Below are 55,308 nucleotides of genomic sequence, written 5' to 3' on the forward strand. Positions count from 1 at the left end.
GTCATCGGCTACGGCCTGGGCATGGCCGGTGCCCTCACCGCCGCCGGTCTGGCACTGATCGTGCTGCAGGAGCGGGTCTCCCGCTGGCGCCGCTGGCAGCGACTCCCCCGTCTCACCGCCCGCTGGTCCGCGGCCGCCCCGGTGGCCACCGCCGCACTCGTGCTCCTGGTGGGCCTGGGCCTGGCCGGCCGCTCGTTGATCGCGGTCTGAGCACGCGGCCCGGCGCCGCTCCGGAGTGGACCGGCCCGCCTTGCCCGGCCGCGGACAATGGCGGGGTGCCTGACTTCGACGTCGCGATCGTCGGTGCGGGCCCGGCGGGCGCGGCCACCGCACTCCGCCTGGCCCGCGCCGGCGCCCGGGTGCTCCTGCTCGAACGCTCGCACTTCGAAAACCCGCGCGTGGGCGAGTCGCTCTCCCCCGAGGTCACCCCCCTGCTCCGCGAACTCGGCGTCGATCTCCCGGCCGCCCGGCCCTCCTACGGGGTGGCGAGCCACTGGGGCGGCACCGAATCGAGCTCGACGCTCAGCAACCCGCACGGAACCGGCTGGTACGTCGACCGGGCCGCCTTCGACCGCCACCTCGCCGAAGCCGCCGCCGCGGCCGGTGCCGACCTCCGCCTCGGCACGGCCTGTCTCGGCGCCGTCAGGGCCACGCAGTGGACGCTCACGCTGAGCGGAGGAGCATCCGCCACGGCGGACTTCCTGGTCGACGCGACCGGCCGCGCCGCCCGTCTCGGCCGCCACCTCGGCGCCGAACGGCTCGCGTTCGACCGGCTGGTCGCGATCACCGCGTTCGTCCCCGCGCCCGACCCCGGCGGCTTCGGCCTGGTCGAGACCGTGCCCGCGGGCTGGTGCTACTCCGCCCCCGCCGGGCCCGGCCACCTCGTCACCATGCTGCTGACCGACGCCGACCTGGGCCGCGACGGCTCGCTCACCACGGTGGAGCGCTGGCGCGCGTCGCTGGGCCCGCACACCGCCGCCCGCCTGAACGACGCGCCGATCGGCGACCTCCGCACGATCTCCGCCGCCAGCCAACGACTCCACCGCCCCCGCCTCGCCGCCGAAGCCAACTCCGCCGAAGCCGCCGGGGCCGGGGCCGGGGCCGGGGCCGGGGCCAACTCTGCCGGGACCGATCCCGCCCGGGCCGACCCGGCCGGCGCCGCCCCGGGCAATCCGGCCGACGCCGCCCCGGGCAATCCGGCCGGCGCGGCCGCGGGCAATCCGGCCGGCGCGGCCGCGGCCGGGCGGCGTGACGGGTACTGGCTCGCGGTGGGTGACGCCGCGCTGGCGCAGGATCCGATCACCGGAACCGGCGTCCTCCGGGCGCTCCGATCGGCGGCCACCGCCGCCGAGGTCCTGCTCGGCACCGACCCGCACCGCTTCCCCGCCGCCGGACTCCCCGCCGCCGGACTCCCCGCCGCCGGACTCCCCGCCGCCGGACTCGCCGCCTACGAGGCCGCGCTCGATCAGGAGTGCACCGCGTACCTGCACCGCCGCCTGAGCTTCTACGCGGCCGAGACCCGCTGGCCCGACGCGCCGTTCTGGCAGCGACGCCTCCGCACGCTCAGTGCGCGCCGAACGTCCGCATAGCCTTGTGCACACGCGCCCGCGCCACCAGACGGAGCATGTCCCACGTCGGCGGCCGGTTGTAGACGATGAAATCGTCGTACCGGAACACGTCGCGGCGCGCGCCGATCCCGACCATCGCGTCACGCACCGCGACCAGCCGCTCCGGCGCCATCGGCAGCGGCCGCTCGTCCGGCTGCGAGACCGCGCCGAGCGGGTAGTCCCGGCCGGGGCGCCGGCTCATCTCGACGTGACACCCCCGGACCGACGTCACGGGCTCCCGCGCGGCGAACCCGACCAGCCGCTCGATCGTCGCGACGTAGGCCTCGGTGTCCTCGACGTAGAGGCGACCGGGCAGCACCGTGTCGCCGGTGAGCAGGAACCCGGTCCGTGGGTCGAAGATCGTGATCGACGCCCGGTGGTGCCCCAGCGAGCCGAGCACGGTCAGCTCCCGGCCGCCGAGGTCGAACGTCACCGCGCCCTCGGGCCAGTCCTCGCCGAACCCGAAGAACTCCGTCACCGCCTCGAGTTCGCGCCCGACGACGACCGTGTCCGGCCGGTCGGAGAACTGCGCGTCGGCGGCGACGTGGTCACCGTGCCCGTGGGTGTGCGCGACCACGAGCCCGTAGCCGGTGCGGGGGTGCGCCGCCAGCCAGGCGTCGATCAGGCCGTCGACGGTCGCCCGCAGCGGGAACAGCGCGGGGTCCGCGGTCGCGCCGGTGTCGAGTAACAGCGCCCGCTCCGCGCCGAACAGCAGGTGGAGGAACGGCGCTTCGTAGTGCACCGACTTGCTCTGGCGCAGGATCACCGCGTGCTCGTCGTGGTGCGTGACGTCGATCGGCGGCTCGGTCATTCGGACTCTCCTCCGCGGTCGGCGTCCGGCAGCGGGGTCGCCGCCAGGAAGAACCAGGTGGGGCGCTGCCCGCGGTCCGGCGGGGTCCCGGTGCGGGCCACGTAGGGCGCGAGCAGCGCGAGCCAGACGCGCCGCAGTTCGGCGGCTTCGCCCGGGGTAACGACCGCCAGCGCGCTGACCGGGCCGCCGTAGGTGTCGTCGGTGGCGTCCAGGATCGACCGCATCTCGCGCTCCACGACCAGCCGTTCGAGTTCCCGCCGCACGCCGGGGTGGTGGTCATTGTCGGCGGCGACCCGGATCGTCGGTGGGGAGGCCGGCAGGCGCCAGCGCCGCTGCCGCCGAGCCCGCGTCCTCGATGAGGGCGTATCTGGCCAGCTGGCGCAGGTGGAACGAGCAGTTGGCCTGGGGGGCGCCGAGGTGGCGCCCACACTCCGCGGCCGTGGACGGCCCGTGCGCCGCGAGCACGTCGAGCGGGTCGAGGCGCAGCGGGTGGGTCAGCACGCCGAACTGTCGCACGCGTGCGATAGGAACTGAGGTGTCCGGGGAGGCCGAAGCCCTGTCGAGGGCTTCCCCCGGCGTGCCCCCGCTCCGAGCCACGGAGGTCCTCTCGTGCATGCCCGAAGTACAGCCAGGGTTCTGCCGCCGGTCCGACCGCGAAAGCTGGCCAAGGTTCCGTTCGTCGAACTGGCCGACGCTCGTCTGCAGGGCGTCGTGTCGAGCGGCTCCGACATCGAGCGGGTCTACGTCTCGTCGATCGTCGCCGGCACGCTCAACTACCACTGCAGCACCAACAACAACCGGCCCTGCGGCGGGCTGCGCGGTCACCCGTGCAAGCACCTGCTGTCGCTGGCCGACGAGGCGGTGCTCCAGTACGGCTACGAGCGGGTCGGCCGCTACCTCGGCGTCGATCTGGTCGAGGTGCCCGATCAGCGCGTGCTGATGCACCACGTCGGCGTGCACGAGGTGTCGGCCGCCGCCACCGTGTTCAGCCGGTTCCTGCGCCACCTGGCCTACCTCGAGCTCCCCGAGTCGGCCGAGCCGCTTCCCGAGCTGCAGTGGTTCCCGGCCGGGGAGGTGCGCTGATGCTCGCGACGCAGCTCGCCACGCTCGTCGGCGGCGCCCCGGCCGGCGTCCCCGAGTCGCTCGACCTGGTCGCCGGGTTCGACGCCTGCCTGGTCTCGGGCTTCGGCCGGCTCGGCGACGACGGGGGCGCCGCGCTGGCCGCACTGGCCGCCGGGGTCGCCGGCACTCCGCTGGGCGAGCGGGCCGCCGAGGCGGCCGCGAAACTCGCCGCCGGCTCGGTCTCCGACGATCAGCTCACGGTCCTCGCGGCCGCCCGCTCGGCGCTGCTGGGCGCGGTGCACGACGGGCTGCTCGACCGCGCCGACGGTGCGCTGAGCCGCACCCGCGCCGAGTGGGCCGACGGCGGTGCCGCCCCCGAGGCGCCACGCAATCTGCTCGAAGGCTGCCGCTCGTGGCTGCGTGAGCTGGCGATCACCGGCTGGCGCGGCGTCGACCACGACCTCGTCTCGTCGTCCGCGCAGGTTCTCGAGGCGATGCTGGCCGAGCCGCGGTTGCGCCGGCTGGCCGTGTTGATCGACGGTCTGGCCGCGGAGCTGCGCGGGTCGGCGCCGATCGCCACCATGGACGAGCTGCCCGAGCGCCGCTGGGCCGACCTCTGGTCCCGCGCGATGCTGCTCTGCCAGGCCGGCGGCTGGCCCGCCGGTGCGGCCGCCACCGTCTCCGGCCGCTTCCTCCCGCTCGGTGTCGACGTCGTCGAGCACGCCACCGCGGTCCAGCTCCAGGTGCACGGCCTGCTCGAGGTCCGCGGCGAGAGCGCACCGCGCCTGGTGCGCACGAGCCTCGCCGCCGCGAAGGTCGACACGATCGTCGGCCCGGCGATCTGGCCGTTGTTCGATGCGCACCCGGTGCTGATCGCCGCGCTCACCGAGCGGCGTTCGATCGAGTTCACCGACGCGACGCTGCTCGCGAGCGGCGACCTCCTCTGGGCCGACGAGCGCGCCGCGGCCGGCGCGGAAGCCGACCCGTTCGTCACCGCGCGGTTGCACCTGGCCGGGGCCACCGCACCGGCCGTGCCGCCGCTCGACCGGCACCCGGTCCGCCTCGGCGAGCCCGTGCTGGTGGAGAACTACGCGGTCGACGGCGACGAGCTGGTGCTCGACGGTCACCGCCTCACGCTGGCCCTGGACCGCCTGCCGGCGCTGGGCCCGCTGACCCCCGAGCTGGTCACCGGCTCCACCGCGTGCCTGGGCCTGCTGCGGTGGGACGACGGGCAGTGGGCGCTGCAGCCACTGGCGATCGTCGCCACCGTGAAGCGCAAGCCGGTGGCGATGCACGTCGGCGACTGGGCGTCCGGCCCCACCGACCCGAAGGTGGCGAAGGCGGTGAAGGCCGCCGGTGACACGGTCGCGGTTCTCCGCGAGCGCGCGGGACGGCTGCTGCGCAAATGACCGACGAGAACCGCCGCCAGGTCCTGTATTGGCGCCTGCTCGCCACGCTGTTCGACCCGTCCGAGCAGCCCACGCTGGAGACCGCGAGCGCGGCCGTCGTCGACGACGTCGGGCTGCCGGTGCAGTTGCTCGATCCGGGCGTCTCGATCGACACCCTGCTGCAGCGCTTCCCCGAGCTCGCCGCCGAGATCGACGGGGTGATGAAGCCCGCCGAGGACGAACCGCGCGACACCGCGGCCGAGGTGCGCCGGGCCGCGATCGCCTCGAAGCTGCTGCTGAACGTGTTCGCCACCGGCAGCGGCAACGTCACCGCCGGCCAGCTCTCGGCCTGGCAGCAGGACGCCGGCTGGCTGGAGCGGGCGCTCGGCCACGAGCCGGGAGGGCTGCGTGGCCGCTCGGACGAGAACGGCCTCGGCGAGACGCTCGGGGAGCTCGAGGGCGACCTGATCAAACGGATGGCGCTGCGTGAGGTGCTCGCCGACCCGGCGCTGGCCGCGAAGCTGACCCCGAGCATGTCGCTCGTCGAGCAGCTGCTGCGCGACAAGTCGAACCTGTCCGGCGTCGCGCTCGCCAACGCCAAGGCGCTGATCCGGCGCTACGTCGACCAGGTCGCCGAGGTGCTGCGCACCCAGGTGGAGAAGGCCACGGTCGGCGCGATCGACCGGTCGGTCCCGCCGAAGCGCGTGTTCCGCAACCTCGACGTCAACCGCACGATCTGGAAGAACCTCACCAACTGGAACCCCGAGGACGAGCGGCTCTACGTCGAGCGGCTGTACTACCGGCAGACCGCCCGCAAAACGACGCCGTCGCGGCTGATCGTCGTCGTCGACCAGTCCGGGTCGATGGTCGACTCGATGGTCAACTGCACGATCCTCGCGTCGATCTTCGCCGGGCTCCCCCGCGTCGACGTGCACCTGATCGCGTTCGACACCCGGGCGCTCGACCTCACCCCGTGGATCCACGACCCGTTCGAGACCCTGCTGCGCACGAACCTCGGCGGCGGCAACGACGGGCCGGTCGCGATGGCGATGGCCCAGCCGAAGATCGTCGATCCACGCAACACCGCGATGGTGTGGATCTCCGACTTCTACGAGTTCGACCGCTCCCAGCCGCTGTTCGAGGGCATCCAGGCCGTCCACCGCTCCGGCGTGAAGTTCATCCCGGTCGGGTCGGTCACCAGCTCCGGCAGTCAGCAGGTCAACCCCTGGTTCCGCGACCGCTTCAAGAATCTCGGCACGCCGGTCGTGTCGGGGCGCATCGACAAGCTCGTGTTCGAGCTCAAGAACTTCCTCACCTGAAGGGCTGTGTAAATGAACGACATGCTCCGCGCCCCCGCCGAGGTCAAGTACGCGGACGAGCTCGACTGGCTGGAGTCGATCGACGACGGCCCGAAACCGTTCTCCTGGCGGCTGTCGCCGAAGATGGTGCGCCTGTTCGTGCTCGGCTCCGAGCGCGCCGACGGGCTCGACCGGCCGGTCGCGCAGAAGTGGTTCGGTGACCGCAGCTTCGTCGAGCGCAGCATCGTCACGCTGGCGTCCGACCGCGGCCTGCTGCTGATCGGTGACCCCGGCACCGGCAAGAGCTGGCTCGCCGAGCTGCTCGCGGCCGCGATCTCACGGAACTCGACGCTCGTCGTCCAGGGCACCGCGGGCACCACCGAGGACCACATCAAGTACTCGTGGAACGTGTCGCAGGTGATCGCCAAGGGGCAGTCGCCCGAGTCGCTGATCCCGTCGCCGATCATGACCGCGATGCAGCGCGGGGTGATCGGGCGGTTCGAGGAGCTCACCCGCACCACGAGCGACGTACAGGACGCGCTGATCTCGATCCTGTCGGAGAAGTACGTGTCGATCCCCGAGCTCAAGGACGACTCGATCAACACGGTCTTCGCGCAGCCGGGCTTCTCGATCATTGCGACCGCGAACAGCCGCGACCGGGGCGTCAACGACCTGTCCTCGGCGCTCAAGCGGCGCTTCAACTTCGTGCGCATCCCGGTGGTGACGAACAAGAAGAGCGAGGCCGAGATCGTTCGTTTCCGCACCGTCGAGCTGCTGCGCCGGCACGAGATCGAACTCGACGTCCCGCCGACGCTGCTCGACATCCTGTTGCAGAGCTTCGCCGACCTGCGGGCGGCGGCGGCGTCGGCCACCAGCGACGACGAGAAGCTGGAGTCGTCGCTGTCGACCGCCGAGCAGATCGGTGTGCTGGAGGACGCGATCCTGCACAGCCAGTTCTTCGGCGACCGCGCGCTCCGGTCGGCGACGCTGGCCCGCTCGCTCGTCGGTTCACTGGCCCGGCGCAGCCCCGAGGACCTCGCGATCCTCAACAAGTACTGGCACGGCACGGTCGAGAAGCGCAGCAAGCAGGACGCCGGGGAGTGGGAAGGCTTCCTCGAGGGCGGCCGCGAGGCGATCGCGACCCTGTCGTGACGACCGCTCCCGAGGCGCCCGGCGCCGCGGCCACCTCCGGGGTGTTCGCGTCGCTGCGTGATCAGCTGGTCGGGGCCGCCGAGGCCTTCACCGAGGACCGGCGGGACCTGGGCGGCATCCTCACCGGGCTGGTGGACGACGTCGACCGGGCGTTGCGTGAGCCGCTCGAGGTCTTCCCGGTCTGTCACCACTCGCCGGCGTCCGCGCTGGCGATGGTGCAGCGGCTGCGCGCCAAGCAGCCCTCGGTGATCTACCTGGAGCTCTGCGAGGACCTCCAGCCGCTCCTGATCGAGCTGCGCAACTGCAAGCTCCCGGTCGCGCTTCAGGCTTTCGCGTCCGAGCTCGACGGCCACCCGGAGAGCTGGGCTCCCCTCTCGGTCGTCGCGCCGATCACCGCGGCGTCGGCCGAGTACCAGGCGATCGCCTACGCGCTGGAGACACCCGGCGTCGAACTGGTGCTCGTCGACCGCTCCACCGACCACGTCTTCCAGTGGCTCCCGCGCGCGCCCGCCCAGCCCGACCACGACGAACAAGACCCTCACGACGAACCGGCCCCCCAGGACGAGCAGGGCCTCCACGGTGACGCGGTCGGCCTGGAGATCGGCGACCTCCGACCGGGCTTCGCCGAACTCGAGGAGCACCTGCTCCACCACGGCAAGGTCCGGCACTGGTCCGAATGGTGGGACCAGTACGTCGAGCAGCCACTCGTCGGCGCCGACTACGACACCTACCGCCAGGTCATGGTGCTCATCGGCAGCCTGTTCCGCCGGCTCCGGCCGTCGGGGGCGTCCCGGCACGACCGCGACGAGGACCGCGAGCGCTACATGTGGACGCGGATGCGTGAGCACCTCGCGCGCACCGGCATCGACCGGTCGCGGGCGCTGTACGTCTGCGGTGCGTTCCACGCCGCGAGCCACGTCGAGGAATTCGGGGCCGACGCCGCACCCACCGATTTCACGATCAGCGAGCGCACCGGCACCAAGTGGCTCTACGGCCTGATCCCGTCGAGCCACTCCGCGATCGAGGCGCAGTTCGGCCTGGCGCCGGGCTCGGTGTCGATCGCGGCCGCCACCTGGCAGAAGGCCGTCTCGAAGACCGGTGCGAAGCCGTACGCGCTCGGCGGCAAGGGCGCCCGCTCCGACCGCGCGCTGGCCGAGAAGAAGCTCGCCGCCAACCCCCCGACGCCCGCGCAGACCGAGATCGCCCTGCGCAAGGCCGCGCTGCCGAAGCCGGCCGACAAGCTGTCGGGCTTCCTGTCTCGGCCGCCGGTCCTCGACGACCGGGACGAGGCCGAACTGCTCGGCTGGTGCGTCGACATCGTGCGGCTGGCCCGGCGCAACGGCTACCTCTCCAGCACCGCCGACGCGATCGCGATCTTCGAGACGTCGATCCTGCTGGCCGGGATGCGCGGGCGCGCCCGGCCGACCCCGTACGACTTCCAGGACGCGGCGATCACGTGCATCGAGAAGGACAGCGTGCCGGGTCGCCGGGACGTACGCCGCCTCTGCGAGATCCTGCTCGGCGGCGACCGCATCGGCAGCGTCGGGTACTACTCGCTGCCGCCGCTGGCGCGCGACGTCTACGACCGGCTGGAACCGCTCGGGCTCAACCTGGAGGCGCGCACGGTTCAGCGGGCGCTGCTCGACCTGGCCGGCCGCCCCGACCTCGTCCCGGCGTCGCGGCTGCTCTGGCGGCTGCGTTACCTGCTGCCGTCCGATGCCGTCCGCCCGATCATGGGCGAGCGGCGCCTCGGAGAGAAAGCGTCCATCCAGGAGAGTTGGGACCTGGCGATCGGGAAGTACCAGCGGTCGCTGATCGAGCTCGGCTACGAGGGCGTCGCCGTCGAGCAGGTGCTCGAGCAGCGGCTGCGGCAGGGCGTGCGGACGCCGGAGGCCACCGCGGCCACCGCGCTGGCGGCGGTGGAGGACGCGATCCTCTACCTCGACAGCCCGACGTTCGTGAACGAGCTGGGTGCCCGCGCGGTCGAGCTGCTCGCGGCCGAACGCACGGTCGACGACGCCCCGGCCGTGCTGCGCCGCATCCGGCGGCTGCTCGCGCACTACCGCGCCACCGAGCCGGAGCTACCCGAGTGGTGCGAGCAGTTCGTCGTCGCCGGGTACGCGCACTACTGCACGCTGCTGCCCACCGCGTTCGTGGACGAGCAGACCGGCGTGCGTCAGGTCGCGGCGATGCTCGGATTCCTGTTCAGCCTGGAGAGCCTGGCGCTGACACTCGGCTGCGACCGCGCCCAGCTGGAGCTGGCCGTGGCGCAGTCGCACCCGGAGACCCCGGCCAAGCTCGCGCTGGTCTGGGCGGCGAACATCCAGCTCGGCACGCTCACCCCGGCCGAGCTGCGCACCCGGTGCGACGAACTGCTCGACAACCCGCTGGTGCTGCCGTCGTTCCCGCAGTACCTGAGCGGTTTCGTGCAGGCGCTCGAGCCGGTGCCGAACCTGGCGCCGTTCGTCGTCGAGGTGCTCTCGAAGGCGTTCGGGCTGCTCCCCGACCCGGTGCTGCTGCCCTGGCTGCCGTCGCTGATCACGACCCTGCGCGACCAGGCCGGCGAGCTGGTCCCCGCGCTGGTGCGTGAAGCCGGTCGCACGTTCCCGGGCACGCTGCCCGCCCTGGACGCGTTCGTACCACCCTGGGAGTCGGCACCCCCGGCCCCCACGTCCCGGCCGATCGCGAGCGGGCCGGTCACCGCCCTGCTCACGACGCATCCGGCCACCACCGACGCCCTGGCTGCCCTGCTGGGCCTGGACCCGAGCTGGCCCGAACCGGACACCGGCGCGGGCGGGGGCGGGGGCGGGGGCGCCGCGAGCCCGGCGGTGGCGGCACTCCTCGCCGCGCATCCGGCCCCCGCCGCCGCCCTGGCCGAACTCCTCCCGGCCTGACCGGCCTTTCCCGGCGCGACGCGGCCCCGCTACCAGGACCGCGCCGCGCCGGGCGCCCCACCCCGACGACCGCCCCACCCCGACAACCAACCCACCACCACAACCGCCCCAACCGGCAGCCGACCCACCACCACAACCGACCCACCCCTCAGCCGAGGCTCAGGTCGACGTCCTAGCGTCCGCGCGGTGTGCCTTCGTCGCCCGGCCGCCTGCGCCCCGCCCCCGCCTGCGCCTCGCCCCCGCCTGCGCCCCGCCGCCCGCCTGCGCCCCGCCGCCCGCCTGCGCCCCGCCGCCCGGCGCGCGCTCGCGGTGCTCGTCGCGATCGTGCTGCCGCTGGCCGCGGCGGCCACGGTGTCGGCGAGCCCCGGCGCGTTCCCGCCGATCGCGGTGCCGGTCGGTGACGCGAGCACACCGCCGCTGGGCTGGAACTCCTGGAACCGCTTCGGCTGCGACGTCAGCGACACCCTGATCCGACAGACCGCGGACGCGATCGTCGCCTCGGGTCTGCGCGACGCCGGCTACCGCTACGTCACGATCGACGACTGCTGGATGGCACCGCGGCGGGTGAACGGCGCGCTGGTACCGGACCCCGCCAAATTCCCCCGCGGGATGAAGAGCCTGGCCGACTACGTCCACACCAAGAACCTGAAGTTCGGCCTCTACTCCTCGGCCGGCACACGCACCTGCGCCGGTTACCCGGCCAGCCTCGATCACGAGAAGACCGATGCCGCGACGTTCGCGGCCTGGGGGGTCGACTACCTCAAGTACGACAACTGCCACAACCGGGGCCGTCCCGCTCCCGAGCGGTACCGCGCGATGGCCGACGCGCTGCGAGCCACCGGCCGCCCGATCGTGCTCAGCCTCTGCGAATGGGGCGAGAACCGGCCGTGGGAAGGCTGGGGGGAACGAGTGGGCGGATCGATCTGGCGCACCACCGGGGACGTCAGCGACACCTGGGGCAGCGTCCTCTGGATCCTCGACCAGCAGCGGAACCTCCCGCCCGGACGGCCGGACGCCTGGAACGACCCGGACATGCTCGAGGTCGGCAACGGCCCGGCGAGTACCGGGCCCAGTTCACGCTCTGGGCGCTGCTCAACGCCCCGCTGATCGCGGGTCACGACGTCCGCACGATGGATGCTGCCACCGCCGGGATCCTGCTCAACCGCGAGGTGATCGCGCTCGACCAGGACCGGTCCGGACGCCAGGCCCGGCTCGTCCGCGACGAGAACGGCGTCCGACTCTGGACGAAACCGCTGGCGAACGGCGACACCGCGGTCGTTCTCCTCAACCGCGGCGAGGCACCGAAAACCGTCACGACGACCGCGCACCGTATCCGGGACCTCTGGGCCCACACCAGCCGTACCGGACCGGTCACCACGACGATCCCGCCGCACGACGTCGTGGCGTACCGCCTGAGCTCAGCCTGACAGCTCGAACTGCCGGATCTTGCGGTAGATCGTGGCGCGGGACATGCCGAGCGCCGAGGCGGCGGCGAGCTTGTCCCCGTCGTGCAGTGCCAGCGCGTCGACGATCGCGTCGCGCTCCATCGCCTCGATGGGTGTCAGCTGGCGGCGCACGGTGGAGCGGCAGACCGGCGGCAGTTCCTCGAGGCCGGCCTCGCCCGAGCGACGCCGCCGGCTCACCGTGCCGAGCACCGCGCGCAGCTGGGTGATGTTGCCCGCCCACGGCAGACGCATGAGCTGGTTGAGCGCGGCCTGCGACAGGGACAGCTCGGCCGCGCCGACCTGGTCCAGGAGCACGCGGACCAGCGCCGGGATGTCGGTGAGGTGATGTCTGAGCGGCGGCACCCGCACGGTCCGGGGGAAGAACCCCAGCAGCTGGACGCCCCAGTGCTCGGTCGGCGCGCCCTCGAGCGTGGTCAGCGCGATCCAGGGCCCGCGCGGATCGAGGTCGTCGTGCACGGACTGGAACAGTTCGGCCAGCCCGTCGACGCAGTCGGCGGAGAGCAGGTGCGCCTGGGTGATCATCAGGTCGGCTCCGGCGTCGAGAGCGGCCGCGGCCTGGTCCACAACGTCGGTCTCGGCGGAGAGCGTCACGAGCCGGCGGCCACCGGCTCCCTCGGCCTGGGCGGCGCGGACGATCGACCGTTTCCCGGCGCCCGCTTCGCCTTCGACGATCACCCACTCGCGCCGGGCGCAGGCGTCGAGCACCTCGTGGGCGGTGCGCCGCCACACCGGGTTGTCGCCGGCGAGCCCGGGGAACGAGATCGCCCGCCGCTGGGAGGGGCGCGCCCGGTGCGGCTTGATCTGCACGATGCCGCCGGCCAGCAGTTCGTCGACGAACGTCGGCTGGTAGGAGAGCCGGGCGGTCAGGCCGCTGGGGAGTTCGGCCAGCGCGGTGTAGGGCCGGCGGCGGCCGCGGGCGTCGCGGGTCTGGTCGATGATCGCCGCCTGGTCCCCCGCGTCGAAATGCTGCTGCATCACCGAGTTCATCATGAACACTTTCTCGCCCAGCGCGATCACGGCCCCGCCGGAGTGCTGGCAGGCCAGCCGGTAGTCGCCGAGTAAGGCCCGGTCGAGCATGCTCGACTCGTCGAGGATGCGCTCCTGGATCCGCGCCGCGGCCAGCTTGGCGAACGAGAGCAGCAGCTGGTTGGACAGCTCGGACTGCGTCGTGATGTCGACGACGCCGAGCAGCCCGCCGGTGACCGGGTGCGTGATCAGCGCCCCGGCGCAGGAGAACCGGGTGAGGTCACCGGTGTAGTGCTCGGCTCCGTCGACGAGGATCGCCTGGCCCACCTCGAGGGCGGTGCCGATGCCGTTGGTGCCTACCTCGGCCTCGGAGTAGGTGAACCCCGGCGCGAGGCTCACCGCGTCCAGCGCGCGCAGCAACGCGGTCTGGCCCTCGCTGCGCCACAGCACCAGGCCTTTCGCGTCGGTCAGGATGAGGCAGACCGGCTCGTTGATGAGTTCGGCGGCCAGCGCGTCGAGAACGGGCGCCGCGGCCCGCGTCAGCGACGACGGGCGGTTGGCCGGCGGCGAGAACGCCGGGGTGGGCCGGTCCAGGTCGACCGACGCGGCCCGGGACCGTTCCCAGGACACCCGGATCGTGTTCCGCACGGATTCCGCGGCCCCGGGGACCGCAGCCAGGAAGCGTTCTCGATCTTGCCGGGAAGCGTCTGAACTCATGCGGCACGTCCCTTCGGGCTCCGGATTTAACCCGCTGCGTACCTGAACTTAACGCGCCCTCCCTGTGAGCCAAGTCTCACATTGAGACAAGACCTCCGTCGAGCGCCGGGTTGCATCGGGGCTGTCGCCAAACGGCCGACTGACGACCCAGGAGGCGTCCGTGAGCAGGCAAAGTCTCAGCAAGGCCCACGCCAAGATCAGCGAGCTGACGTGGGAGCCGACCTTCGCCACCCCGGCGAGGAGGTTCGGCACCGACTACACGTTCGAACACGCGCCGAAGAAGGACCCGCTGAAGCAGATCATGCGGTCCTACTTCCCGATGGAGGAGGAGAAGGACAACCGCGTCTTCGGCGCCATGGACGGCGCGATCCGCGGCAACATGTTCCGTCAGGTCCAGGAACGCTGGATGGAGTGGCAGAAGCTGTTCCTGTCGATCATCCCGTTCCCGGAGATCTCCGCGGCCCGGGCGATGCCGATGGCCATCGAGGCCGTCCCGAACCCGGAGATCCACAACGGTCTCGCGGTGCAGATGATCGACGAGGTTCGTCACTCGACGATTCAGATGAACCTCAAGAAGCTGTACATGAACAACTACATCGACCCGGCCGGGTTCGACATGACCGAGAAGGCGTTCGCGAACAACTACGCGGGCACCATCGGCCGGCAGTTCGGCGAGGGGTTCATCACCGGCGACGCGATCACCGCCGCGAACATCTACCTCACGGTGGTGGCCGAGACCGCGTTCACGAACACGCTGTTCGTCGCGATGCCGGACGAGGCGGCCGCCAACGGCGACTACCTCCTGCCGACCGTGTTCCACTCGGTGCAGTCCGACGAGTCGCGGCACATCAGCAACGGGTACTCGATCCTGCTGATGGCGCTGGCCGACGAGCGCAACCGGCCGCTGCTCGAGCGCGACATGCGCTACGCCTGGTGGAACAACCACTGCGTGGTCGACGCCGCGATCGGCACGTTCATCGAGTACGGCACGAAGGACCGGCGGACCGACCGCGAGAGCTACGCGGAGATGTGGCGTCGCTGGATCTACGACGACTACTACCGCAGCTACCTCATCCCGCTGGAGAAGTACGGCCTGACGATCCCCCACGACCTGGTCGAAGAGGCCTGGAACCGGATCGTGAACAAGGGGTACGTGCACGAGGTGGCGCGCTTCTTCGCCACCGGCTGGCCGGTGAACTACTGGCGGATCGACACGATGACCGACACGGACTTCGCCTGGTTCGAGGAGAAGTACCCGGGTTGGTACTCGAAGTACGGCAAGTGGTGGGAGAACTACAACCGCCTGGCCTACCCCGGCCGCAACAAGCCGATCGCGTTCGAGGAGGTCGGCTACCAGTACCCGCACCGGTGCTGGACGTGCATGGTCCCCGCGCTCATCCGCGAGGACATGGTCGTCGAGAAGGTCGACGGTCAGTGGCGGACGTACTGCTCGGAGACGTGCCACTGGACCGACGCGGTGGCTTTCCGGGGCGAGTACGAAGGCCGCAGCACCCCGAACATGGGCCGGCTCACCGGCTTCCGGGAGTGGGAGACGCTGCACCACGACAAGGACCTCGCGGACATCGTGCAGGACCTCGGCTACGTGCGTGACGACGGCAAGACCCTGATCGGTCAGCCGCACCTGCGTCTGGACGACCCGTCCAAGCTGTGGACGCTCGACTCCGTCCGGGGCAACCACTTCATGAGCCCGAACGTGCTGCTCAACCAGATGTCCGACGCCGAGCGCGACGAGCACGTCGCGGCGTACCGGGCCAACGGCACCAAGGCCTCCTGACCAGAAGCCCGGTGGCGCGGGAGCGCCACCGGGTCGCCCGACGACGAGGAGCCCGACGTGGCCGACAAGCACCGTATCCGCTTCGAACCGGTCGACATCGAGATGGACGTCGACGAGGACGAGACAATCCTCGACGCGGCCTTCCGCCAGGGCGTCCACCTCATGCACGGATGCCGCGAAGGACAGTGCTCGGCGTGCAAGTCCTACGTGCTCGACGGCGAGATCGACATGGACCGGTACTCGACGTTCGCGTTGAACGACGCGGAGGCCGCCGACGGCTACGTCCTGCTGTGCCGGTCGCACGCGTACAGCGACTGCCAGATCGAGCTGCTCAACTTCGACGAGGACGAGCTGCTCAACGGCATCGCGATCCAGCGGGTGAAGACCACGATCACCGCCATCGAGCCCAAGACGCGGGACATCGTGTCGCTCCGGCTGACCGCCCCGGGGTACGAGTTCAAGCCCGGCCAGTACGCCGATCTCACGATCCCGGGCACCGACGAGCACCGCTCGTTCTCGATGGCCACGACCATGTCGACGCCGGGAGCGGTCGAGTTCCTGATCAAGAAGTACCCGGGCGGGAAGTTCTCCGCCCTGCTCGACGACGGGCTGTCGGTCGGCGACGAGGTCGACCTGACCGGTCCGTACGGCTCCTTCACGCTGAAAGAGGGCCACGTCCTGCCGGTGGTGTGCATCGGCGGTGGGGCCGGCATGGCGCCGATCCTCTCGCTGCTGCGTCACATGAGCGAGACCGGCGTCCGCCGGCCGGTGCGCTTCTACTACGGCGCCCGCACCGCTGAGGACTTGTTCTACCTGGACGAGATTCTCGAAATCGGCGAGAAGCTGACCGACTTCGAATTCGTGGCCTGCCTGTCCGCGGTCGACGAAGCGACCGCGCCGGGAATCGAGCTCGGCAACGTCACCGACGTGGTGGGGCGGCGGGAGCCACGTATCGAGAAATGCGAAACCTACCTGTGCGGCCCGCCGCCGATGGTGGATGCGGCGCTGGCGTTCCTGCAGGCCAACCAGGTGCCGCCGGACCAGATCTTCTACGACAAATTCACCAGCCCGGCCCAACAGTAGAGGGAGCCGAACCGATGGCGAGGACCGAAGCGAAGGCACGCAGTTTCCCGGGAATCGAATTCACGGATTCCGAAGCGGGGGCGCTCACGTTCCCCAGCTCCACCAGCCGGAGCTACAACTACTACCAGCCGGCGCGACGACGGGCGTCGATCTACGAGGACGTGACCGTCGACGTCCAGCCCGACCCCGACCGGCACCTGACCCAGGGCTGGATCTACGGCTTCGCCACCGGCCCCGGCGGTTACCCGCAGGACTGGACCGCCGCGAAGTCGTCGAACTGGCACGTGTTCCGCGACCCGAACGAGGAGTGGAACCAGACGATCTACCGGAACAACTCCGCGGTCGTCCACCAGGTCGAGCTGTGCCTGGCCAACGCCAAGCGGGCCCGCGCCTACGAGGGCTGGAACCCCACCTGGGTCACGTTCGTGGAGCGCAACCTCGGCGCCTGGATGCACGTGGAGAACGGGCTGGGTCTCCACGTCTTCACCGCGATCCAGCGGTCCGGGCCGACGAACATGATCAACACCGCGGTCGCGGTGAACGCCGCGCACAAGCTGCGGTTCGCCCAGGACCTCGCGCTCTACAACCTCGACCTGTCCGAGGCCGGGGTCGGCTTCGACGGCGAGGCGCACATCGGGGTCTGGAAGGACGCCCCGGAGTGGCAGCCGACCCGCGAGATCGTCGAGCGGCTCACCGCCGTCGAGGACTGGTGCCAGCTGCTGTTCGCCTCGAACGTCGTCTTCGAGCAGCTGGTGGGATCGCTGTTCCGGTCCGAGCTGGTCATGCAGATCTCGGCCCGCAACGGCGACTACATCACGCCGACGATCGTCGGCACCGGCGAGCACGACTACGACCGCGACCTCGCCTACACGCGGAACCTGTTCCGCCTGCTCACCCGCGACGAGACCCACGGCGACGCGAACAAGGAGCTGTTCGGGCAGTGGATGTCGGTCTGGGTGCCGCGGGCCCTGGACGCGGCCAAGGCGCTGCAGCCGATCTGGTCGCGGCCCTCCGACAAGCCGGTCACGTTCGCCCACAGCCTCGACGCGGCCACGAGCAAGTTCCGCTCGCTGCTCGCCGACCTCGACATCGACGCCCCCAAGGAGCTGGACCAGTGACCTCCATGCAGTTCGGATCGGACGTCGAGTTCTCCAACAAGTGCGGCGTGACGCTGATGAACACGCCGGTCGGGCGCGTGGTCGCCGAGGTCATGGCGGAGAAGGACGGCGTCGAGCTGACCAACTACCCGTCGATGATCCGCGTCGACGGCACCCGGCTGCTCGAGTTCAACTACGACGAACTCACCGAGGCCCTGGGCTCCGAGTTCGACGGCTCGATCTTCGAGGAGATCAGCTCCACCCACTACGGCCGGATGGTGCACCTCGACGACAAGACGCTGCTGTTCGCGAGCCCCGAGGACGCCGCCGAGTACATCGGTTTCGACCTGACCGTCGCTTGAGCCTCACCGGTCCGGGCCCGGTCGAGGGCCCGGACCGGGCTGACAAAGGAGTCCTGACATGGCCAAGGAACTGCGGTTCAACACCGACGCGCGGCGGCGGCTCGAGGCCGGGGTGAACGCGCTGGCGGACGCCGTGAAGGTCACGCTCGGCCCGAAAGGCCGCAACGCGGTACTGGAGAAGCTGACCGGCCCACCCACGATCACCAACGACGGCGTGACGATCGCCCGGGAGATCCAGCTCCGTGACCCGTTCGCGAACATGGGCGCCCAGCTGGTCAAGGAAGTCGCCATGAAGACCAACGGCGTGGTCGGCGACGGCACCACGACCGCGACCGTGCTGGCCCAGGCGATGGTGCGCGAGGGGCTCAAGGCCGTGGACGAGGGCGCCAACCCGATGCGGGTCCGCCGCGGCATCGAGCAGACCGTGCCCGCGGTCGTCGAGGCCCTGCGCCGGGTCGCGACCACTGTCGACGGACGCCGGGACCTGGAGCACATCGCCACGCTCGCGGCCAGCGACGACGACGCGATCGGCCGGGTGATCGCCGAGGCCGTCGACCGGGCCGGCCGGGACGGCGTCATCACGACCGAGGAGTCCGACGCCCCCGGGGTGTCGATGTCGCTCGTCGACGGCATCGAGTTCTCGCACGGCTACGTGTCGGCGTACATGGTCACCGACCGCGAGCGGATGGAGGCGGTGCTCGACCAGCCGCTGATCCTGCTGACGAACAAGAAGATCAGCCAGGTGCAGGACATCATGCCGACGATCGAGGTCGCCAAGCGCGCCGACCGGCCGCTCGTCGTCCTCGCCGAGGACGTCGACGGGCCCGCGCTGCAGCTGCTCGTCGGCGGCAACATGCACAACACGATGCGCTCGGTCGTCGTGCGTGCACCCGGGTTCGGTCACCGCCGCGTCGCCGAGCTGGAGGACCTGGCGGTCGCGCTCGGCGGGCACGTCATCGCCAAGGACACCGGCGTCGAGCTGTTCGAGGTCGCCCGCGAGCACCTGGGCAGCTGCGAGCGGATCACGGTCACCGAGGACTCGACGACACTCGTCGGCGGGCACGGAGCGGCGAACCTGATCGAGGCACGCGTCGGCCAGCTCAAGGTGCAGCTGGAGCGCGCGCGGATCGACGGGGACCGCGACAGCCTGCAGGAGCGGCTGGCCCGCCTGACCGGGCGGGTCGCGGTGATCAGCGTCGGCGGGGCGACGAGCGTCGAGCAGAAGGAGCGGATGCTGCGTGTCGAAGACGCGCTCGCCGCCACCCTCGCCGCCCTGGAGGAGGGCGTCGTCCCCGGCGGTGGCGCCGCGCTGGTGCAGGCCCAGCGGGCGGCCGCCGCGGTGGAACTGACCGGCGACGACGCGGTGGGCCGCGACGTCGTGCACCGCGCGCTGCCCGAGCCGCTGCGCTGGATCGCGATCAACGCCGGCTACGACGGCGACAAGACCGTGGCCGAGGTGGCCGGTCTCCCGGCCGGGTACGGATTCAACGCGCTCACCGGCGAATTCAGCGAACTGTTCGCCGCCGGAATCATCGACCCACTGAAAGTGACCAGGGCGGCGCTGGAAAGCGCGGCCTCGATCGCCGCATTGCTGATCACCACGGAAACCGCGGTGGTGGAGGAGATCATGGTCAATCCCGGCGCCATTGTCGCGCCCGGATTCGGCGATCTGGCCGAGGGTATGGTCCGGCCCTCGAACATCTACTGAGATGGACCGCTCCTGGGACGTGGGCACCCTTCTGATCGTGGCGGGCGCCCTCGTCCTGGGCCTGTTCCTCGCGCGTATCGGGTGCCTGCGCGTGGTGGATCCGGCCTGGCTGCCGACCGCGGTGCTCCGGCGGGTCGATTTCCTCACCCGCGCGACTCCGCTGATCATTTCCGCGTGCGTCGTCGCTATCCTCGCCGGTCTCATATTGAGATGAGCGACTCCGTTAGACCGCTCTAATTTGAGTCCATGAACAATTGCTGCACGATCGAGCACACGCCGACCGTCGAACGGTATTTGAAGGTATTGTTCGAGAACCGCGGCGGCATTTCCACGGTGGCGAGAGCACTCGGGGTCGCTCCACCCACGGTCACCGCGATGGTGCACCGTCTCCGGGACAGCGACCTGGTCGAGCCGGACGCGCTGCGCCTCACCGCGCACGGCCTGCGTCACGCGCACGGCGCCGTCCGGCGCCACCGGTTGCTGGAGACCTTCCTGCACGACGTCCTCGGCGTGAAATGGGACGAGGTGCACACCGAGGCGGAGAAGCTCGAGTTCGGGCTGAGCGAGCGGCTCGAGGACCTCATCGACACCCGGCTCGGCCATCCCCGGCACGACCCGCACGGCGACCCGATCCCGCCGAAGAACGGCGCCCACGACGAGGGCACCGAGATGCCGCTGGCGCTGGCGCGGCCCGGCGACCGGTTCCGGGTGTTGCGCGTCGGCGACCGGGACCCGGGTGCGCTGCGTGCGCTCGCAGCGCTGCGGGTGGGGCTCGGCGCCGAGCTCGAGGTGCTCGCGCTCGGCGCCGAGCACGAGGTGCTCGCGGAGGCCGCCGGTACCCGGCGCGTCCGGACCGGCGACCGGGACCTGGTGCTGACGGCGCCGGTGGTCCGGGTGATCCGGGGAGAGCTGACCCCATGACCCTCGACGAACTCCCCCACCGTGCCCGGGCCGTCGTCGTCAGCGTCGACGGGTCCGGGCCCGACCGGAGCCGGGTGATGGACCTGGGGCTGCTGCCGGGCGCCGAGGTGACCGCCCACCTGCACAGCCCGCTGGGTGACCCGACGGCGTACCTGGTCCGCGGCTGCCTGATCGCGCTCCGGCGCTCCCAGGCCCGCCTGATCCAGGTCCGGGCGACATGACCGGGCACGACTGCGACTCGTGCGGGTTGAGCACCCTGCCGGTGCGTCACGACGTCGTCGTCGCGCTGGCCGGCAACCCGAACTCCGGCAAGAGCACGCTGTTCAACGCGCTGACCGGGCTCCGGCAGCGGGTCGGCAACTGGTCCGGGACGACCGTGAGCCGCGCCGAGGGCACCTACCGTCTCGACGGCACCGCGTACCGCGTCGTGGACCTGCCGGGGGTGACGTCGTTCTGGGCGGCGGGCGCGGAGGAGCGGGTCGCGGCGGAGTTCCTGCTCGGCGCCGAGGCCGACGTCACGGTCGTGGTCGTCGACGCGCTGCGGCTGGAACGCCACCTCTACCTGGTCCTGCAACTGCTGCGGATCACCCGGCGGGTCGTCGTCGCGCTCAACATGATCGACGAGGCCGAACGGGCCGGGGTGGTCGTCGACGTCCGCCATCTGAACCGCGAGCTCGGGGTCCCGGTCGTGCCGGTGGTCGCCCGGACCGCGCGTGGCGTCGACGCGCTGCTCGCCGCGGTCGCCACGACGGCGCGGGAGCCGCGGGCCCCCGGCGGAACGGACGTCGAGGAGTTCTCCGACGACCTGGTCACGGCCACCTTCGCCGACGCCGAGCGCCTCGCCACCGAGGCGGTCGGGACGTCCGGCCGGGCGCCGCTGCGCACGTTCGACCAGTGGCTCGACCGCGCCCTCACCCATCGCGTCTGGGGTTTCGCGACGATGGGCGCGATGTTCTTCGGGGTGTTCTGGCTGACGATCGCCGGCGCCGCCGTCCCGTCGGACCTGCTCTTCGCTCTCCTCGTCGACCACGGGCACCCGCTGGTGCGTGGCCTGCTCACCGGCATCGGAGCGCCGGGCTGGCTGGTCGGGCTGACCGCCGACGGCGTCTACCTCGGCACCGCCTGGGTGATCGCGGTGATGCTGCCGCCGATGGCGATCTTCTTCCCGCTGTTCACCCTGCTGGAGGACTTCGGGTACCTGCCGCGGGTGGCGTTCAACCTCGACCGGTTGTTCCACGGCTCCGGCGCGCACGGCAAGCAGGCGCTGACGATGATGATGGGCTACGGCTGCAACGCCGCGGGCGTCACCGCGACGCGGATCATCGACAGTCCACGCGAACGCCTGATCGCGATCGTCACGAACAACTTCAGCATCTGCAACGGACGCTGGCCGACGCTGATCCTGATGGGCACGGTGTTCGTGGGGTCGGTCGTGCCGCCGGTCTGGGCCGGGGTGGTGGGGGCGGCGACCGTGGTGGCGGTCGCGGTGCTCGGCGTCGTCGTCACGCTCGCGGTGTCCTGGCTGCTGTCCCGGACCGTGCTGCGGGGCGAGGTCTCGGTCTACTCGCTCGAGTTGCCTCCCTACCGGCGCCCGCAGCTCTGGCGCACGATCTACGTCAGCTTGATCGACCGGACGGTGAAGGTGCTCCGGCGGGCCGTGGTGATGGCGGCACCGGCCGGCGCGCTGATCTGGATCATCGGCAACGTCGACGTCGGCGGGGTGAGCGTCGCCGTGCACCTGGTGCGGGGGCTCGACCCGGTCGGGATGCTGCTGGGGCTCAACGGGGTCGTGCTGCTGGCCTACGTGGTGGCGGTACCGGCCAACGAGATCGTGGTGCCCGCGATCCTCATGCTCACGCTGGCGGCGAGCGGCACCGGGCCCGCCGGGGTGCTGATCGACGCCTCGGACACCCAGGCCTACACCGTGCTGGCACACGTCGGGGGCTGGACGGTGCTGACCGCCGTCAACCTGATGCTGCTGTCGCTGCTGCACAACCCGTGCAGCACCACGATCCTGACGATCTGGAAGGAGACCAGGAGCCTGCGCTGGACCTCGACGGCCACGCTGCTGCCGCTGGCCCTCGGCGTCCTGGTCACGTTCACCACCGCGACGCTCGCGCGCTGGCTCTGAGAGGAACCCCCATGGACTGGCAGGAACAAGCTGTCGCCGGACTCGGCGCCCTGACCCCGGAGCGGGTTCCGGCGCTGGAGCTGCTCTTCCTCGACGCGCTCGCCGTGCACCTGATGGGGCCCGACCGCCCGGCGCCCCCGTACACGGTCGAGCACGGCACGGTGGCCGCCGGTCACCTGCTGCGTGCCGTCACCGGCTCCGCGATGGCCACGCTCGACGTCGTGCCGCCGCCCACCCCCGGCATCGAGGCGGCGCGCGCCGCGATCGGCGCCGGTGCCCGCGCGTTCGCCTCCGAGGGCCGCCCCGGCGTCACCCGGCTGGTCAACCGGTTCCTGGGGGCCGCGGTGGGCGAGCTCGAGGTCCATCGCGACTCGGCCGACGGGCAGACCCGCTCGCTGTTCACCTACGGGCTGCTCGCGCTGGCGTCCGGTCCGCAGAACCGGGTGACGCCGGCCGCGGGTGACGGCGTCGGCGAGATCTTCCGCGGCTGGGACCGGCTGATCGGCGTCGGTTTCGTCCCCCCGTGGCGGATCGTCGCCCTCGGCTGAAACCGGCTCCGCCTCCGGCGGGAACCGATCGGGCCGCGCTACCGTCTCATCATCATGGTTGCGAAGCGGATTTTTCGGTCAGCAGTGCTCGGAACGGTACTCGTTGCCTCGGGTTGCGGGACCGTCGCCACCGCCGACGTCAACTCGGCCAGCCCGTCGGAGGGTCCGACGGTCTCCGAGGAACTCGTCCTGCGGGTGGAGGCCGTCGGCGGGTTCACGCCGCCGAGCTGGACCTACAGCCGCATCCCGATGGTGAGCATCTACGCCGACGGCCGGGTGATCACCGAGGGGCCGCAGGTCACCATCTATCCGGCCCCGGCCATGCCGAACCTCCAGGTCGCGACGATCTCCCGGGCCAAGGTCGACGAGCTGGTCGGCGCGGCCCGCCGCGCGGGCGTCGGCGCCACGACCGACTACGGCCAGCCGGGCGTTGCCGACGCGACCACGACCCGCTTCACGCTCGTCGAGGACGGCACGAAGGCCACCACCGAGGTCTACGCGTTGAGCGAGACCCGGGAGGAGGACCCGGCCCTGTCCGCGGCGCAGCGGCAGGCCCGCGAGCGGATGCGGGCGCTGCTGAACACGCTGCGGCGGCCCCCGGGCGGCGACGAGACGTCGTACGCGCCGACGTCGCTGGCCACGGTCGTGAGCGCGTACACCGCACCCGGGTCGGAGACCCCGCCGCCCGCCCGGGCCTGGCGTGGCGCTGCCCTGCCCGGCCCGGTCGTCGGGCCGGCCGACCTGCACTGCGTCACGACGAGCGGCGACGCCCTGCGCGACGTCCTGGCCGACGCCGAGAGCGCGAACGTGCAGACGCCGTGGACCTACGGCGGCAAGCAGTGGTCGGTGGCGTTCCGGCCGTTGCTCCCGGACGAGACCGGCTGCGAGTCGCTGGGCAAGTAGTCCCTGGGAAAGTGGTCCCTGGGTAGGTAATGGTGAGCGGATAGCCCCGTCCCGCCCCGAACGGGGCTACCCGTCACCCGATCGTGTCCGGCCGGTCAGGCCGGTTCGCGCAGCTCCGCGCCCGAGTCGATCTCGCCGCGGGCCTCGGCCTGGAGCACCAGCTCGGCCCAACCCCGGCGATAGCACGGCCAGTCGCCGGGGTACACGTGCGTGGCCGACCCGCAATAGCTCGGGTCCGCCGCGTCGACCACGTGCTCGGCGATCAACGCCCGCGCGGTGACCACGTCGTCCCAGACGTAGTTCCGGTGCCATGCGCCCATTGACACGCTCCCACTGTCCAAATCGGACATCACGCCTGACCGCGTCCTCGGAATGCCTTGTGTCCGAGAGTATGGGCAAACTCGCAATACGCAAGACTCAAACCGCCCCGACGCAATACCAGTTCTCGCACGCAGAACGCGTCCCCAAAATGCAAGACTGCACCGGGACGCCTAACAGAAGGGACGTCTTCCGTGGATGAAGTCAGCCCCACGCTCGCGCGGCGCATGCTCCTCTCCACCCTGCAGCGCCTCCACAAAGCTGACGGGCGTTCCACCGATGTGATCGGCACCGAGGTGGGGGTCGACGGGTCCACGGTCGCCCGCTGGCTGGCCGGCGGGAAACGGAAGTTACGCGCGCACGAGATCCGCGGGCTGTGCGACGCGTACGGCGTCGACGACGATACGAAGAACCAGCTCGTGCGGCTGGCCCTGGAGGCCGGCAGCGCCGGCGTCACCCAGCGCCTGTCCTGGTTCGCGACCTACCAGTTCGGCATGTTCCTCGACCTCGAGCGCGACGCCCGGCGCGTCGTCACGTTCGAGTCCACAGTGGTGCCCGGCCTGCTGCAGACCGCGGGCTACGCCCGCGCCGTGATCCGGGCCGGCGCGCCCGGCGCGGGCCTGAGCGAGGCCGACGTCGACGAGCGTGTGCAGTTGCGCCTCGAGCGCCAGTCGGTCCTGCGCCGCGACCGGCCGGTCGAGCTGCTCGCCATCCTGGACGAGGCCGTGCTCCGGCGTCCGATCAGCGACCCGGACGCCATGCGCGCCCAGCTGGCACACCTGCTCACGGCGAGCCAGTGGCCGAACGTCACGATCCAGATCCTTCCCTTCTCGGCCGGACCGCACGCCGCCGCGGCCACCGGCCCCTTCGTCCTCTTGTCGTTCGACCACCTCGGGGAGGCTCCCGGGGAGATCGCCTACGGCGAGAATCCGGCAAATGCCCTGTATATGGAGACACAACAGGAAACGGACCGGTATCTGCACGTTGTGGAGTATCTGGTGGGGCAGGCACTGAGCCCGACCGCCTCAGCGGCAATGATCGCCGGTGCGATGCAGGAGTACGGAGCCGAGAAGGAGGAGGAGACAGTTCATGAGACCGCCCGAACCTGAGTTGGACGCCAATAGAGTGCGCTGGCGGAAATCTGCCCGGAGCGGCACGAACGGCAACTGCGTCGAAGTAGGGGCCGCCGCGACCGCGATCGGTGTGCGCGACACCAAGGACCGGGGACACGGCCCGGTCCTGGCGTTCAGCCACCCGACCTGGCAGGCGTTCCTGGAGGGCTGCAAGGCAGGCGAGTTCGACCTCTAGGAGCACGCACCTCGACGAGGGCGGCCGACCCATCCGGCGCTTGGGTCGGTCGCCCTCTGCGGTTGTATATACCCGGGTGGTCACCTGAGTCCATCGTCGACAGTACGAACCCTCAGACCTCGAGGACGAGGGCGCCACCCTGACCGCCGCCGGCACACATCGCGGCGACGCCGACGCCGCCGCCCGCACGGCGCAGTTCGTACACGAGCGTGGTCACCATCCGGGCCCCCGACGCGGCGATCGGGTGCCCGAGGCTGCAGCCGCTGCCGGAGAAGTTCACGGTGTCCTCGTCGAGCCCGAAGTGGCGGCAGGCCGCGACCGGCACCGACGCGAACGCCTCGTTGATCTCCCACCGCGTGACGTCGCGAGTGGTCAGGCCGGCCCGGTCCAGCACCTTCGTGATCGCGGCGAGTGCTCCCGCGCCGGTGCGCCGGGGGTCGACGCCGACCGACGTCCAGGCCCGGACCGTCGCCAGCGCCTCGAGCCCCTGGTCGGCACCGGCGACCGTCACCGCGGCCGCCGCGTCGTTCGTACCGCTCGCGTTGCCGGCCGTGATCGAGAAGCCCTCGATCTCCGGGTGCAGAACCGGGAGCGCGGCCAGCCGCTCGACACTGGTGTCCCGCCGGGGGTGCTCGTCGACCGCGAACTCCACCACCGAACCGTCCGGCGTGGACACCGTGATCGGCACGATCTCGTCGGTGAACCTGCCCGCGTCGATCGCGGCGACCGCGCGCCGGTGCGACCGCAGCGCCCACGCGTCCATGTCCTCGCGGGACAGGCCGAACTCCCGCGCGGTGTTCCAGCCGACCGTGATCGACATGTCGGTGTTCGGCGCCTCGGCGGTGTTCGGGTGCGTGCCCGGGTACCAGGGCTCGACCTGATCGACGGTGCCGGGAACCCGGCGGGTCAACCGCGGCATCAGCGACGAGGCCTGCACTCCCCCGGCGACGACGACCTTCTCCATGCCGCTGGCGACGCCGGCCGCCGCGAGCCCGATCGACGACAGGCTGCCGGTGCAGTGCCGGTTGACCGCGAGGCCGGGAACCCCGGTCATCCCGGCGACCACGGCCGCGTACCGCGCGAGGTCACCCCCGCCGTACAGCGACTCGGCCAGGATCACGTCGTCCACGCGCTCCGGGTCGAGGCCGGAGCGGCGCACGGTCTCCACCAGGATCGCGGTCGCGAGGTCCTCGGCGGCCGTCTGCGCCAGCGTTCCCCTGCGCGCGGTGCCGATCGCGGTCCGGGCCGCGCTGACGATGACGGGCTGGGCCATCCGTGCACCTCTTCCTCGGGGATGCGCCTTACTGTAGCGCTTACCGGTAAGCCGACAGTAGGCTTCGGGCAGCGTCCGTCCCGAGGAGGAGCACGTGGAGCTGAGCGGATCGTCTGCCCTGGTCGTCGGCGGAGCGGGGGGCTTCGGAGCGGCGACGGTCCGCCGCCTGCACGCGGCCGGAGCCCGGGTCGTCATCGCCGACCTGCAGGAGCAGAACGGCAAGGCGCTGGCGGCCGAACTCGGCACCGGCGCACGGTTCGTGCCCACCGACGTCACGAGCGAGGAGTCGGTCGACGCGGCGATCGCGGCGGCCGCGGAACTCGGCCCGCTTCGTGCGAACGTGATCGTGCACGGCGGCCCGGCGGCGGGGAAGCGGATCGTGAACCGGTCCGGCGAGCCGTACCCGGTCGCGACGTTCCGGCGCACCGTCGAGATCTTCCTCGTCGGCACGTATCACGTGCTCAGCAAGGCCGCGGCGGCGATGGCGAAGACCGAGCCGCTGGACTCCGGCCAGCGCGGTGTGGTGATCACCACCGCGAGCATCGCCGGGTTCGAGGGGCAGGTCGGGCAGTCCGACTACTCGGCCGCGAAGGCCGGCGTCATCGGCATGACGCTCACCGCGTCCCGCGACCTCGCGCCGGCGGGCGTGCGGGTCATGTGCATCGCCCCGGGGGTGTTCTTCACCCCCGCCTACGGTTCGATGAGCCGGGAGGAGGCCGAGACCCGGTTCGGCAACAACATCCCGAACCCGAAGCGGCTTGGCGAGCCCGACGAGTACGCGAAGCTCGCGCTCTCGATCGTCGACAACGACTACCTGAACGGGACGACGATCCGCATCGACGCTGCTCAGAGGTTCAACATCTAGAATCGACGGTATGACCGTCGCGCTGGCCGCCCCGCACCCCGCCGCCGTCGAAGCCGCCCGCACGGTCGTCGCGGCCGGTGGTGGCCCGATCGACGCCGCGGTGGCGGCCGCCGCGGCACTCGCGGTGGCCTACCCGCACCAGTGCTCGGCCGGTGGGGACCTCGTCGCGCTGGTCCGGTCGCCGGACGGTTCGACCCGGGCCGTGCTCTCGATCGGGGCGGCCGCGGCCGGGATCGACCTCGCCGGTCACCAGCGGATGCCGTTCAGCGGTCCACTGACGATCACCGTGCCCGGCGCCGTCGCCGGGTGGGCCCGGATCGTGTCGCTCGGGGCCCGGCTCCCGCTCGCCGACCTGCTGGCCCCGGCGATCGCGCTGGCCACCGACGGCGTCGCGGTGAGCGCGGGCCTGCGCAGGGCCACCGACGAGCGGAGGGACGCCGTCCGCACCGACCCCGGCCTGTCCGAGCTCCTGCTCGACGCGGCCGGCGAACCCCGGGACGTGCTGTACCAGCCCGCGCTCGCGGCGACGTTACGGACGATCGCCGGCGACTGGACGTCGTTCTACCGCGGGCGGCTCGCCGAGCGCCTGGTCGCCGGGCTCGCCCGCCTCGATTCGCCGCTGGGGGCGGTGGACCTCGCCGCCCACGAGCCGGAGGTCGTGGAGCCGCTCTCGACCACGATCGGCGCGGCCACCTGGTACGCCGCGCCGCCGCCGACGCAGGGCGCCACGCTGCTGGCCGTGCTGGGTTCGCCCGACCTGCTCACCGACGCGACGCGCGCCCGCGCGGCCCGCGACGCGCTGCTCGGAGACCCCCGCGGCGGCCCGATCGACGTCGACGCGCTGCGCCTGCGGGCGCCGGTCGCGACCAGCGCCGGCGCCGCGGGCGAGAAGCCGCGCGGCGACACGGTCGCGGTCACCGCGGTGGGAGCGGACGGGACCGCGGTGACGCTGATCCAGAGCGTGTTCCAGAGCTTCGGGTCGGGGCTGCTGGAGCCGGCCACCGGGGTGGTGCTGCACAACCGGGGCGCCTCGTTCACCCTGCAGTCCGGGCACCCGGGGCGGGTCCGGCCGGGGGTGCGCCCGCCGCACACGCTGTGCCCGTCGCTGGCCGTCGCGCCCGGCACCGTGGTCGCGCTCGGGTGCCAGGGCGGTCGCTCGCAGGCGTGGATCCTGGCCCAGGTCGCCGCGGACGTCCTCGACGCCGACGACCTGGCCGCGCTGGTCGCCCGCCCGCGCTGGGTGATCGGATCGCGCGAGCTCGACCGAGACGCCGACACCCTGCTGCTCGAGCCGGGTACGCCCGGCGCGGAGCGTCTCGCCCGGGCCGCGAGCGACCTCGGCCTGACCGCGGAGACCGCACCGCGGCGCCACGACAACGCCGGCCACGTGCAGGTCGCCCGCCTGCGTGACGGAGTACTCGACGCCGCCGGCGACCCACGCGCCGACGGTCACGGCACCACGCTGCCCTGACGCCCTGACGCCCGGACGCCGGGTCAGGCGACGGTTTCGGTGCGGCCCGGGGAGTCGAGGAGCGGGCGGAGGCCGCGCAGGATGTTCGTGATGCCGAACTCGAGCTCGCTCGACGGACCGTGCCCCTTGCGTTCGACCAGCAGATACCCCTGCGTGTACACCGACAGCGTGAAGAACGCGTGCTGCACCAGCGCCGGCGGCAGGCCGGCCCGCTCGAGCTCGGCGAACAGCTCCTGGGCCCGGGGCCACGACCGGGCCGAGAGGTCGGCGCCGGGCACCCCGATCTGACGCACGATCAGGTCGCAGGCGAGGTCGTCGGTGGCCAGCAGGCGATGGAAGTCGAGGAAGAAGTTGCGCAGCAACTCCTCCCAGTCCTCGCCGCGCAGGGCCGGCATGCGCTCGTAGAACGAGGTGAGCGCGGCTTCGGTCATCGCCGCGACGAGCTCGCGCTTCGTGCGGAAGTACCAGTAGATGCTGGTGACGCCCACGTCGAGGTGGGTGGCGAGCTGCGGGATGCTCCACTGCTCGATCGGGGTGTCGCGATAGAACTCGAACGCGCCGGCGATGATGTCGGCCGGGTTGATCGAGCCGCGGGCCCGTCGCGTACGCGCCGACTTCGGCATGGTGACCTCCCGCTCGAGCGACCCGACCGGTAAAGACTACCGGAAGGCTCGCGGGAACCGCTCAGCCCAGGAGTACCGCCTGGGACACCTGCACGGCGAGGGCCCCGGACGCGGTCCGGAACTCGGTCCTCGCGTGGGCGTGCGTGCCGGCGGCGAGCTCGCCGAGGCGGATCGGCGTCAGGCCCGTGGTGGCCGGTCCGGCGAACGCGATCGTCGACGCCAGCACGGTGGCCGCCGGCCCGCCCGGCACCGTGACCGCCGCCCCGACGTACGCCACCAGCCCGCGCACGGTCGTGGGATCGAGCCCCCACTCCCCCGTGGCGACCCGTTCCGCCAGCTCCACCGGCACGAGCTCCCCGCTCACCGGCAGCGCCCTCCGGCGGCCGGGGAATGGGACACCGGCGTCGTCAGGGGTCAGCACGACCACGGCCCGGCCGTGCGAGCCGCCGCCGACGGTGAGGCGGGTGGTCACGTCACCGGACGGGCCCCGGCGCAGGACCTCGACCCCGATCCGCAGCGCGCGGCGGGCCGGTGCCGGCACCCCGGCCGACCAGGACACCAGCGACACCCGGTGGCCCGGCACCGCGCGCTCGGCCGCCACCACCACCCCGGCCACCAGCTGCGCACCCGGGAACGTCGGCCAGGCCGGGTCGGCCGCCCTCAGCCGGAAGTCCCCGGACCCGACGCGCCCCACGTTCAGCGCGCGAACCAGCCGTCCGAGCTCCGGCGTCCGCCAGACGCCCGACGCCCCGGCCCCTAGCCTTTCGGCAGGGACCACTCGCAACACTCGTGCTCCACCCACTCCCCCAGTCAGCCATATGATTAGATAGTCGTCAACATTTCGATCGGTTAGAGGGTGCCCATGGACTGGGTCGACATCGGTCTGCTGCTGATCCGCCTGAGCCTGGGCGCCACTCTGCTGATGCACGGCTGGAACCACTGGCTCGGCGGCGGCAAGATCCCCGGCACGGCCGGGTGGTTCGAGAGCCTCGGCTTACGGCCGGGCCTCTTCCAGGCCTGGGCCAGCGTGGTCACCGAGATCGCCGCCGGGCTCGGGCTGATCGCCGGGCTGCTCACACCGCTGGCCTGCGCCGCGACCGTCGGGGTGATGGCCGTGGCGGCCATCGTCGCGCACCGCCCGAACGGCTTCTTCGTCTTCCGCGACGGCTACGAGTACGTCCTCATGATCGCGGTCGTGTGCGTCGCCCTCGGCGCGATCGGCCCGGGCCGGATCTCCCTCGACCACGCGCTCGACATCGAGATCACCGGCCTGGCCGGCTTCCTGGTCGCCCTGCTCGTCGGCCTCGGCGGCACCGCGCTGCTGCTCGCCACGACCTGGCGTCCGGCCAGGACCCCCGCCGAGTGACGGCACCTGAGTGGACATCCCTCTGATCAAGCGGGAGCACGATGAACCTCCTCACCCTGCTCGACCTGAGCGTCGCCGGGCACGGCGACCGCGTCCTGCTCGGCCCGGACCGCGACGGCCTCACCGGCTCCGACCTCCAGCTGCGGGCCCGCGCCGGCGCCGCCCACCTCCTGCGTGCGCGGGCCCGCACCGTGGTCTACCTGGGTGAGAACGGCGTCGGCTTCCCGATCGCGCTGTTCGCCGCGGCCACGGCCGGTGTGCCGTTCCTCCCGCTGAACTACCGGCTCTCCCGCGAGCAGCTGGCCGACGTCGTCGCGGCCCAGGACCACCCGTACGTGATCAGCGCGGACCCGGCGATCGCCGCCGGCGCGATCACCGTCGACGACTGGCTCGCGCTGACGGCGGGGAGCGCACCCGAGGTCACCCTCCCGCCCGAGCCCGACCCGGACGCCGAAGCCGTGCTGCTGTTGACCAGCGGCACCACGGCCGCTCCGAAGAGCGCGGTGCTGCGCCACAAGCACCTCGCGGCCTACGTCCTCGACACCGTCGAGTTCAGCGGCGCGGCACCCACCGACGCCGTCGTCGTGAGCGTGCCGCCGTACCACATCGCGGCGGTGGCGAACCTGCTGTCGAATCTGTACGCCGGGCGGCGGATCGTCTACCTGGACAAGTTCACGCCGGAGGGCTGGCTGGGGACGGTCGCGAGCGAAGGCGTCACGCACGCGATGGTCGTGCCGACGATGCTCGCACGGATCGTCGACGCGCTCGAAACGGGCATCGACGCCCCGCCGACGCTCCGCTCGCTCTCCTACGGCGGCGCCCCGCTCGCACCGTCGATCCTGCGCCGGGCGTTGACGCTGCTGCCGGCCGTGGGGTTCGTCAACGCGTACGGGCTCACCGAGACCTCGTCGTCGATCGCGGTGCTCGGTCCCGACGACCACCGGGAGGCCGCGGCCAGCGACGATCCGGCGGTCCGGGCCCGGCTCGGCTCGGTCGGACGGCCGCTGCCGAGCGTCGAGATCGAGATCCGGGACGCGACGGACGCGCCCGCGCCGGCCGGGCGGATCGGCGCGATCTTCGTCCGGGGACCGCAGGTCGCCGGCGAGTACCGGCAGGGGGGCCGCCGCGTCGACGCGGACGGGTGGTTCCCCACCCGCGACGAGGGCTATCTGGACGCCGACGGCTACCTGTTCGTGAAGGGACGCACCGACGACACGATCATCCGCGGCGGCGAGAACGTGGCCCCGGCCGAGATCGAGGACGTCATCCAGCAGCTGCCCGGGGTGGCCGAGGCGGTGGTCGTCGGGATCCCGGACGAGGAGTGGGGGCAGCGGATCGGCGCGTTCGTGATCCCCCGTCCGGGCGCGAACCTGAGCGAGGACGGCGTGCGCGCGTACGTGCGTAGCGTGCTGCGCTCGTCGAAGACGCCGGACGTGGTGACGTTCGTCGAGGACCTTCCGCGCACGCCCACCGGCAAGATCCTCCGCCGCGAGTTGGTCGAGTAGGCACGCGAAAGGGGGCCGGGCCATCCGCCCGGACCCCTTCCCGCGGTTACCAGCGGCCCTGCCTCACATCCCTGAACGGGACGTCCCGGTCGGCGGCGTGCTCGCGCGGCATGCCGAGCACGCGCTCGGAGATCACGTTGCGTGCCATCTCGGTGGAGCCGCCGCCCAGGCTGCCGGCCTGCCGGTTCAGCGACAGCTCGCCCACCTCGGCCGTGGAGCCGGTCACCGCGGCACTGCCGGCGATACGCAGCCGGATGTCGGAGTCGCGCCAGTCGGTCTCGGCGTGCAGGAGCCGGGTCATCGACGCCGACGGGCCGGGCAGGTGCCCACCGCCCAGCCCGGCGCCGACCCGGGCGATCAGCGCGGACTGCACCAGGTGGTTGGCGCGCGACTCGCCGATCAGCTCGCGCACCGTGACGTCGTCGAGCCGGCCGACCGCGCGGGCCAGATCGGCCGGCGGACGCGACGCCGCCGGTGCCACCCCCCGGCCGACCCCGCTGACGTACGGCGAACCGCCGCCCATCGAGGTGCGCTCCCAGTACAGCTGCCGGGACGCGACGGCCCAGCCCCCGTTCACCTCGCCGACGACCGCGTCGGCGGGCAGCCGCACGTCGTCGAAGAACTCCTCGCAGAACTCGGTGGAGCCGTTGACCTGGCGGATCCGCCGGATCGTGACGCCGTCGGCGTGCACAGGGACCAGGAACATCGTCAGGCCGGCGTGCTTGGGCACCGACCAGTCGGTGCGCACCAGGCAGAGTCCGTAGTCGGCGGCGTACGCGCCGGAACTCCAGATCTTCGCGCCGTTCAGGACCCAGAGGTCACCGTCGCGCTCGGCCTTCGTGGTCACACCGGCGAGGTCCGAACCGCCCCGCGGCTCGGACAGGAACTGCACCATGAGCTCGTCGCCGCGCAGCGCGCCCCCGATGCGGTCGCGTTTCTGCTGCTCGCTGCCCAGGTCGAGGATCGTGGCCGCGCAGATCGACAGCGTCGGGACGTTGATGCGCAGCGGCAGCTCGTACGGGGCGCTCTCGGCGTTGAACGCGCGCTGGTGCTCCGGGGTGAGGCCGAGCCCGCCGTACCCGCGGGGGAACGCGATACCGGCGAAACCGCCGTCCCAGAGCATCTTCTGCAGCTCGCGGGTGCGGTTCCAGGACGCGGTGTCGTTCTCGGGGTCGTCCAGCGCCGGGTCCCGGTCCGCCAGCCGCGGCATGGAGTCCGCGAGCCAGGCCTTCGCGTCGGCCCGGAACTCCTCGACCGAGATGCTCATGCCGCGTTCCCCCTCGCGATGACGATGTCCGCGAGCGCCCTCCGGTGCTCCTCGGGCGTGCCGTGGAGCGCGCGGTTGACGGTCACGCGACGCAGGTAGAGGTGCAGGTCGTGCTCCCAGGTGACGCCGATGCCGCCGTGCAGCTGCACGCAGTCCTGGATGATCTCGACCGACTTCGTGCCGACGTAGGAGCCGGCCGCCGCCACGAGTTCGGCCGCGTCGGGCGCGGCGTCCTGCACGGCGCGACCGGCCGCGGACACGATCGCGTGGATCGCTTCGAGCCACGTCTTCATGTCCGCGAAGCGGTGCTTGAGGGCCTGATAGGACGCGAGCGGCCGCCCGAACGAGTACCTGTCGAACGCCCAGGCGACGGTGAACTCGAAGACCCGGTCGACGGCCCCGGCGGTCTCGGCGCTCTGCAGGATCGAGGCGACCAGGCGGGGCCGTTCGACGGTCGCGGGGACCAGCGCCGACGCGGGCACCTCGACGTCCTCGAAGTGGACGGTGCCGAAGCGCCGGACCAGGTCCAGTGACTTCACCGGCTCGACGCGCACCTGCGCCGCGGGCACCAGGAACTGCCCGGCGTCCGTGGTGACCAGGAACAGGTCGGCCTGGTCGGCGGCCTCCACCCGGTCCTTCACCCCGGTGATCCGCCAGCCGTAGGCCGTCCGGGTCGCGGTGGTCCGGGGGTCCTGCGGCGTGAACCCGCGTCCCGGTTCGTCGACGGCCCAGGTGGCGACGGTCCCGCCGGCGACGAGCGACTCCAGGGCCGACTCGTGTCCACCGGCCTCCACCAGCGCCGCGATCACCGTGTTCACCGGCCCCAGCGGCCCCGGCGACACCAGCCGTCCCATCTCCTCGGCGACGATCAGCAGGTCGAGCAGCCCCGCGTCGGACACGCTGCCACCGCCCTGGTCCTCGGGCACGAGCAGCGCCGTCCAGCCGAGCTCGGCGCCGCGCGCCCACCAGTCGCGCCGGAAGCCGTCCGGTCCGGTCGCCCATTCCCGCACGGTGGAGAGCGGCACCTCGGCGTCGAGGAACTTCTTCGTCGTCGCCCGGAAGAGTCTCTGATCCGGGGTGAGGTCAAAATCCATGGAGCTCCTCCGGCGATATACTTTGACACTTCTAAAATTATTCAGGGATCGCCGGCAGGTCAAGGTGGTGATGCGTCGGCGCGGGACTACTTGCACGTGCTATTGAAGAGCGACACCGCCCGGGCTACCGACCGCATCTCCGGAGTATCCGCATGACCGTTCTGCTCGTCCACGGGGCCGGTTCGACGATCGAGCACAACTATCGGCGGGCGGGCTGGATCGACCGGCTGGAAGCGTCCGGCCGGGACGTGCTGGGCTACCACCTGCCGGGACACGGGCCGGGGATCGCCCCCGACCTCCCCGACGGTGACACGATCGTCGACGACGTCCTGCGCCACCTCGGCGACCGGGACCCGGTGGACGCGATCGCGTTCTCCGCGGGAGCGCAACTGCTGGCCGCGGTGGCCGCCCGGGAACCGAGCCGCTTCCGCACGCTCGCGTTGCTCGGCGTCGGCAACGGGGTGTTGCGGCCCGACGTGAGCGGCATCGCGGCGCTCGCGGCCGCGTTGGGCCGCGGCGACGATTCCGGCGTCACGCGGGTGTTCCGGCGGGCCGCCCGGTCGGCCGGCAACGACGTGGACGACGTCCGCCGGTACCTGGAGATCCCGAAGCCGCCGGTCGCGGCGGACGCGCTCGCGAAGGTGCAGGCTCCGGTGCTCGTCGTGCTGGGCGAGCACGACTTCAACGCCCCCGCGGACGACCTGGTCGCGGCGTTCGGCCAGGCCTCGCTGCGCGTGCTGCCGGGTGTCGACCACTTCGGGCTGACGTCGGACGCGCGCTGTCGGGAAGCGGTCCTGGCCTTCCTGCAGCGCTGATGCCCGCCGCGGTGGAGAGCCTGGTCGCCGAGTTGCCCGCGGTGGGCCCGCCGATCTCGGTGAGCGAGCGCGCTCTCGTTCACCGCTCCCGGCCGGCGCGCGGAGGTGCGGGTCGCGCTGCGTGCCGCGCTGGGCAAGACGCCGGTGCACGAGAGCCGGCGGGTCCGGCCGCCGAGAGCGTCCGTTGACAGCCCGACCGAACAAAAGTAGAAAGTTGGGCAAGTATCAAAGCAACGGAGGTTCGATGCCCACGAACGTGTCCGACGAGATGCGCGGCGCGCTCGGCACCCTGCTCACTCGCCGGATCAGCTACCCCGTGGCGGAATCGGACATCCGCAAGTGGGCCCTCGCCGTGTACTGGCCGGAGAAGCCACCGCGCGAGTTCCTCGACGCCGAACGCGCACCGGAGGACTTCAACCCGTTCGCGTGGGCGGTCGCGAGGAGCGAAGCCGGCGGCCGCCCCGAACCGGACGCAGCGGTCGCGGGGAGCGAGGCCGGCGGCCGCCCCGAACCGGACGCGAACAGCGCGGACCGCACCGAGCGGCTCGCCGGTGTGCCCGGTCCCGGGCTGCGGTTCCAGCTCAACGGAGGCCTGGAGACCGAGTACGGCGTCCCGATCCGGCCGGGTGACGTGATCACCAGCGAGAACCGGCTCGACGGGTACTCCGAGCGGGAGGGCAAGCTCGGCCTCATGCTCTTCACGGTCACCGAGGACACCTGGACCAACCAGGACCGCGCGGTCGTGAAGCGCAGCCGCATGACGTTGATCCGGTACTGAGGAGCGGGGCCATGACGCAGCGGACCAGCACGGCGCCGGCCGAGGTCGGCGAGGAACTCCCGCCGTTCGTGCGGACCACCGGGTTCGAGACCTGGAACCGGTACGCGGCGGTCAACGACGAGTTCGTGCCGATCCACATGGACGACGAGGCGGGCCGGGCGGCCGGGTATCCGACCGCGTTCGGCATGGGCAACCTGCAGTGGTCCTACCTGCACGCCCTCGTGCGGGGATGGCTGGCCGGCCGCGGCCGGATCGTGGCGCTCTCGTGCCAGTTCCGGAACCCCAACCTCAAAGGCCAGACCGTGACCGCCCGCGGGGTGGTGGAGGCCGTGCACGAGGACGGCACGGTGGAGCTCACGATCTGGACCGAGAACCAGGACGGCGCGAAGCTCGCCCCGGGCAAGGCCACCGTGGCCTTCGACTGACCGACCACTTCCCGGGCTCACGACGACTATTCGGCCCACGGCCGCCGATGCAGGCCCGGGACAGCGTCGCAGGCCCGAGACGCCGCAGCGCCCGGGCCCGTACGGCCCGGGCCCTACAGAGCGGTGTCACCAGGTCAGCAGCGTGACCTCGGACTCGCGGCCCTCATCGCCGGCCGCCTGACGCAGCCGGGTGGACGCGGTGGCGCGACGACGGCGGATCGGCGTCGGCTTGTGCTCGAGCCGGCCGGTGTCGGCGACCGCGCGCGGCTCCGGCGCGAGCGCCCAGACGTCGTCGATCAGGCCGCGCAGCACGTCGCGCCGCAGCGTGTAGTAGAAGTTCCGGCCCTGCTTGCGCGTCGAGATCAGCCCGGCCTGGCTCAGGATCTTCGTGTGGTAGGAGATGCTGGGCTTCGAGATCGGCAGCGTCTGCTCGAGCGTGCTGCACGCCAGCTCGTCGGTGGCCGCCATCTGCTGCACGATGCTCCAGCGGATGGGATCGCCCAGGGCCTTGAAGATTTCGGTCGCGCTCGCCGCGTCCGCGGAAGGTGGAGTCACTCGTTGCTCCTCGCTCAGCCCGGCTAGACTCCCTCGGCTAGCGCTAGACATTCATAGAACTATCAATATACGCCTTCGGTCAGATTCCCCGGAAGTTGGGCGCACGCCGGTTCCGCTTCGCCTCGATGCCTTCGTGCAGGTCCTCGGTCGTCATCGTGACCGGCTGGGCCAGCGCCTCCCACTGCAGCGACGCTTCGAGACCGTGCGCGGCCTGCTCGAGCCCGGCCTTGGTGAGCCGGGTGGCGATCGGCGCGGCGCCGGCGATCTGTTCGGCGATCTTCAACGCGTGCGCCAGGACGTCGTCGGCGACCCCACCGATCAGGCCCCACTCGAGGGCCTCCTCCGCGAACACCTCACGGCCGGTGTAGAGCATCTCCCGTGCCCGGGCGACGCCGATCGCCTCCTGCAGCAACCAGGTGGCGCCCATCCCGGCGTGGGTGCCGAGGTAGATGAACGGGGTGCTGAACATCGCGCCCGGCCCGGCGTAGCGCAGGTCGCAGGAGAGCGCGAGACACGCGGCCGCGCCCACCACCGGCCCGTTGATCGCGGCGATCACCGGGAACGGCAGCGACCGCGGACGCAGCCAGGTGCGGTAGAACGGCAGCATCCGGTCGCGCAGGCGGTCGGTCGTGACGTCGTGGCCGGCGGCCTGGTCGAGCCAGGACAGATCCGCGCCGGAACAGAACGAACTGCCCGCACCGGTGACGACCGCGACCCGCGTCTCCCGGTCCTCGGCGACCTCCGCGATCGCCCCGGTCCAGGCGGCGGTCATCTCGCCGGTCATCGCGTTGCGCACGTCGGGCCGGTTGAGCGTGAGCAGCCGGACGCCCGGCGAAGGCTCATCGATCAGCACCGCGTCGTCCGTAGGCATGGCAGCCACCTTAACCGTCGGTGGACAGCTCAGATCGCCAGGCCGACCAGCTTTTCCTCAAGGTATTCGTCGAGCCCGGCCGCCCCGCCCTCCCGGCCCAGACCGCTCTCCTTCGTGCCGCCGAACGGCGCCGCGGCCGCCGTCGGGTTGATGTCGTTGATGCCCACGATCCCGAACCGCAGCCCCTCCGACACCCGCGTCGCCCGCCCGATGTCGTTGGTGTAGACGTAGGACGCCAGCCCGTAGGTCGTGTCGTTGGCGGCCTCGATCACCGCGCGCTCGTCGTCGAACGGCATCACCGCGGCGATCGGGCCGAACGTCTCCTCGCGGTAGATCGCCATGTCCGGCGTGACGTCGGTGAGCACGGTCGGCGCGTAGAAGTACCCGTCGTCCAGCCCCGGCCCGGCCAGCCGCACTCCCCCGGTCAGCACGTTCGCGCCGCGTGCACGGGCGTCGGCGACGTGCCGCTCCATCTTGCTCAGCGCGTCGGCGTCGATGAGGGGACCGATCCCGACGGCGGGGTCCAACCCGGAGCCGGCCCGCAGCGCGGCGACGCGCGTACGGAACGCCTCGACGAACCGGTCGTAGACCGGGCGCTGGACGTAGATGCGGTTCGGGCAGATGCAGGCCTGGCCGGTGTTGAGGAACTTCACCAGCGCGGCGCCCTTTGCCGCGCGCACCGGGTCGGCGTCGTCGAAGACCAGGAACGGGGCGTGGCCGCCGAGCTCCAGCGAGACCCGCTTCAGCGTCGCGGCGGCCCGTGCGGCCAACTGCTTGCCCACGTCGGTGGACCCGGTGAACGTCAGTTTGCGCACGGCCGCCGATTCCAGGAGGACCTCGCCGGTCGTCTCCGGGTCGCTCGTCGTCACCAGGTTGACGACGCCCGCAGGCAGGCCCGCGTCGTGGAAGATCCGGAACATCGCGACCGCGCACAGCGGGGTCTGCTCGGCCGGCTTGAGCACGATCGTGCAGCCGGCGGCCAGCGCGGGCGCGACCTTGCGGGTGATCATCGAGATCGGGTAGTTCCACGGCGTGATCGCCGCGACCACGCCGACCGGCTGGCGCAGCACGGTGAAGCGCTGGTCAGCGCGGGCCGACGGGATCGTGCTGCCGTACACCCGCTTCGCCTCCTCGGCGTACCAGAGCAGGAAGTCCGCCGCGTAGCGCACCTCGTTGCGCGCCATCTTGAGCGGTTTGCCCTGCTCGCGGGTCATCAGCAGCGCGAGGTCGTCGGCACGTTCGCGCATCAGGCGGTACGCAGTGACGAGGAAGTCGGCGCGCTCGTAGGCGGTGCGCCGGGACCAGGGCTCGAACGCCGTCGCCGCGGCGTCGACGGCGGAGACCGCGTCGCACCGGTCGGCGTCGGCGACCTGCCCGATGACCTCGCCGGACGCCGGGTCGGTCACCGCGAACGTGCGCCCGTCGGCGGCGTCCTTCCAGGCCCCGTCCAGGTACAGAGTTCCGTCCATCAGCGCGACCCGCAATCAAAGCGTCGATAGTTATGCAATCACCTAACGATAACGGACCCGCTGGACACCTGCCGCTTGTCCGGCCCCCGCCCCCTCCGGTATAGATACATAGACAACCTTGAAACTGGACTGGCGTGGAGGAACGCGTGTGCAGATCAAGCGGGTAGCCGTGGTCGGCTGCGGGACGATGGGCGGGGGCGTCGCGCAGGTCGCGGCTCAGCGCGGTTACGAGGTGGTCGTCGTCGAGAAGGACGCGGCGTCCGCCGAGGCCGGTCAGCAGCGCATCGCCGCCGGTCTCGACCGCCGGCTCGACCGCGGCCGCATCACCGCCGACGACAGGCGCCGCACCCTCGACCGGCTGCGCTTCGGCACCGCCATCGACGCGATCACCGAGGCCGACCTCGTGGTCGAGGCCGTCTACGAGGACGTCGAGCTCAAGAAGAGCCTGCTCGCCCGGATCGACACGATCGTCGGCCCGGAGACGCTGATCGGCTCCAACACCTCGACGATCCCGCTGGTGGTCCTGGCCGGCGCGACGCGGCGCCCGGAGGCGATCGTCGGGCTGCACTTCTTCAACCCGGTGCCGGTGATGAAGCTGGTCGAGGTCATCAGGACCCCGATCTCGCTCCCGGCCAACGTCGAAAGCTTCGTCGCGTTCGCGAGAGACCTCGGCAAGACGCCTGTCGTCATCAACGACGTGCCGGGCTTCGTCGGCAACCTGCTCGTCGTCCCGTTCCTGCTCGACGCGGTCCGCGCGTTCGAACGCGGGGTCGCGCCGATGGAGTCGATCGACGAGGTGCTGCAACTCGGCTTCAACCACCGGATGGGCCCGTTCCGGCTCGCCGACCTGATCGGCCTCGACATCGTCCACGACATGGCCGCCTCGATGTACGAGGAGTACAAGGATCCGAGGTACTTCCCGTCCCCGTTGCTGAAGCAGTACGTCCGGCTCGGCTGGCTGGGTCAGAAGACCGGCCGCGGGTTCTACACCTACGACGGGGGCCGGTGATGGCGAAGACGCCGCTGCCCGTCCGGTCGACGGTCATCACCTGGTCATCGCACCTCTGAGCCAAGGACGTCCCATGCGACGAGTACCGAAGAAGACCGGTGACTACGGCATCGGCATCATGATCCACACGATCCACATGACCGACGACGTCAAGAAGCTCAACGACTTCTACCGCGACGTCTTCGGGGCACGGCTCTACCTGGGCGTGGACGAGCCCACCTATCTGCCGCCGGAGGACCGGTGGGCGAGCCTGATGATGGTCTCGGACCTGTGCGTCGAGACGATGGCCCCGAACCTGCCGGTCGACGCCACCAAGCCGGTCGGCAAGTTCTACTCGAAGTTCGGCCGCCATCTGCACTCGGTCGGTTACAAGGTCGACGACCCGGCCGGGCTGGCCAACTTCATGATCGAGCGGGGCATCTACATCGGTCGGCCGGGCGGCGGCAAGGTCGAGACGATGGAGCCGGGCGTGCACTACTTCTTCCCCAGCCCGCGGGACATGTTCGGCCTGATGGCCGAGATGTGCGTGATGGACATGCCCGGCGATCCGCGCCTGCTGCCCGGCTGGTCGGACCAGCAACGCGCCTGGGAGACCGATCACCCGCTGACGATCCGCCGGGTCGCGCACGTGATGCTCGGCGTCAAGGACGTGCGTGCCGCGACCGAGTCGTACGTCAACCGGGTGCAAGCGATCCCCCTCCACCACGGCGTCGACGAGGTGACGCGGGCGACGTTCCAGATCGTGCAGCTCGGCGACTCGCTGCTCAAGCTGGTCCAGCCACTGGACGACTCGTCGGATCTGGGCCGTCACGTCGCGAAATACGGCAACATGATCTACGCCGTCACGTTCCGGGTCGCGGACCTCGACTCGGCCGAACGCTGGCTGGCCCGGAAGAGCATCCGCACCCGTCGGCCGACCCCCACCACCGTCGCCGCCGACCCGGCCGACACCTGGGGCGCGCCCTACTTCTTCACCACGGAGCCCATCCCCGGCGACCCGTTCGAAGAACTGAACGACTAGGAGAACTCCGATGCCCACCTACACCGTCGGACAGCGTCTGCGCAGCGCTGTCTCCAGCGTCGAGGCGATCGTCGTCAAGGTCCCGGAGGGGGACGTGACGATCTCCTGTGCCGGGGCGGCGATGCTGCGTCCGGACGAAGCGGCCGACGGCGCGCTCCCATCGGCCGACCCGGCGCAGCGGCACACGCTGCTGGGAAAGCGCTACCTGGACGCCGACAGCCGGCTGGAGATGCTGTGCGTGGCGGCCGGGCCCGGCGAGCTCGCGGTCGACGGCCGCACGCTGACGATCAAGACCGCGCAGCCGCTGCCGGCGTCGGACTGACACCGGTGTCCGGTGCCGGGGGAGCTACCGGACCACGCCGCCGATCAGCTCCTGCATGAGCGAGGTGATCGTTCCGCGGTGCGCGCCCGCGGCGACCTGGCCACGCAGCCTCGGCAGGAAACGCGGAGCGCCGAAGGCCGCGACACCCACGACGGTGTCGCCGGCGAAGTAGGCGGCCACGGTGCCGCGCACCGGCCCCCCGGCCAGGCCCTCCCCGGTGAGCGGGAGGACGTTGTCGGCCAGGTCCGGCCGCCCGACGAGCTGGATCTTCAGCCCGAACTGGTCGGACCAGACGTACGGCACCGACGGGGGCGGCCGCTCCTGGCCGAGGAGGTCACGCGCGACGACCGCGGCCTGGTCGACGGTGGCCGTCCAGTGCTCGGTGCGGCAGCGGGCACCACGCACGTCGTCCCACCAGGCGGCGACGTCACCGAGCGCCCAGGTGTTCGGGGCGCCCTCGACCCGGCCGGTGCGGTCGCAGGGGACGCCGTCGGTGTCCAGGCCCAGCCAGCCGACGTCGGGCGTCGCGCCGATGCCCACCAGCACGACGTCGGCGCTCAGCCGGGTGGAGTCGGCCAGCTCCACGGTGTGCGCGTCGGCGAATCGGCTCAGCCGGGTGCCGCAACGCAGGTCGACGCCGGCTTCGGTGAACAGCCGACCGGTCAGCGCACCGAGCTCCGGCCCGAGCGCGTGCGCGGCGGTCGTCGGCATCGCCTCCAGCACGGTGACGTCCACGCCGCGCTGCCGGGCCGCGTGCGCCACCTCCGCGCCGACGAACCCGCCCCCGACGACCAGCAGCGACCGCGATTCGCCCAGGGCGTCGCGCAGCGCGGTGGCGTCGTCGAGCGTGCGCAGGGTCCGGACACCGTCCGGCTGGCCGGGGATCGTCCGGGCCCGCACACCGGTCGCGAGGACGACGGCGTCACCGGCGACCACCGATCCGTCCTCGAGTTCGACGGTGGTGTCGTGCAACCCGATCGCGGCGGCGCCGAAACGGTAGGCGACCCCCAGCTCGTCCAGGGCGGGCTTGTCGCGCAGGATCACCCGGTCGGGGTCCCAGACGCCGGACAGCACCTGCTTGGAGAGCGGCGGCCGGTCGTAGGGCGGGTGCTCCTCGGCACCGATCAACGTGATCGGCCCCCGGTGCCCGTTGGCGCGCAACTGCTCCACGACCCGGACGCCACCGAGACCGGCGCCGACGACAACGACGTGCTCCATGTCAGTCCTTCCGGAGCAGCAGCACGCCGCTCGGGGTCAGGCCACCGCTGCTCACCACGGCGGTCCGGGCGCCGGCGACCTGACGCTCCCCCGCGTCGCCGCGCAGCTGCACGATCGCCTCCTGCAGCAGGCCCATGCCGTGGGTGCGCCCGTGCGAGAGCTGGCCCCCGTGGGTGTTGAGCGGGAGCACGCCGTCGCGCGCGATGTTCTTGCCGCCGTCGAGGAAGTCCTTGGCCTCGCCGATCCCGCAGAACCCGAGGGCCTCCAACCAGGACAGGCAGTTGAACGTGAACCCGTCGTAGAGCTGGGCGACGTCGACGTCGTCCGGGCGCAGCGAGGTGCGGGTCCAGAGGTGCGCGGCCGGGCCGAGCACCTGCGGTTCGTGGGTGGACGTGCTCTGGTCCCACTCGACGCGTTCGAGCAGCTGGGTGCCGACGGCCTCGACGCGCACCGGCGGCCGGCGCAGGTCGGCCGCGGTGCCGGCGGCGGACACGACCACCGCGATCGCCGCGTCCACCGGCACGTCGCAGTCGTAGAGCCCGAACGGCGTCGTGATCAGCCGGGCGCCCAGGTAGTCGTCCATGTCCATCGGGGCGCGGTAGACCGCGGTGGGGTTGAGGGCGGCGTTCGCGCGCTGGTTGAGCGCGATCCAGCCGAGCGTCTCCCGGGTGGTGCCGTACCTCCGGAAGTGGGTCTGCGCGTTCATCGCCAGCCCGTGCGCGGCCGACGTGGCGCCGAACGGTACCGACCAGCCGCTGTCGCCGGGCACGCGGCCACCCATCGGGGGGAGCTCGCCGCGCTTGGTCATCTCGTCGTGCGTCGACTGCCAGATCGTCCGGAAACAGAGCACGTGACGGGCCAGCCCGGCCGAGACCGCGAGCATCGCGGCGATCACCGAACCACCCGGGCCGAAGGTCTCGGCGCCGCCGTTGTACCAGGTCGGCCGGATCCGGAGCGCGGCCTCCAGCGCGGCGACGCCACCCTCGCCGAAACCGCCGGCCGGGCCGCCGCCGGGGTAGGACGAGAGACCGTCGACGTCATCGAAGGTCAGGCCGGCGTCGGCGACCGCGGCCTCGCACGCCTGCACGGTGAGCACGAGCGGGTCGACACGCAGCCGCCGGCCGAGGTCCGAGGCCCCGACGCCGCTGAGCACCACGTCGTCCTCGAACTTGCGGGTGGTGAGCATCGGCCGGACCCTCGCCCGGATCTCCGCGGGGCCCTCCTCGTCCCCGGCGATCGGGCCGGTGCCGTCGATCGGGCGGAACAGCGGCAGCCAGACGTCCTCGACCTGCTCGAACTCCACCCGCACCCGCTGTCCGGGTACGACGTCGTCGACGCCGACCAAGCGGGTGGTGAGCCGCACCCGCGGGTCCTCGTCCGGGGCGACCCGCGCGACGACGTACGGCGGCGCCAGCCCGGGCAGCCCGAACCGGTGGTTCACCGTGGAGCTCACCACCGTCCCCTCGCCGGAGAGGTCCCGGATCTCCAGCGCGGTGCTCCGGCAGCGGGGACACGCGGGCTTCGGGGGGTGCACGAACCCCGCGCACGACGTGCACTGCTGCATCCGGAGCACGCCGTCGGCCCCGGCCCTCCAGTAGAACTCGTTCAGGATCGTGACGTACGGCAGCGGCGCGGTCATGCGGATTCCGTGACCGGCAGGGCGACCACGACCGTCATGGCTTCTTCTCCTTCAGAGCTGTGCGCTGGACGGGCGGACGGTGACCGGCTCGGCGAGACGCTGCTCGTCGACGATGCGCTGCATCCGCTCGATCGTCTCGTCGACGCCGGCCCCGAGCCGCGGGCCCGGGGTGAACGTGGCCGGCAGGTGTTTCATGCCGTTGATGACGCCGGTCGAGTCGTAGTGCACGGCGCCGTCCCGGTCGCACACGTAGTCCGGCATGCGGTCGAGCACGTGACGCAGCATCGTCTTGAACGTCGCCCTGGCCACGTTCGACCCGATGCACCGGTGGATGCCCAGCCCGAAGCTGGCGTGCCGATTGCCCTTGCGGTCCAGGTGGATCGTGTTGGGGTCCTCGAACACGGTCTCGTCCCGGTTGGCCATCGCCCAGGAGAGCCAGAGACGCTGGCCCTCCTTGAACTCGGTGCCGTTGATCTCGGCGTCGGTCTGGACGGTCCGGCCGTCACCGACCGCCGGGGTGTAGAACCGCAGGAACTCCTCGGTGGCCGAGTCACGCAGCGTGTCCCACTCGCGGTCGAGCCGGGCGCGCTCCGCCGGGTGCTCGGACAGCCACTCCAGGGAGTGCGCGGTCAGCGCGGTCGTGGTGTCGAACCCACCCCCGATGATCAGACCGGCGGCCCCCAGGACGTCCTTGTCGGTGGGCGCGGCCCCGTTGATCTCCGCGCGGATCAGCCCGTCGATCAACCCCGGGCGGGGCTCGACGCGGATCTTCGCGATCCACGACTCGGTGTGCGCCCGGGCCCGCATCATCTGCTGGAAGACGCGCATGATGTCCGGCGAGTCCGGCCGGGTGTAGACGCTGGCGTGCGAGGGCTCGCAGTGCACGGTCCAGGCCGCGAGCGGCATGCCGAGCATCGCCATCGTCAGCACGGCCGGGACGACGTTCGCCAGGTCGTCGACGAAGTCGATCCGGCCGGACTCGATCCGCTCGTCCAGCGCGGCGCGGGTGATCTCGTCGATGACCGGCTGCCAGCGCTTGACCGCCGCCGGGGACAGGTACGGGTTGAGCGCCTGCCGGTAGTGCCGCTGCTCGGGTGGGTCCATCTCCAGGAACCCGCCGATCGGGGAACCCGGACGACGCTGCGGCGGCGGGATGCTGATCCCCCAGTACCCGCGCTTGACCTCGTCCGGGTCGTTCTCGTTCGACAGCACGTCCGCCCGGCGCGCGATGTCGAACAGCTCTTTGTTCCCCGACACGAACCAGTAGCCGCCGTGCGCCTCGTTCCAGGCCACCGGGCACTTGCCGTGGTACTCGGTGGCGAGTTCCTGGAAGTCCTCCCGGTAGCGGTCGGAGTGCCGGTTGAGGTTGATCCTGGCAATCGCGCGCGCGTCGTCGATCGTCATGTGCCCTCCGCTCAGAACCGGATGATGGCCTGCTCGGGGCAGGTACGCGCGGCTTCCTTCGCGAGCGTCTCCGCCTCGGCGGGTACGTCTTCGCCGACGGCGTGCGCGTGGCCGTCGATGTCGGACAGTTCGAACAGGTTGGGCGCGGTCATCGCGCACAGGGTGTGCCCCTGGCAGATGTCCGGATCGACACGAACCTTCATGGGCTCAGCGCCTCTCAGACGTGGTAGTCCTGGAACTTCAGGTACGAACCGGCGTCGACGCGCATCTGCATGCCGGTGACGTAACGCGCCTCCTCGGAGGCCAGGTAGAGCACCATGTTGCTGATGTCGCGCGGCTCGACGTAGGGAACCGGCATCAGCTGCTGGACATAGAACGCCGGCTCCGCGTCCTCGCGGGTCGGGTTCTCCAGGTCGGGGCGGAACGCCCGGTACATCGGCGGGCTCTGCAGCATCGGGGTGTTGCAGTTGGTCGGGTGCACGGCGTTGGCGCGGATGCCGCGCGGGCCGAGGTTGCGGGCCAGCTCGTGGACGAACTCGCACACCGCCTTCTTGGCGTACTGGTACGACGCGCCGCCCGGGTCCTGGCCGACGCTCCCCGCCGCGCCGAGGCCGGCCCCGGTCATCGCGACCGCGGCCGACGCCGTGGCGATGATCGACGCGCCCTCCTCGAGATGCGGTAACGAGGCGTGGACCGCGTTGATGACGCCGAGCAGGAGCGTGTCGACGCCGTCCATCCAGGCCTGGACGGCGGGTTCGCCCTTCATCGGGGCGATGCCGGCCTGCGCGACGACGACGTCGAGGTGACCGAGCTGGGCGATGCCCTGCTCGACCGCCGCGATCAGCTGCGCGCGCTCCCGCACGTCGGCCTCCACCGCGACGATGCGCCGGTCGAGCGCCTCGACGAGGGCGACGGTCTCCTTGAGGTCGTCGGAGGACGACATCGGGTAGTCCACCGTCGCGAAGTCCCGGCAGATGTCGACCGCGATGATGTCGGCGCCCTCTTCGGCCAGGCGGACCGCGTGACTGCGCCCCTGCCCGCGCCCCGCGCCGGTGACGAACGCGACCTTGCCCTCTACTCGACCCGCCATCTCAAGACTCCTTTGTCCGTGCCGTCGGCCAGGCGATGGTCTTCGTCTCGAGGAAGTCCTCGAGGCCCTCGGTGCCCCACTCGCGGCCGAGGCCGCTCTGCTTGTAGCCGCCGAACGGCGACTGGACGTCGAACCACATGCCGCCGTTGACGCCGACCGTGCCGGTACGCATCCGGCGGGCCAGGCCCATCGCCCGGTCGAAGTCCGCGCTGTGCACGGCACCGGAGAGACCGAAGATCGTGTTCTCGGCGATGCGCAGCGCGTCCTCGTCGTCGTCGAACGGCAGCACCACGATCGCCGGGCCGAAGATCTCGTCCTGCGCCACCGACGACTTCGGGTCGATGTCGGTGATCAGCGTCGGCTCGACGTAGTAGCCCCGCTCGAACCGGTCCTGCGGCTTACCGCCGAGCACGACCCGGCCCTCCCGCGCGGCCGCCCGGTAGTAGCTGAGCACCTTGTCGCGCTGGGCGGCGTTGATGACCGGCCCCATGACGTTGCCGGGGTCCGCCGGGTCGCCCCACGGCATCTGCCTCATCGCGGCCTCGAGGATCCCGACCGCCTCGTCGAGCTTGTGCCGCGGCACGAGCAGCCTGGTCAGCGCCGCGCAGCCCTGACCGGCGTGCACGCAGACGCCCAGGGCCAGGCCGGGCACGATCTGGGTGAGGTCGGCGTCGTCGAGCACGACCGCGGCGGACTTCCCGCCCAGTTCCAGCGTGACCCGCTTGACCGTCTCGGACGCCGCCCCCATCACCGTGCGGCCGGTGCCGGTCGAGCCGGTGAGCGTCACGTGGTCCACGTCGGGGTGGGTCGCGAGGATCTGTGCCACGGCGTTGTCCGCGGTGGACACCACGTTGAGCACCCCGGCCGGCAGGTCGGTGTGCCCGGCGGCGATCGCCCCGAGCGCGAGCGCGCTGAACGGCGTGTCCGGCGCGGGTTTGAGCACCACCGTGCAGCCGGCCGCGAGCGCCGCCGCGGACTTCGCGATGTTCAGGTAGAACGGGTAGTTCCACGGCGTGATCGCCCCGACCACCCCGGCGGCCTCGCGTCGCACCACGCGGCTGGTGGCGGTGCCGTAGAACTCCTTCTCCGGCAGCGGACGCTCGAACTCGTAGCTGCCGAGCAGGTCGACGTAGTGGTCGATGAAACCGATCGGGCCCTCGAGCTGGATCGCCCCGGTCAGCGAGACCGGGCTGCCGGCCTCGGCGACGACGATGCTCCGCAGCTCCTCGACGTTCGCGCGCAGGGCGTCGCGCAGCTGGGTCAGGCAGTGGCGGCGGAACTCGACGTCGGTCGACCAGGTGCCGGTGTCGAACGCCCGGCGGGCGGCGCCGACGGCCTTCTCGACGTCGGTCGCGTCGGCGTCGGGTGCGGCGCCGATCACCTCCTCGGTGGCCGGGTTGACGTTGTCGAACGTGCGGCCGCTCCCGGCCGCGACGAGTTCGCCGTCGACGAGCAGGCGTTCACCAAGCGATGTCATGACTGCGCTCCTGGGAGATCGAGCTCGGGGATCACGTCGGCCAGCGCGCGGTGCGCGCCGGCGAGCGCGCCGAGGTCACCGCCGAGGTCGGCCACGACCCGGCGCACGACCGCGACGTCCTTGCCGAGGAACTCACCGGCGGCGCGGGCGAAGCCTCCGACCGAGCCGGCGCGGGCCACACCGGCCAGCGCGAAACTGCTCGCGCTGCCCTGGGGCAGCGCGTCGAGCAGTGCTTTCTCATCGACGCCGAGCTGGGCGCCGAGGTCGACGGCGGCGGCGAGCAGGCCGATGTTCGCCGCGAACAGCGCGTTGTTGATCAGCTTGACGCGCTGCCCGTTGCCGCGCGGACCGACGTGCAGGATCGGGTCGCCGTACGCCCGCAGCGCAGGGCGGACCGCGCCGACCGCGCCGTCCGCGCCGCCGACCAGCAGGGTGACGGTGCCCGCGGCGACGTCGTGGGGGCCGCCGCTGACCGGCGCGTCCACCACCTCGATGCCGTGTGCGGCCAGCAGATCGGCGGTCGCCGGACTACCCGTGGTGTGCACCACCAGCACCGCGCCGGGGCGCATCGCCCCGATCAGTGCCGGCCCCACCTCGCGGACCTGCTCGTCGGTGCGCACACCGACGAGCACCGCTTCGGCGTCGGCGGCCACCTCGGTCAGCGTGCCGACCGGGGTGGCGCCGTCGCCGTCCAGCGCGGCGTGCGCCGCGCCGGACCGTGCGAGCACCCGGACGTGGTGTCCGGCCCCGACCAGCCGCCGCACCATCGGACGCCCGATCCGGCCGGCGCCGACGAACCCGAGTCTCATCCGAAGTGGAAGAGGCGTCGGGCGTTGCCCTCGACGATCAGGCGCGCCTCGTCGTCGGGCACGTTCGCGAGCTGTTCACCGAGCACCTTGCGGGTGTGCGGCCAGTTGCAGTCCGAGTGCGGGTAGTCGCTCTCGAACAGGATCTGGTCGACGCCGATCGAGTGACGCAGATCGATGCCGTTCTGATCGGAGATGAAGGCCCCGTAGATGTGGTCCTTGAACATCTCCGACGGCTTGCGCTCCTGGTCGATGTCGCACCAGAACTTGTGCCGGCCCCAGGAGTAGTCCGCGCGCTCGAGGATGTACGGGATCCAGCCGATCCCGCCCTCGGAGAGCACGAACTTCAGGTTCGGGAACTTGTAGAACACCGGCGAGATCAGCAGGTCGACGCAGGCCATCATCGAGTTGATGCCGAACAAGGCGATCGTGACGAACATGTCGGCGTCCTGGGCGACGCCGCTGGGCGCGCCCCCGGATCCGAAGTGCACCGAGAGCGGCAGGTCGCGCTCCTCGGCGGCCCGCAGGATCGGGTCCCAGTGGTCGGTGTGGTAGCTCGGCAGACCGACGCGGTGCGGCGCTTCGAGGAAGCTCACCGACCTCGCGCCCTTGGCCGCGGTGCGCTCGATCTCCGTGACCGAGGCCTGGACGTCCCAGAACGGGATCATCACCAGCGGGATCTGCCGATCGGGCGCGTAGGCGCACCACTCGTCGAGGATGAAGTCGTTGTAGGCCCGGATGCACTCCGCGGCGAGCTCCTTGTCGTCGCTGGCGTAGAACGTGCTGCCGGCGAAGCCACCCATGTTCGGGAAGCAGAGCTGGGCCCAGACGCCCTCGACGTCCATGTCCTTGATGCGTTCGGAGATGTCGTAGCAGCCCGGACGCATGTCGTCGTAGCTGCGCGGATCCATCCCGAACTCGCGGGGGTGCTTGCCGGCGACCGCGTTCAGCGCGAAGTTGCCGGACGGCTTGCCGTTGAAGATCCAGGTGTCGTTGCCGTCGGGCAACTTCTCGATCCGCGGTGCGACGTCCTGGTACTTCGCGGGCATGCGGTCGAGCCAGACGCGAGGGTGCTCGATCACGTGGTCGTCGACCGAGATGATCTTGGCGTCGTCGGGGAGCGGCATCGCTCTTCCTCCAGATCCAGCTAGCGCGGGTGCTTCATCGACTCGAGCGCGGAGTCGGCGGCGGGGAGCACCGCGCCGGCGTCCACTCCGGCCGCGGCGGCGAGATCGACCGCGAGCCGAACGTCTTTCCGCAGGAGGGGCCCGGCGACCTCGGCCATGCGGACGGCCGAGTACGGCTCGCCGGAGAGCAGCAGCGACGCGGCGAAGCTGTTGCCGCTGCCGGCGGCGAAGACCTGGTTCAGCGAGCCGAGGTCGACGCCCAGTTCGCGGCCCAGCGCGTAAGCGGCCTCGGCCACGCCGAGGTTCGCGGTGAGCAGCAGGTTGTTGAGGATCTTCGCGGCCTGACCGGCGCCGACCGGCCCGACGTACAGGAACGGGTTGGCGTAGGTGTCGAGGACCGGGCGGATCCTCTCGATGACGTCGGCGTCGCCGCCGGCCATCACGAGCAGCCGCCGCTCGGCGGCCGCCTGGCCACCGCCGCTCACCGGGGCGTCGACGACCGCGACGCCGTGGTCGGCGGCGGCGTCCGCGAGCGTCCGGCAGGTGTCGGGGTGCACGGTGCTGTGCACGACGATCACGGCGCCCGCGGCGAGGGTGCCGTGAATCTGCCCGCCGATCTCACGGACGTCGTCGTCGTCGCGGACGCACAGGCAGACGACGTCGCTGGCCTCGGCCAACGCGGCCGGCGAGTCGGCCACGGCGGCCGCGGTGCCGGCGTACGGCTCGAGCGACTCCGGGCGCCGTGCCCACAGCGTGGTCGGGAAACCCTCGTCGACGATCCGCCGGGCCATCGGGCCGCCCTGGCTGCCGAGACCGATGAACCCGACCCTCACGTGACCGCTCCGGCGATCTTGAACCCGAGCGACTTCTCGTCGGAGAAGCCGAGCTCGGCGAGGATCTCGTCGGTGTGCTCGGCGAACTGCGGTGCCCGGGTGAGCACCGCCGGTTTGCGGTCGAACTGGACCGGGTTCGCGACCAGCTTCTGCGTGGTGCCCTCGACGTCGACGACCTCGGCGACCTGGCCGGTGGCCCGCAGCTGCGGGTCGTTGCCGAGCTCGAAGGTGTCCTGCACCAGCGCCCACTGGCCTTCCATCGTCGCCGCGGCGGCGAACCACTCGTCCTTGGTGAGCCCGGCCATGATCGCGGTGACCTCCGCGACGGCCTCCAGCCCGTTGGCCATCAGCTTCCCGGTGGTGTCGAAACGCTCGTCGACGACCAGGTCCGGGCGGCCGACGGCCCGGCAGAAGTCCGGCCAGTACCGCCCCGGCTGCAGCATGCACAGGTTGATCCAGCGCCCGTCGGACGTCCGGTAGTTGCCGGTCAGCGGGTTGTTCGGCTGTCCGCCCGCGCGGGGTGCGAACTTCGGCAGCGCACGCCCGGCCTGCAACGCCAGGTTGACGTTGAGCTGGATCGCCCACGCCCCGACGCCCAGCAGCGACACGTCGACGACCGACGGCTCCCCCGTGGTGGCCCGCGCGAACAGTGCGGCCGCGATGCCCCCGGCGATCGTCATGCCGCCGATGTTGTCGCCGTACGCCCCGCCCGGCGGCGGTGTCGGTGCGACCGCGCCCTCGGGGGTGAGCGCGTCGGCCGTGCCCGCGCGGGCCCAGTACGCGGTGCCGTCGTAGCCGCCGCTCTCGGCCTCCGGGCCGGCGTGCCCGAACGCCGACCCGACGACGAAGATGACGTCGGGGTTGACCGCCCGGACGTCGTCGAGGTCGATGCCGAGCTTGCGACGCGCGGCCGGCAGGAAGTTCGTGAGGAAGACGTCGCTGCGCCGGATCAGCTCGTGCAGCACCTCGGTGGCTTCCGGCTTCTCCAGCGAGAGCCCGAGGCTGCGCTTGCCCCGGTTGGGGCCCTCCATGATCGGCGCGAACGTCGACCCCTGGGAGATGACGTCGTGGCCCAACGCCTTGACCAGCCCGCGCTGGGCGTCACCCCGCTCGGCGTGCTCGATCTTGACGACGTCGGCGCCCCAGTCCGCCAGCACCGCACCGGCCGACGGCACGTAGGTGAACTGCGCGACCTCGAGAACCCGAACGCCTTCCATGGGCCTGAACACGTGACGCACCCTCATCTCTTGGCCTGAAGGTGGAGGAGAGCCGAGGGGCGGCGACCAGCGGACCCGCGCTCCGGGCGGCCTCGCTGCGTTCCTCCACATCGAAGAACCGCGATCATCGTATAGTTCTAAAACTATCAATCTCAAGAGCCGGGAACAGGTGGGCGGCTGAGAATTTGGTTGAACGATGCACGCTCCTAGCACGTGCTAGGAGCGCACCCTACGCGTGGCCCGGGTCACACGGAAGGCGCGATCCGCCTCGCGCGGGAAAACGCGGACGTCATCGGCCCAGGTGGGCGCGCGTGATGGCCGGAACGCACTACCTGCCGGACGCCCGGGTCACCGAGTTGTCGGTAGTTTGATCAGATGGCCACCGCCCGCCGATCCCGCGTGACCAGCACGGACGTCGCGAAGGCCTCGGGCTTTTCCCGGCAGTTGGTCGGTTTCGTCCTGAACAACACGCCGGGCCAGACGATCCCCGAGACCACGCGCGCGAAGGTGCTCCGGGCCGCGACCGAGCTCGGTTACGTCCCCCACGGCCCGGCGCAGGCCCTGCGCCGGGGCCGCGGGCGGACCGTGCTGCTCGCGATCCCCGACCTCCCGCAGGGCGGAACGATGGGCGACGTCATCGAGACGGCGGCGGACGAGCTGGCGGCCGAAGGGTTCACGCTCGTGACCTATCTCCTCGGTGCCGAGCAGCGCTCGCCGCGCGAGGTGGCCGCCGCGCTCACCCCGGTCGCGGTGGCCGGGATGCTGCCGTTCAGCGCGGCCGACGTCGCGACGTTCACCGCGAGCGGCGCGGCCGTGGTGCTGCCGCAGCCCGGCACCGGCTTCGGCTCGAACCTCGACGAGTCGATGCGTCTGCTCGGCGAACTGCAGGTCGAGTACCTGGTGAGCCGGGGGCACCGGCGAATCGTGTTCGCGGCGCCGGACGACGCGCGCACGTCCGGCCTGGCGTCCGGTCGCTACGAGGGCGCGCGGGCGGCCGCCGAGCGTCTCGGGTTGCCCCGGTTGAAGCGCCACGTCGTGCCGACGTCGGGCGCGGAGGACTCGGTGCGGGTCTGGCGTTCGGGCCGCCATCCGATCACCGCCGTCGCCTGCCACGGCGACGAGACGGCGTTCGCCGTGCTGGCGGCCGCGCGCTCGGCCGGGATGCGGATCCCCGACGACCTCGCGGTGATGGGCGCCGACGAACTGCCGATCGCGCGGTACGCCGAGCCGCCGCTCACCACGGTCTCGGTGGACGGGCGCAGCGCGGGGATCCGGCTCGCCCGCACGCTCGTCGACCTGCTCGCCGACCGCACCCCGCCGCCGTTCGACTACCACGACGGCATCACGGTGGTCCCCCGGGTCTCAGCCTGAATCGCGAGGTGGGCCCGGCGTCCCGCGCCGACCTCCCCCTCGCCTGCCGACGGAGTTCACCAGCCGCCGTCGAGCAGGCCGAGCAGACCCGGCTCCGGGTCGAGCGTCGTCGTGACGTTCGCGACCGTGACGACGAGCGCGCCGACCGCGAACAGCGCCGCGACGGTCACGGGGAGCCGGCCCACGCGGCGGCGGACGAGCACCACGGTGGCGACGAGGAACACCGCGGCCACGGTTCCGGCGGCCCCGACCATCGCGGCATGGTAGGCGGTGTAGCCGTCGATCATCCGCTCGAGCGCCGGGGAGCGGATCCCGGCCCGCAGCGCCGCGGCCGGTGCGCGCCGGTCGTCGGCGGACAGCAGCGGGAACAGCGACGCGAACGGGGCCACCGCACCCTGGACGTTGGCCATCACCGCCGCCAGCGCGACCGCGCCGAGCGCGACCACCGGCACCAGAGCCCACCGGGTGACCCGCCGGCCGAGCGCGATCAGCACGGCCAGCAGCAGCGCCGCGAGCAGGCCTTTCACCACGTGGTAGCGGAACCAGTGGTCGACGATCCGGGCCAGCTCGGGCGACAGGTCACCGGAGCCGGAGCGCCACCACGCGACGAACGCGGGCCGGAACGAGTCGTCCGCGCCGCTCCCGGCCACCCACCCGGGGACGACGACGAACGCGACGACGAGCGTCGCCGAGAGAAAAATGAGCACTTTACGCACGGGGAGAACCATCGCCCGGGCGGGACCGGACGCGCACGGGGGCCGGCCGCCCACTCCGTAGGTGGGGCCGGCCCTACCCGTTGAGGTACGCGAGCACCGCCAGGACCCGCCGGTGCTGGTCGTGATCGGGGGGCAGGCCGAGTTTG

At 71.7% G+C, this 55,308-nt stretch carries 58 protein-coding genes (2 of these 58 cut by a window edge); 33 read left to right on the plus strand and 25 right to left on the minus strand.

The features are described 5' to 3' along the window. Both CRYAR_RS28940 and CRYAR_RS28945 read left to right on the plus strand, forming a co-directional pair. Window positions 1-210: the end of a sulfite exporter TauE/SafE family protein gene (locus tag CRYAR_RS28940; RefSeq protein ID WP_084701074.1), read on the plus strand. Its footprint begins 1,464 nt before the window's first position; the window shows 210 of its 1,674 coding nt (coding positions 1,465-1,674); the start codon falls outside the window, past its left edge; its stop codon occupies window positions 208-210. A 65-nt stretch (window positions 211-275) separates the two neighbouring features. Beyond that, window positions 276-1,589 (plus strand): FAD-dependent oxidoreductase, encoded by a 1,314-nt coding sequence (locus CRYAR_RS28945; protein WP_035856513.1) that lies wholly within the window; start codon window positions 276-278, stop codon window positions 1,587-1,589. Here CRYAR_RS28945 and CRYAR_RS28950 read toward each other — a convergent pair. The 3 genes from CRYAR_RS28950 to CRYAR_RS28960 are packed head-to-tail and all read right to left on the minus strand — an operon-like array spanning window position 1,564 to window position 2,934. Beyond that, window positions 1,564-2,418 carry an MBL fold metallo-hydrolase gene (locus CRYAR_RS28950; protein WP_051571079.1) on the minus strand — a complete coding sequence of 285 codons (855 nt, stop codon included), beginning with the start codon at window positions 2,416-2,418 and terminating at the stop codon, window positions 1,564-1,566. The genes CRYAR_RS28945 and CRYAR_RS28950 overlap by 26 nt on opposite strands. After that, window positions 2,415-2,681: a hypothetical protein gene (locus tag CRYAR_RS28955; protein ID WP_035856515.1), complete on the minus strand. Its 267-nt coding sequence runs from the start codon at window positions 2,679-2,681 to the stop codon at window positions 2,415-2,417. Before CRYAR_RS28955 ends, CRYAR_RS28950 begins: the two co-directional genes overlap by 4 nt. 13 nt (window positions 2,682-2,694) lie before the next feature. Further along, on the minus strand, window positions 2,695-2,934 hold the full coding sequence (locus CRYAR_RS28960; protein WP_169745095.1) for a winged helix-turn-helix domain-containing protein: 240 nt from the start codon (window positions 2,932-2,934) through the stop codon (window positions 2,695-2,697). Window positions 2,935-3,027: 93 nt separating this feature from the next. Between CRYAR_RS28960 and CRYAR_RS28965 the strand changes: the two genes are divergently transcribed. From CRYAR_RS28965 to CRYAR_RS49805, 7 genes are all read left to right on the plus strand, one after another. Further along, complete coding sequence (locus CRYAR_RS28965; protein WP_035856517.1) at window positions 3,028-3,501, plus strand: hypothetical protein; 474 nt, start codon at window positions 3,028-3,030, stop codon at window positions 3,499-3,501. Beyond that, entirely contained in the window at window positions 3,501-4,889 is a 1,389-nt protein-coding gene (locus CRYAR_RS28970; protein WP_035867639.1) for a hypothetical protein, read from the plus strand. The genes CRYAR_RS28965 and CRYAR_RS28970 overlap by 1 nt, the downstream gene beginning before the upstream one ends. Beyond that, window positions 4,886-6,187 (plus strand): vWA domain-containing protein, encoded by a 1,302-nt coding sequence (locus CRYAR_RS28975; protein WP_035856518.1) that lies wholly within the window; start codon window positions 4,886-4,888, stop codon window positions 6,185-6,187. The genes CRYAR_RS28970 and CRYAR_RS28975 overlap by 4 nt, the downstream gene beginning before the upstream one ends. 12 nt (window positions 6,188-6,199) lie before the next feature. Next, complete coding sequence (locus CRYAR_RS28980) at window positions 6,200-7,318, plus strand: ATP-binding protein (protein ID WP_035856520.1); 1,119 nt, start codon at window positions 6,200-6,202, stop codon at window positions 7,316-7,318. Continuing rightward, window positions 7,315-10,212 carry a DUF5682 family protein gene (locus CRYAR_RS28985; protein ID WP_051571080.1) on the plus strand — a complete coding sequence of 966 codons (2,898 nt, stop codon included), beginning with the start codon at window positions 7,315-7,317 and terminating at the stop codon, window positions 10,210-10,212. Before CRYAR_RS28980 ends, CRYAR_RS28985 begins: the two co-directional genes overlap by 4 nt. 186 nt (window positions 10,213-10,398) lie before the next feature. Next, entirely contained in the window at window positions 10,399-11,319 is a 921-nt protein-coding gene (locus CRYAR_RS49800) for a glycoside hydrolase family 27 protein (protein ID WP_245620520.1), read from the plus strand. A 23-nt stretch (window positions 11,320-11,342) separates the two neighbouring features. Further along, window positions 11,343-11,639 (plus strand): hypothetical protein, encoded by a 297-nt coding sequence (locus CRYAR_RS49805; protein ID WP_245620521.1) that lies wholly within the window; start codon window positions 11,343-11,345, stop codon window positions 11,637-11,639. Here CRYAR_RS49805 and CRYAR_RS28995 read toward each other — a convergent pair. Beyond that, window positions 11,631-13,361 carry a sigma-54-dependent Fis family transcriptional regulator gene (locus CRYAR_RS28995; RefSeq protein ID WP_084701076.1) on the minus strand — a complete coding sequence of 577 codons (1,731 nt, stop codon included), beginning with the start codon at window positions 13,359-13,361 and terminating at the stop codon, window positions 11,631-11,633. The genes CRYAR_RS49805 and CRYAR_RS28995 overlap by 9 nt on opposite strands. 160 nt (window positions 13,362-13,521) lie before the next feature. Here CRYAR_RS28995 and CRYAR_RS29000 point away from each other — a divergent pair, with 160 nt between their 5' ends. The 11 genes from CRYAR_RS29000 to CRYAR_RS29050 are packed head-to-tail and all read left to right on the plus strand — an operon-like array spanning window position 13,522 to window position 23,909. Then, entirely contained in the window at window positions 13,522-15,156 is a 1,635-nt protein-coding gene (locus CRYAR_RS29000; protein ID WP_035856522.1) for a ferritin family protein, read from the plus strand. 57 nt (window positions 15,157-15,213) lie between these two features. Continuing rightward, on the plus strand, window positions 15,214-16,239 hold the full coding sequence (locus tag CRYAR_RS29005; protein ID WP_035856524.1) for a 2Fe-2S iron-sulfur cluster-binding protein: 1,026 nt from the start codon (window positions 15,214-15,216) through the stop codon (window positions 16,237-16,239). Window positions 16,240-16,253: 14 nt separating this feature from the next. Then, window positions 16,254-17,357, plus strand: a complete 1,104-nt coding sequence (locus CRYAR_RS29010) for an aromatic/alkene monooxygenase hydroxylase subunit beta (protein ID WP_035856525.1) — start codon at window positions 16,254-16,256, stop codon at window positions 17,355-17,357. A gap of 5 nt (window positions 17,358-17,362) precedes the next feature. After that, the gene (gene mimD, locus CRYAR_RS29015) at window positions 17,363-17,698 is read left to right on the plus strand and encodes a propane 2-monooxygenase effector subunit MimD (protein ID WP_245620727.1); all 336 of its coding nucleotides are present in this window, start codon (window positions 17,363-17,365) and stop codon (window positions 17,696-17,698) included. Between the two features lie 58 nt (window positions 17,699-17,756). Beyond that, window positions 17,757-19,406, plus strand: a complete 1,650-nt coding sequence (gene groL / locus CRYAR_RS29020; protein ID WP_035856528.1) for a chaperonin GroEL — start codon at window positions 17,757-17,759, stop codon at window positions 19,404-19,406. A gap of 1 nt (window position 19,407) precedes the next feature. Continuing rightward, the gene (locus tag CRYAR_RS29025) at window positions 19,408-19,620 is read left to right on the plus strand and encodes a hypothetical protein (protein ID WP_035856529.1); all 213 of its coding nucleotides are present in this window, start codon (window positions 19,408-19,410) and stop codon (window positions 19,618-19,620) included. A 32-nt stretch (window positions 19,621-19,652) separates the two neighbouring features. Continuing rightward, on the plus strand, window positions 19,653-20,327 hold the full coding sequence (locus CRYAR_RS29030) for a metal-dependent transcriptional regulator (protein WP_063725782.1): 675 nt from the start codon (window positions 19,653-19,655) through the stop codon (window positions 20,325-20,327). Then, window positions 20,324-20,548 carry a FeoA family protein gene (locus tag CRYAR_RS29035; protein ID WP_035856530.1) on the plus strand — a complete coding sequence of 75 codons (225 nt, stop codon included), beginning with the start codon at window positions 20,324-20,326 and terminating at the stop codon, window positions 20,546-20,548. The genes CRYAR_RS29030 and CRYAR_RS29035 overlap by 4 nt, the downstream gene beginning before the upstream one ends. Further along, window positions 20,545-22,458: a ferrous iron transporter B gene (gene feoB, locus CRYAR_RS29040; RefSeq protein ID WP_084701078.1), complete on the plus strand. Its 1,914-nt coding sequence runs from the start codon at window positions 20,545-20,547 to the stop codon at window positions 22,456-22,458. Before CRYAR_RS29035 ends, feoB begins: the two co-directional genes overlap by 4 nt. Before the next feature lie 11 nt (window positions 22,459-22,469). Next, a complete protein-coding gene (locus CRYAR_RS29045; RefSeq protein ID WP_035856531.1) occupies window positions 22,470-23,006 on the plus strand; it encodes a hypothetical protein in 537 nt (178 codons plus the stop codon). A gap of 54 nt (window positions 23,007-23,060) precedes the next feature. After that, window positions 23,061-23,909, plus strand: a complete 849-nt coding sequence (locus CRYAR_RS29050; RefSeq protein ID WP_035856532.1) for a hypothetical protein — start codon at window positions 23,061-23,063, stop codon at window positions 23,907-23,909. 95 nt (window positions 23,910-24,004) lie between these two features. Here the strand turns inward: CRYAR_RS29050 and CRYAR_RS29055 are convergent, their stop codons facing one another. After that, the gene (locus CRYAR_RS29055) at window positions 24,005-24,229 is read right to left on the minus strand and encodes a hypothetical protein (RefSeq protein WP_035856533.1); all 225 of its coding nucleotides are present in this window, start codon (window positions 24,227-24,229) and stop codon (window positions 24,005-24,007) included. Window positions 24,230-24,421: 192 nt separating this feature from the next. Here CRYAR_RS29055 and CRYAR_RS29060 point away from each other — a divergent pair, with 192 nt between their 5' ends. Beyond that, complete coding sequence (locus CRYAR_RS29060; protein ID WP_157018147.1) at window positions 24,422-25,336, plus strand: helix-turn-helix domain-containing protein; 915 nt, start codon at window positions 24,422-24,424, stop codon at window positions 25,334-25,336. Then, window positions 25,317-25,535 (plus strand): DUF397 domain-containing protein, encoded by a 219-nt coding sequence (locus CRYAR_RS29065; protein ID WP_051571084.1) that lies wholly within the window; start codon window positions 25,317-25,319, stop codon window positions 25,533-25,535. The genes CRYAR_RS29060 and CRYAR_RS29065 overlap by 20 nt, the downstream gene beginning before the upstream one ends. Before the next feature lie 112 nt (window positions 25,536-25,647). Here CRYAR_RS29065 and CRYAR_RS29070 read toward each other — a convergent pair whose 3' ends face one another. Further along, window positions 25,648-26,808, minus strand: a complete 1,161-nt coding sequence (locus CRYAR_RS29070) for a thiolase family protein (RefSeq protein WP_035856535.1) — start codon at window positions 26,806-26,808, stop codon at window positions 25,648-25,650. A 94-nt stretch (window positions 26,809-26,902) separates the two neighbouring features. Here CRYAR_RS29070 and CRYAR_RS29075 point away from each other — a divergent pair, with 94 nt between their 5' ends. After that, entirely contained in the window at window positions 26,903-27,673 is a 771-nt protein-coding gene (locus CRYAR_RS29075; protein WP_035856536.1) for an SDR family NAD(P)-dependent oxidoreductase, read from the plus strand. Between the two features lie 10 nt (window positions 27,674-27,683). After that, window positions 27,684-29,144 carry a gamma-glutamyltransferase gene (locus CRYAR_RS29080; RefSeq protein ID WP_035856537.1) on the plus strand — a complete coding sequence of 487 codons (1,461 nt, stop codon included), beginning with the start codon at window positions 27,684-27,686 and terminating at the stop codon, window positions 29,142-29,144. A 23-nt stretch (window positions 29,145-29,167) separates the two neighbouring features. Here CRYAR_RS29080 and CRYAR_RS29085 read toward each other — a convergent pair whose 3' ends face one another. Both CRYAR_RS29085 and CRYAR_RS29090 read right to left on the minus strand, forming a co-directional pair. Beyond that, the gene (locus tag CRYAR_RS29085; protein ID WP_035856538.1) at window positions 29,168-29,767 is read right to left on the minus strand and encodes a TetR/AcrR family transcriptional regulator; all 600 of its coding nucleotides are present in this window, start codon (window positions 29,765-29,767) and stop codon (window positions 29,168-29,170) included. A gap of 61 nt (window positions 29,768-29,828) precedes the next feature. Next, a complete protein-coding gene (locus CRYAR_RS29090; RefSeq protein ID WP_157018149.1) occupies window positions 29,829-30,554 on the minus strand; it encodes a hypothetical protein in 726 nt (241 codons plus the stop codon). Window positions 30,555-30,629: 75 nt separating this feature from the next. Between CRYAR_RS29090 and CRYAR_RS29095 the strand changes: the two genes are divergently transcribed. Both CRYAR_RS29095 and CRYAR_RS29100 read left to right on the plus strand, forming a co-directional pair. After that, on the plus strand, window positions 30,630-31,133 hold the full coding sequence (locus CRYAR_RS29095) for a DoxX family protein (RefSeq protein WP_035856540.1): 504 nt from the start codon (window positions 30,630-30,632) through the stop codon (window positions 31,131-31,133). Between the two features lie 41 nt (window positions 31,134-31,174). Then, entirely contained in the window at window positions 31,175-32,638 is a 1,464-nt protein-coding gene (locus CRYAR_RS29100; protein WP_035856541.1) for a class I adenylate-forming enzyme family protein, read from the plus strand. Window positions 32,639-32,684: 46 nt separating this feature from the next. Here CRYAR_RS29100 and CRYAR_RS29105 read toward each other — a convergent pair whose 3' ends face one another. Further along, window positions 32,685-33,905, minus strand: a complete 1,221-nt coding sequence (locus CRYAR_RS29105; protein ID WP_035856542.1) for an acyl-CoA dehydrogenase family protein — start codon at window positions 33,903-33,905, stop codon at window positions 32,685-32,687. After that, window positions 33,902-34,999 carry an acyl-CoA dehydrogenase family protein gene (locus CRYAR_RS29110; protein WP_035856543.1) on the minus strand — a complete coding sequence of 366 codons (1,098 nt, stop codon included), beginning with the start codon at window positions 34,997-34,999 and terminating at the stop codon, window positions 33,902-33,904. Before CRYAR_RS29110 ends, CRYAR_RS29105 begins: the two co-directional genes overlap by 4 nt. Before the next feature lie 152 nt (window positions 35,000-35,151). Here CRYAR_RS29110 and CRYAR_RS29115 point away from each other — a divergent pair, with 152 nt between their 5' ends. From CRYAR_RS29115 to CRYAR_RS29125, 3 genes are all read left to right on the plus strand, one after another. Next, window positions 35,152-35,814, plus strand: coding sequence for an alpha/beta fold hydrolase (locus tag CRYAR_RS29115; RefSeq protein WP_051571085.1), 663 nt, complete (start codon window positions 35,152-35,154; stop codon window positions 35,812-35,814). A 244-nt stretch (window positions 35,815-36,058) separates the two neighbouring features. Continuing rightward, window positions 36,059-36,592 carry an FAS1-like dehydratase domain-containing protein gene (locus CRYAR_RS29120; RefSeq protein ID WP_211247695.1) on the plus strand — a complete coding sequence of 178 codons (534 nt, stop codon included), beginning with the start codon at window positions 36,059-36,061 and terminating at the stop codon, window positions 36,590-36,592. Window positions 36,593-36,603: 11 nt separating this feature from the next. Beyond that, window positions 36,604-37,017 (plus strand): MaoC/PaaZ C-terminal domain-containing protein, encoded by a 414-nt coding sequence (locus CRYAR_RS29125; protein WP_035856544.1) that lies wholly within the window; start codon window positions 36,604-36,606, stop codon window positions 37,015-37,017. 126 nt (window positions 37,018-37,143) lie between these two features. Here the strand turns inward: CRYAR_RS29125 and CRYAR_RS43795 are convergent, their stop codons facing one another. The 3 genes from CRYAR_RS43795 to CRYAR_RS29140 all read right to left on the minus strand — a co-directional run bounded on the left by CRYAR_RS43795 (window position 37,144) and on the right by CRYAR_RS29140 (window position 39,912). Next, entirely contained in the window at window positions 37,144-37,572 is a 429-nt protein-coding gene (locus CRYAR_RS43795; RefSeq protein ID WP_051571086.1) for an ArsR/SmtB family transcription factor, read from the minus strand. 79 nt (window positions 37,573-37,651) lie between these two features. Continuing rightward, the gene (locus CRYAR_RS29135) at window positions 37,652-38,443 is read right to left on the minus strand and encodes an enoyl-CoA hydratase/isomerase family protein (RefSeq protein ID WP_035856545.1); all 792 of its coding nucleotides are present in this window, start codon (window positions 38,441-38,443) and stop codon (window positions 37,652-37,654) included. A 29-nt stretch (window positions 38,444-38,472) separates the two neighbouring features. Continuing rightward, complete coding sequence (locus tag CRYAR_RS29140) at window positions 38,473-39,912, minus strand: NAD-dependent succinate-semialdehyde dehydrogenase (protein ID WP_035867717.1); 1,440 nt, start codon at window positions 39,910-39,912, stop codon at window positions 38,473-38,475. Between the two features lie 148 nt (window positions 39,913-40,060). Between CRYAR_RS29140 and CRYAR_RS29145 the strand changes: the two genes are divergently transcribed. The 3 genes from CRYAR_RS29145 to CRYAR_RS29155 all read left to right on the plus strand — a co-directional run bounded on the left by CRYAR_RS29145 (window position 40,061) and on the right by CRYAR_RS29155 (window position 42,264). Further along, window positions 40,061-40,921 (plus strand): 3-hydroxyacyl-CoA dehydrogenase family protein, encoded by an 861-nt coding sequence (locus CRYAR_RS29145; protein WP_035856546.1) that lies wholly within the window; start codon window positions 40,061-40,063, stop codon window positions 40,919-40,921. 73 nt (window positions 40,922-40,994) lie between these two features. Next, the gene (locus CRYAR_RS29150) at window positions 40,995-41,942 is read left to right on the plus strand and encodes a VOC family protein (protein WP_035856547.1); all 948 of its coding nucleotides are present in this window, start codon (window positions 40,995-40,997) and stop codon (window positions 41,940-41,942) included. Between the two features lie 10 nt (window positions 41,943-41,952). After that, complete coding sequence (locus tag CRYAR_RS29155; protein WP_035856548.1) at window positions 41,953-42,264, plus strand: hypothetical protein; 312 nt, start codon at window positions 41,953-41,955, stop codon at window positions 42,262-42,264. 24 nt (window positions 42,265-42,288) lie between these two features. Here the strand turns inward: CRYAR_RS29155 and CRYAR_RS29160 are convergent, their stop codons facing one another. From CRYAR_RS29160 to CRYAR_RS29205, 10 genes are read right to left on the minus strand one after another with little or no spacing between them, the layout of a single operon-like run. Beyond that, window positions 42,289-43,482, minus strand: coding sequence for an NAD(P)/FAD-dependent oxidoreductase (locus CRYAR_RS29160; protein ID WP_035856549.1), 1,194 nt, complete (start codon window positions 43,480-43,482; stop codon window positions 42,289-42,291). Window position 43,483: 1 nt separating this feature from the next. Then, window positions 43,484-45,121: a thiolase C-terminal domain-containing protein gene (locus CRYAR_RS29165; protein ID WP_035856550.1), complete on the minus strand. Its 1,638-nt coding sequence runs from the start codon at window positions 45,119-45,121 to the stop codon at window positions 43,484-43,486. A gap of 51 nt (window positions 45,122-45,172) precedes the next feature. Beyond that, window positions 45,173-46,525: a cytochrome P450 gene (locus CRYAR_RS29170; RefSeq protein WP_035856551.1), complete on the minus strand. Its 1,353-nt coding sequence runs from the start codon at window positions 46,523-46,525 to the stop codon at window positions 45,173-45,175. Between the two features lie 11 nt (window positions 46,526-46,536). Continuing rightward, window positions 46,537-46,728, minus strand: coding sequence for a ferredoxin (locus tag CRYAR_RS29175; protein WP_035856552.1), 192 nt, complete (start codon window positions 46,726-46,728; stop codon window positions 46,537-46,539). A gap of 14 nt (window positions 46,729-46,742) precedes the next feature. Further along, on the minus strand, window positions 46,743-47,615 hold the full coding sequence (locus CRYAR_RS29180; RefSeq protein WP_035856553.1) for a mycofactocin-coupled SDR family oxidoreductase: 873 nt from the start codon (window positions 47,613-47,615) through the stop codon (window positions 46,743-46,745). A 1-nt stretch (window position 47,616) separates the two neighbouring features. Continuing rightward, entirely contained in the window at window positions 47,617-49,092 is a 1,476-nt protein-coding gene (locus CRYAR_RS29185) for an aldehyde dehydrogenase family protein (RefSeq protein WP_035856554.1), read from the minus strand. Further along, the gene (locus CRYAR_RS29190; protein WP_063725783.1) at window positions 49,089-49,901 is read right to left on the minus strand and encodes an NAD(P)-dependent oxidoreductase; all 813 of its coding nucleotides are present in this window, start codon (window positions 49,899-49,901) and stop codon (window positions 49,089-49,091) included. Before CRYAR_RS29190 ends, CRYAR_RS29185 begins: the two co-directional genes overlap by 4 nt. Further along, a complete protein-coding gene (locus tag CRYAR_RS29195) occupies window positions 49,898-51,025 on the minus strand; it encodes an amidohydrolase family protein (protein ID WP_035856555.1) in 1,128 nt (375 codons plus the stop codon). Before CRYAR_RS29195 ends, CRYAR_RS29190 begins: the two co-directional genes overlap by 4 nt. 20 nt (window positions 51,026-51,045) lie before the next feature. Then, window positions 51,046-51,858, minus strand: coding sequence for an NAD(P)-dependent oxidoreductase (locus tag CRYAR_RS29200; protein ID WP_035856557.1), 813 nt, complete (start codon window positions 51,856-51,858; stop codon window positions 51,046-51,048). Then, the gene (locus CRYAR_RS29205) at window positions 51,855-53,087 is read right to left on the minus strand and encodes a CaiB/BaiF CoA transferase family protein (protein WP_035867740.1); all 1,233 of its coding nucleotides are present in this window, start codon (window positions 53,085-53,087) and stop codon (window positions 51,855-51,857) included. The genes CRYAR_RS29200 and CRYAR_RS29205 overlap by 4 nt, the downstream gene beginning before the upstream one ends. Before the next feature lie 387 nt (window positions 53,088-53,474). Between CRYAR_RS29205 and CRYAR_RS29210 the strand changes: the two genes are divergently transcribed. Continuing rightward, complete coding sequence (locus CRYAR_RS29210; RefSeq protein ID WP_169745096.1) at window positions 53,475-54,446, plus strand: LacI family DNA-binding transcriptional regulator; 972 nt, start codon at window positions 53,475-53,477, stop codon at window positions 54,444-54,446. A 56-nt stretch (window positions 54,447-54,502) separates the two neighbouring features. Here the strand turns inward: CRYAR_RS29210 and CRYAR_RS29215 are convergent, their stop codons facing one another. Further along, window positions 54,503-55,162, minus strand: coding sequence for a tat (twin-arginine translocation) pathway signal sequence (locus tag CRYAR_RS29215; RefSeq protein ID WP_157018151.1), 660 nt, complete (start codon window positions 55,160-55,162; stop codon window positions 54,503-54,505). A 73-nt stretch (window positions 55,163-55,235) separates the two neighbouring features. Continuing rightward, window positions 55,236-55,308, minus strand: the 3' end of a protein-coding gene (locus CRYAR_RS29220; RefSeq protein WP_035856558.1) for a response regulator transcription factor. It continues 563 nt past the right edge of the window; the window shows 73 of its 636 coding nt (coding positions 564-636); its start codon lies off the right edge, out of view — the gene reads right to left on this strand; its stop codon occupies window positions 55,236-55,238.

Source organism: Cryptosporangium arvum DSM 44712 (assembly GCF_000585375.1).
Lineage (GTDB): Bacteria > Actinomycetota > Actinomycetes > Mycobacteriales > Cryptosporangiaceae > Cryptosporangium > Cryptosporangium arvum.

Excerpts from the sequence above, each read along its gene's own strand:
- CRYAR_RS28980 (WP_035856520.1), top strand. The coding sequence starts at position 6,200 with ATGAACGACATGCTCCGCGCCCCCGCCGAGGTCAAGTACGCGGACGAG.
- feoB (WP_084701078.1), top strand. The coding sequence starts at position 20,545 with ATGACCGGGCACGACTGCGACTCGTGCGGGTTGAGCACCCTGCCGGTG.
- CRYAR_RS29185 (WP_035856554.1), bottom strand. The coding sequence starts at position 49,092 with ATGACATCGCTTGGTGAACGCCTGCTCGTCGACGGCGAACTCGTCGCG.
- CRYAR_RS29050 (WP_035856532.1), top strand. The coding sequence starts at position 23,061 with ATGGTTGCGAAGCGGATTTTTCGGTCAGCAGTGCTCGGAACGGTACTC.
- CRYAR_RS29010 (WP_035856525.1), top strand. The coding sequence starts at position 16,254 with ATGGCGAGGACCGAAGCGAAGGCACGCAGTTTCCCGGGAATCGAATTC.
- CRYAR_RS28950 (WP_051571079.1), bottom strand. The coding sequence starts at position 2,418 with ATGACCGAGCCGCCGATCGACGTCACGCACCACGACGAGCACGCGGTG.
- CRYAR_RS29045 (WP_035856531.1), top strand. The coding sequence starts at position 22,470 with ATGGACTGGCAGGAACAAGCTGTCGCCGGACTCGGCGCCCTGACCCCG.
- CRYAR_RS29115 (WP_051571085.1), top strand. The coding sequence starts at position 35,152 with ATGACCGTTCTGCTCGTCCACGGGGCCGGTTCGACGATCGAGCACAAC.
- CRYAR_RS29170 (WP_035856551.1), bottom strand. The coding sequence starts at position 46,525 with ATGACGATCGACGACGCGCGCGCGATTGCCAGGATCAACCTCAACCGG.
- CRYAR_RS29095 (WP_035856540.1), top strand. The coding sequence starts at position 30,630 with ATGGACTGGGTCGACATCGGTCTGCTGCTGATCCGCCTGAGCCTGGGC.
- groL (WP_035856528.1), top strand. The coding sequence starts at position 17,757 with ATGGCCAAGGAACTGCGGTTCAACACCGACGCGCGGCGGCGGCTCGAG.
- CRYAR_RS29025 (WP_035856529.1), top strand. The coding sequence starts at position 19,408 with ATGGACCGCTCCTGGGACGTGGGCACCCTTCTGATCGTGGCGGGCGCC.
- CRYAR_RS29055 (WP_035856533.1), bottom strand. The coding sequence starts at position 24,229 with ATGGGCGCATGGCACCGGAACTACGTCTGGGACGACGTGGTCACCGCG.
- CRYAR_RS29030 (WP_063725782.1), top strand. The coding sequence starts at position 19,653 with ATGAACAATTGCTGCACGATCGAGCACACGCCGACCGTCGAACGGTAT.
- CRYAR_RS29155 (WP_035856548.1), top strand. The coding sequence starts at position 41,953 with ATGCCCACCTACACCGTCGGACAGCGTCTGCGCAGCGCTGTCTCCAGC.
- CRYAR_RS29140 (WP_035867717.1), bottom strand. The coding sequence starts at position 39,912 with ATGGACGGAACTCTGTACCTGGACGGGGCCTGGAAGGACGCCGCCGAC.
- CRYAR_RS29065 (WP_051571084.1), top strand. The coding sequence starts at position 25,317 with ATGAGACCGCCCGAACCTGAGTTGGACGCCAATAGAGTGCGCTGGCGG.
- CRYAR_RS29120 (WP_211247695.1), top strand. The coding sequence starts at position 36,059 with ATGCCCACGAACGTGTCCGACGAGATGCGCGGCGCGCTCGGCACCCTG.
- CRYAR_RS29180 (WP_035856553.1), bottom strand. The coding sequence starts at position 47,615 with ATGGCGGGTCGAGTAGAGGGCAAGGTCGCGTTCGTCACCGGCGCGGGG.
- CRYAR_RS28995 (WP_084701076.1), bottom strand. The coding sequence starts at position 13,361 with ATGAGTTCAGACGCTTCCCGGCAAGATCGAGAACGCTTCCTGGCTGCG.
- CRYAR_RS29110 (WP_035856543.1), bottom strand. The coding sequence starts at position 34,999 with ATGGATTTTGACCTCACCCCGGATCAGAGACTCTTCCGGGCGACGACG.
- CRYAR_RS29100 (WP_035856541.1), top strand. The coding sequence starts at position 31,175 with ATGAACCTCCTCACCCTGCTCGACCTGAGCGTCGCCGGGCACGGCGAC.
- CRYAR_RS29135 (WP_035856545.1), bottom strand. The coding sequence starts at position 38,443 with ATGCCTACGGACGACGCGGTGCTGATCGATGAGCCTTCGCCGGGCGTC.
- CRYAR_RS28970 (WP_035867639.1), top strand. The coding sequence starts at position 3,501 with ATGCTCGCGACGCAGCTCGCCACGCTCGTCGGCGGCGCCCCGGCCGGC.
- CRYAR_RS29035 (WP_035856530.1), top strand. The coding sequence starts at position 20,324 with ATGACCCTCGACGAACTCCCCCACCGTGCCCGGGCCGTCGTCGTCAGC.
- CRYAR_RS29195 (WP_035856555.1), bottom strand. The coding sequence starts at position 51,025 with ATGCCGCTCCCCGACGACGCCAAGATCATCTCGGTCGACGACCACGTG.
- CRYAR_RS29080 (WP_035856537.1), top strand. The coding sequence starts at position 27,684 with ATGACCGTCGCGCTGGCCGCCCCGCACCCCGCCGCCGTCGAAGCCGCC.
- CRYAR_RS29165 (WP_035856550.1), bottom strand. The coding sequence starts at position 45,121 with ATGACCGCGCCGCTGCCGTACGTCACGATCCTGAACGAGTTCTACTGG.
- CRYAR_RS29150 (WP_035856547.1), top strand. The coding sequence starts at position 40,995 with ATGCGACGAGTACCGAAGAAGACCGGTGACTACGGCATCGGCATCATG.
- CRYAR_RS29175 (WP_035856552.1), bottom strand. The coding sequence starts at position 46,728 with ATGAAGGTTCGTGTCGATCCGGACATCTGCCAGGGGCACACCCTGTGC.
- CRYAR_RS29070 (WP_035856535.1), bottom strand. The coding sequence starts at position 26,808 with ATGGCCCAGCCCGTCATCGTCAGCGCGGCCCGGACCGCGATCGGCACC.
- CRYAR_RS29125 (WP_035856544.1), top strand. The coding sequence starts at position 36,604 with ATGACGCAGCGGACCAGCACGGCGCCGGCCGAGGTCGGCGAGGAACTC.
- mimD (WP_245620727.1), top strand. The coding sequence starts at position 17,363 with ATGCAGTTCGGATCGGACGTCGAGTTCTCCAACAAGTGCGGCGTGACG.
- CRYAR_RS29085 (WP_035856538.1), bottom strand. The coding sequence starts at position 29,767 with ATGCCGAAGTCGGCGCGTACGCGACGGGCCCGCGGCTCGATCAACCCG.
- CRYAR_RS29160 (WP_035856549.1), bottom strand. The coding sequence starts at position 43,482 with ATGGAGCACGTCGTTGTCGTCGGCGCCGGTCTCGGTGGCGTCCGGGTC.
- CRYAR_RS29190 (WP_063725783.1), bottom strand. The coding sequence starts at position 49,901 with ATGAGACTCGGGTTCGTCGGCGCCGGCCGGATCGGGCGTCCGATGGTG.
- CRYAR_RS29105 (WP_035856542.1), bottom strand. The coding sequence starts at position 33,905 with ATGAGCATCTCGGTCGAGGAGTTCCGGGCCGACGCGAAGGCCTGGCTC.
- CRYAR_RS49805 (WP_245620521.1), top strand. The coding sequence starts at position 11,343 with ATGGATGCTGCCACCGCCGGGATCCTGCTCAACCGCGAGGTGATCGCG.
- CRYAR_RS28975 (WP_035856518.1), top strand. The coding sequence starts at position 4,886 with ATGACCGACGAGAACCGCCGCCAGGTCCTGTATTGGCGCCTGCTCGCC.